This is a genomic window from Chitinasiproducens palmae, from assembly GCF_900095735.1.
Classification (GTDB): domain Bacteria; phylum Pseudomonadota; class Gammaproteobacteria; order Burkholderiales; family Burkholderiaceae; genus Chitinasiproducens; species Chitinasiproducens palmae.
In genome coordinates, this window is record NZ_FNLO01000017.1 from 57,672 (window position 1) to 105,943 (window position 48,272).

Sequence of the window (48,272 nt, forward strand, 5' to 3'; positions counted from 1 at the left end):
TGCTGACCAACGCCGGCCTGATGGCAAATCTGACGCTGGAAGGCACGAAGGTTTCGCCGCTGGGCGAGTAAGCTGACGGCGGGGGCGGCGCTGACCGTCCCTGCTCGCGACGTCCAGGTCGAACCGACCCGGCAAGGCCCCTCGCATTGCAGGCGGCACTGCCGGGTCGTTTTAAATTCGGGCGCCGGCTAATGGGCGCCACGACGCGCGTTCAGCGTTTGCCGGGCGCAACCACCTCGATGGCGGCCGTATCGATCAATTTGAGCCGCGCCCGTTGCCGCGCCCGCGTCATCTTGCGGTAGACGTTCAGATACTGCTCCGCCATCGCGTGCGAGGTGAAGCGCGCCTCGAACCGCTCACGGATGGTTCGACGCGACAGCTCGCCCAATCGGTTCAGCGCCGCCAGCGCGCCGATCTCGTCCTCGACGACGAAGCCCGTGACACCGTTGTCGATCACCTCGTGCACCGAGCCACGATTGAAGGCAATGACCGGCGTGCCGCAGGCCATCGCCTCGATCATCGACAGCCCGAACGGCTCAGGCCAATCGAGCGGGCACAGCAGCGCGTGCGCGTTGGCCAGGAAAGTCTGCTTCTCGCTCTCGCCGATCTCGCCGACGTAATCGACGCCAGGCAACTGCAACAGCGGCTTTACCACCTGTTCGAAATACGCGCGGTCCGCCTCGTCGATCTTGGCGGCAATGCGGATTGGCATGCCACTGCGACGCGCGATCGCAATCGCGCTATCCAGTCGTTTTTCGGGAGAAATGCGCCCGAGAAACGCAAGATAGGCGGGCTGGCTGTCGCCCAGTGAATAGAGGTTGGCCGGGATGCCGTCGTAGATCGTCTCCAGCCAGTGCGCCTGCGGCAGCATGCGGCGCTGCGCGGTCGAGGTCGAGATGACCGGCGCGGTGTCGAATGCGTCGAAGACCGGCTGTTGCTCCGGCAGGTCGAGCCGGCCATGCAAGGTCGTCAGGAATGGGGTGTCCTGGCGGGCAAACAGCGAAAACGAGTAGTAGTCGAGGTGGAAGTGCAGGACATCAAAGTCGCCGGCCCGCTGGCGCACCCGTTCCAGCAGCAGCATGTGCGGCGCGATGCGGTCGCGGATCGAGACATCGAAGCGCAGCGCGCGCGGCCAAACCGGCTCGAGCTTGGCCTCCGTGATCGAATCGCCGCTGGCGAACAGCGTGACGTCGTGGCCCAACTCGACCAGTGCCTCGGTCAAATAAGAGACGACACGCTCGGTGCCGCCATACAGCTTGGGTGGCACCGACTCCGTCAACGGGGCGATCTGTGCGATTCTCATCGCGTTCCTCCTATCAACTCGGCAAAGCGACTCGCGGTCGATCGCAAAGTGCGCTGCGGGCCGCCGCCGCATGTACGCGCGGGCCGCTCGGCCGCCAAGCCGCGTCAGGGGCGCGTCAGGGGGCGTCGTGCCGGCGGCCGTGCGCAACTCGGAAATCCCGGGCAGCGGAGCATTCGGCCTGCGCGCCCCGAAGCCGCCGGGCCGTCGGGGCCTTTTACGCTCAAGCGCTTGCTTTCAAATCCCGCAGGAAGGTATCCCGCCAGACGCCCAGATCATTGGTACGCAACGCGGCGAGCATGCTTTGGTGACGCTCCCGACGTTCGTCCAACGGCATCTTCAGCCCCCGGATCAGCGCTTCGGCCATTCCGGCGATATCGTGTGGATTGACGATCAACGCCGCGTCGAGTTCCGCCGCCGCACCCGCGAAGCGCGACAGCACCAGCACGCCGGGGTCGTCCGGATCCTGGGCCGCGACATATTCCTTCGCGACCAGGTTCATGCCGTCTCGCAATGGCGTGACGAAACCCACTTGCGCGAGACGGAACAGCGACATCAACACCCACCGGTCGTAGCGGCGATTCAGATAGCGGATCGGCGTGTAGTTGAGTCCGGAAAACCGGCCATTGATCCGCCCGGCCTCGTACTCCAGCGTACGCCTGATCTGCTGGTAAGTGGCGACGTCGCTGCGCGTCGGTGGCGCGATCTGCACCAGACTGACCTGATTCTGCAAATCCGGCGAGCTTTCCAGCAACTGTTCGAACGCCTTGAAGCGCTCGACGATGCCCTTCGAATAGTCGAGCCGGTCGACGCTCATCACCAGCTTGCGATTCTCGACACTGGTCCGCAGCTCGCGCACTTCCTTGCGCTTCGCATAGCGCGCGGCCTGATCGGCGATCTCGTCCGGGAACACGCCGATCCGATAGACGCCGGTGCGCAGCTTGCGGCCGTAGGCCTGTACGTCACGGCCTTTCGCGACGCCATGTGCGTGACGAACGATGTAGTCCTGAAACGCCTGCTCGTCTTCATCGGTCTGGAAACCGACCACGTCGTAGCAGCTGAGCGACTTGAGCAGTTCCTCGTGTACCGGCACGTTCAGGATGACCTGCGGCGCCGGAAAAGGAATATGCAGGAAGTAGCCGATCCGGTTCTTGACGCCGGCGAGACGCAGTTCCTCTGCGAAGGGGATCAGGTGATAGTCGTGCACCCAGATGACGTCATCGGGCTTCAGCAGCGGCAGCAGTTGGCGCGCCAGCCACGCATTGACGCGGCGGTAGCCGGCATACTCGTGCCGGTCGAAGTGCGCCAGGTCGTTGCGGTAGTGAAAGACCGGCCACAGCGTGCCGTTGGAGAAGCCCTTGTAGTACTGGTCGTAGTCGCGGCGGGAGAGGTCGACGGTGGCGAACGTAACGTTGCCTTCCTGAACGATGTGAGGAGGCCGGTGGCTTGCGCCTTCGGTGACGGTGTCCCCGCTCCAGCCAAACCACACCCCGCCCATGTCTTTCAGCGCGCCGAATACCCCGACAGCCAGGCCACCCGACGACCCCTTGCTCTCGGTAGGCGTCGCGACCCGGTTTGATACGACTACTAGACGACTCATCGATACGTTTGTCCGTGCCCCAGGCGCTGGGACGGCGTCAGGATGCGCATGCCGTCAGCGCACGCATGCCGCGCGCGCAGGCGCCGCGGCGACTGGCCATCCCGGCTCTCCCGGCCCGTATGGGGCTGATTTTGAGATTATTCATGATACACCATGCAACTTTCCGGCCCGAGCCGCCGCAACGGCCGGGCCGCCCGGTGTTCAGGCGAATTCGGCGCTGGCTTCCGGCACCCGTTCCAGCTGTGGGATCTCGGTACGCAGACGCGGCAGATATTCGGGGTAGTGACGAGATACGTAGGCGATCAGGCCTTCTCGAACCTTGCAGCGCAGGTCCCAATTCAACGACGAGTTGACCGAACTCACGAGTGCGCGCAACTGCATCGCGCGCTCATTGCTGTCCGTCACCTGTAGCACCTGCACGCGCTTGTCCCACTCGCTCGCCTGCTCGCAGAGGCGTTGCAACTCCCGCCGCAGCGGTTCCAGCGGAATCCGGTAATCGAGCCACAGGAATACGCTGCCGATCAATTGTGAGTTCGAGCGCGTCCAGTTCTGGAACGGATTCTCGATCAGCCATTGCAGCGGCACGATCAGGCGTCGCTCGTCCCAAATGCGCACTGTCACGTAGCTGCCGGCGATGTCCTCGACGCGTCCCCACTCGCCCTGGATCACCACCACGTCATCGAGACGGATCGGCTGCGACAGCGCAATCTGCAGGCCCGCGATCAGATTGCCCAGCACGGGTCGCGCGGCAATACCGGCGACCAGCCCTGCGACGCCGGCGGAAGCCAGCAGGCTGGTGCCGATCTGCCTGACGTTCGGCAAGGTCATCAACATTGCGCCGATGCCGATGATCAGGATCACGGCGGTAATCGAACGTGCCAATACCCGCGTCTGCGTGTGCAGCGCCCGGGCACTCAGATTGTCGTCGATGTCGAGCGGGTTGAGCCGGATGACCGCTTCCGCGAACGCGCCGGTGACGCGCGTGGCGAGCCAGGTCAGCGCGCCAACCAGCACCAGCACGGAAACCCGCCGCAGCGTGGTGATGCCGGCCAGGTCGTCCGACGCGTTCTGCCATACCAACTGCAGAACGAGGACCGTGAGCGCAACCTGCGCGGGCCGGTCAATCGACTGCACCAGGGCGCCCAGCAAGGGCCGGTGGCGCACCAGCCGGCGCAGCAGCGTACTGCCGGCGCGATGGATACCCAGACCGACCAGCAACACGATCAGCGTGAGCGCGGCGACGCCCAGCCAATTATCGAGCGGCGCCTCGGTAGCGAGGTTGACATAGTCGAGGAATTTCATTTGGACGGTCGTCTCCAATCGGCGACCGGCGCGCCGCGCCAGTCAGGGGTTAGAGGGATCGTTGCATCCCGAAATCCGCGTTGTTGCGGCGTTGTTGCGGCGTTGTTGCGGCGTTGTTGAGACGTCGCCGAGGCGTCTGTGCGGCGCTCACGCTATGTTGTCGCGGCGTCGGCGACGGCAGCGGAAACCAGTGCAGCCGCCTGCTTTGCCGACCTCTGCAATGCCCGTCAACGCGGCAATCCGCATTGATCGGCGTCCCGCAACAGCTTGGGGCCGACCCCTGCCATCTCGGCCATCGGTCGGCAATACGATGAGGCACCGTCCTGCCGGTCTCGCTGGCGCAGACAGGGCCGCTCGCCAAGGTTACACAGCCAAGGGTAAACGCTTAGCGTGAAGATGCAAGCCGCAGGCCAGCGTGCCGCCGGCATGGGAGAAGCGTGCGCTGATGCGCGCAGCCATTCGAAGCAGGCGCCCGGAGGCGCCTGCTGTGCTCAGCGGGTGGGATCGGGCCGCTGATTCGGCGTGTCCGGGATCGAGGCGCCCAACAGCGTCGCGGCGTCCTTCTCGTTGTACCGCACCGCGAAGTCTGCCGCGGTCAGGCCAAGCTGGTTCTTCATGTTCTTCTGCGCGCCCTGTTCCAGCAGCAATTTCATCGTCGACACGTGGCCGCCGCGCGCTGCCATCATCAGCGGCGTCGTGCCGTTCGGCGAGGCCGGATCGACGAAGGCCGACGCCTCCAGCAGCGTCGCGACGATCGCATCGTTGCCGGCGCTTGCCGCGTAGTGCAGCGGCGTCCAACCAGTCTTGTTCACTTCCGCGCCGCGTTCGATCAGCAGCCTGACCAGCTTCTCGTCGCCGGCAATGGCGGCCATCATCAGCGCGTTCTCGCCTGCCTTGTCCGTCTTCTCGACATCGGTACGCTTGTCGTCCAGCAGCGTGCGCACCGCGTCGTCGGATTTTTCACGCGCGCCGAGCACGATCAGCGGAAAGCCCTGCGGGTCGGTGGCGTTCGGATCGACGCCAGCAGCCAGCATCTTGCGCACTGCCTTGACGTCGTTGAACTTCATCGCCTTGATCATCGTATCGAGCGGCGCGGCATGGGCGGCCGGCGCGCTCAAGGCGCCGGCCAGTGCGAGACCTGCGCCAAGCGCGCGCCATGCACGTGCGCGCATCTGGAACGAAACGAGATTCATCGTGTGACCCCCATGGTTGAAGCATTTCGAAGATGGTGTCGCCAGCGCCGCGCGGCGTGCCGCCGTCGGTGCATCGGCCGGTAGCGGGCAACCATTCAGCTGCTGGCTGTGACGCTGCTCGCGCCGCCGCTACCCGTGTCGCAACAATGCACGCTTCATGCCGCCTTGCTGAACAGCCGGAAGAAATTGTCCGTCGTCGTCTGTCCGAGCTGCGCCGGCGCCACGCCGCGCAGTGCGGCGACGAATGCGCCGACGTGACTGACATAGGACGGCTCGTTGGTCTTGCCGCGGTACGGCACGGGCGCCAGGTACGGCGAGTCCGTCTCGATCAGCAGCCGGTCCGCCGGTACGCGTCGTGCCACGTCCTGCAGCGCCGCCGCACTCTTGAAGGTGACGATGCCGGAAATCGAGATATAGAAGCCGAGTTCGAGCGCCGCTTCCGCGACCTCCCAGCTTTCCGTGAAGCAGTGCATCACGCCACCGGCCTGGTCCGCATGCTCTTCGCGCATCAGTCGCAAGGTGTCTTCGGCGGCCGCCCGCGTATGGATGATCAGCGGCTTGCCGCACGCGCGCGATGCGCGAATGTGTCGCCGGAACCGGTCGCGCTGCCACTCCATGTCCGCGATGGTCCGCTCCCCCAGCCGGTAGTAATCGAGCCCCGTCTCGCCGATCGCGACGACCTTCGGATGCTCCGCCAGCGCGACCAACTGCTCGACGTCGGGCTCGGCCGCGTGCTCGTGATCCGGATGCACGCCGACCGAGGCGTAGACATTCGGCGCGGCTTCGGCCACCGCCAACACTTGCGGGAAGGTTTCCAGGTCGACGCTCGCGCACAACGCATGGGTCACCTCGCGTGACCGCATATTGTCGAGCAGTTCTGGCAAACGCTCGACCAATCCCTCGAAATAGATATGACAGTGCGAATCGACGTACATCGGCAGGACCTGAATACTAAGAGGAGACGCGCTTCCGGCGGCCCGTGACAAAGGACTGTCGGTCCGGCGACGCACGGGACGGGCGGCGATCGGTCACCGCGCGACGCACGCCCGGTTCGACAGCTTGCGGCGTTCGCATCCGTTGCCCGGTATGGGGTGGTTCACGCCAGGCCGCTACGACGACCGCCGGGCGGCGCTAAATGAGCGAAAGCAAGAGCGACGGCCTGAACAACGGCCTGAGCAGCAGAGCGCGCGGCCGCGGACTCGCGCGGTCGAAACCCCGCTCGGACTCAGGGCTGGGCATCGGGCGCCGTCGCATCGAGCCGCCGGCCCAGAATGACCAGATCGCGCTCGATGCCGTCGAGCGACGCGACCCGTGGCAGATGGCCCCAGGTCGCGAAGCCGAAGGCTTCGAACAGGCGCAGGCTTGCTTCATTATGTCCGAAAATGAAGGCAAGCGCGGACGTCACGCCGATCGTGGGCGCGCATTGCAATGCCCGTGTGAGCAGCGCGCGGCCGAGCCCGGCGCCCCGCATCCGCTCCGTGAGGTAGATGCTGATCTCGGCCGTCGCGAGATAGGCCGGTCTGCCGTAAAAGTCGCTGAAGCTCAGCCAGCCGACGATGTGCGGTGCGGCACCCGGCTCCGCTCCGGACCGCGCGTCGCTGGTTTCGACGACCCACAGCGGCCGGCGCGACGGCGTGTGCGCCTCGAACCAGGCGATCCGGCTCGCAACACTCACCGGTTCGAGGTCGGCTGTTACCTGCCGCGACGCGATGGTCTCGTTATAGATCGCGACAATCGCGTCGAGATCCGCGCGGGTGGCGTCGCGCAGCCGCAGTTCGGCAGTGCGGACCGGCAGTCGTTCGTCTGTGGTCATGACAGGTCGTAGATGCGGTAATGCAAGGAACGGGGGCGTGCGAGCGTGCGTCAGTCACGCGCCGAACAGCGCCCGATATTCGAGGCAGATGGCCTCCGCGCGCAGGCGGGCATTCAGCGGATGCGCGTCACTGCGTCGCTGTCGCGTCAGGCGTGACAACAGGCCAGCCAGCGCCGTGCCGTCGACCTGCCCGGCCAACGCCGCCAGGGTTGCCCGATGGTCGGGAAAGTAGCGCACGACGCCGGCCTCCCGCATCGACAGCAGATCATATAGCCAGCGCTGCACGCAGCCGTGCACGTCGGCCAGCGCGCTCTTTGCCAGCGCCTCGCCGCAGGCGAATGCATCGCATTGCGCGCCAGCCGCGAGTTGCGCAACCAGCACCGCCTGCCCTGGTTCGCGCTGCTGCGCGGTCGCGAGCAACGGCGAGCCGCCTGCGACCGCCAGCGCCTGGGCAGGCTGCGCGACGCCCTGTTCGGCCAGCCACGCTTCCGCGACAGTGCGCTCTGGCAGGCTCATCGGCCAGCGCCGGCAACGGCTGGCGATGGTCGGCAGGATCCGTTCCGGATGCACGCACACCAGCAGGAAGACCACATCGGCCGGCGGTTCCTCCAGCGTCTTGAGCAAGGCGTTGGCGGCCGCGGCGTTCATCGCGTCGACCGGGTACAGCAATGCGACGCGCGCCCCGCCGCGGTGCGAACCCAGCGCGCAGAAGTCGAGCAAGGCCCTGATCTGTTCCACGCGGATGTCCTTGCTCGGCGCCTTGCCCTTGGCACCCTCGCCGTCCGACTTCGCGCCCTCGCCCTCGCCCTTTTCGGCTTTCCCCCCCTGCGCGTCGGGGCCGCCCGTACCCAGGGCGGCTTCCAGCGCTTCCGGCACAACGGCGCGGTAGTCGGGGTGGTTGCCCTGCGCGAACCAGTTGCACGCAATGCATCGGCCGCACGGCCGTGTCGTCGCCTGCGCCTCGCACAGCAACGACTGCGCGAGGTGCCGCGCAAATGCATACTTGCCGATACCGGCCTGCCCGTGCAGCAACAGCGCGTGCGGCCAGCGGCCCGCGAGGCTGTCGAGCCGTCGCCAGTCGCCTTCCTGCCATGGATACAGCATCTCGACCGCTCCGCTCAGACTGCCAGCAACGCGAGCAGGGCCGCGTCGACGTCCCGGCGTACCGCATCGATGCCGCGTCCCGCGTCGATGACGCGTATCCGGTCGGATGCCGCCGCCGCCCGTCGTAGATATTCGTCGCGCGTGCGCTCGAAAAACTCGTGCGACTCGCGCTCGAACCGGTCCGACTGGTGCGCCTGCCGCCGCGTCGCCGCCGTATCCGGCGGCACGTCGAACAGCAATGTCAGGTCCGGCTGAAAGTCGCCTTGGACCCAACGTTCGAGCGCGTCGAGCCGCTCGCGCGGCAGCCCCCTGCCGCCGCCTTGGTAGGCGAACGTCGCGTCGGTGAACCGGTCGCACAGCACCCAGTCGCCGCGCGCCAACGCCGGCCCGATCACCCGGTCCATGTGCTCGCGCCGGGCCGCGAACATCAGCAAGGCCTCGGTATCGAGATGCATCGACTGGTGCAGAACCAGGTCGCGCAGCGCCTCGCCCAGCGGCGTGCCGCCCGGTTCGCGGGTCGACACCACCGCGCGGCCACTGCCCTGCAGGCGGCTTTCGAGCAGCGTGCGGCAGCCGAGGATGTGCGTGGTCTTGCCCGCGCCGTCGATGCCTTCGAACGTGATGAATTTGCCGCGCGTGCGCGGCGTCGCCGACTTGCCTGACATCACTGCCCCCTCTGGTAGCGGTTGACCGCCCGATTGTGCGCGTCGAGCGAATTGGAGAACTCGCTGGAGCCGTCGCCGCGTGCGACGAAGTACAAGGCGTCGGTCTTGACCGGATGCACCGCGGCCTCCAGCGCCGCCATCCCCGGCAGTGCGATGGGCGTCGGCGGCAAGCCGGGCCGCGTGTAGGTATTGTACGGAGTGTCGGTGGTCAGATCCCGGCGGCGCAGCCGCTTGTCGAGCGGCGTGGTCAGGCCGTAGACGACGCTCGGGTCGGTCTGCAGCGGCATGCCGACCCGCAAGCGGTTTGCGAACACCGCGGACACGCGGCCGCGCTCGTCGCCCCTGCCGGTCTCCTTTTCGATCAGCGACGCGGCAATCAGCGCTTCGTATGGCGTCCGGTACGGCAGGTCGGCGGCGCGCTCGCGCCAGGCCTCCGCGAGCCGCAGCCGTCCGACCCGATACGCGCGCGTATAGATGTCCACATCGCTCGTGCCGCGCGCAAACAGGTAGGTATCCGGGAAGAACAGCCCCTCGGCCTTGCTCTCGGCGGCCCCGATGCGGGCCAGCAACGCCGCCTCGCTCAAGCCCAGCGTATCGTGCTTCAGATCCGGGTTCTGGTCGATCTCCGCGCGCATGCGGGCGAAGGTCCAGCCCTCGATCACCGTCACCACGCTTTGATTGACGTCGCCCCGCGCCAGCTTCAACAACAACTGGTAGGGCGTGGTGCCGGTCTGGAACTCGTAGTTGCCCGATTTGATCGACGTGTCGAGCCGCAGCAGACGCGTCATTGCCGTGAACAGCGTGTGATTGAAGGTGACGCCGCCGGCCTGCAACTGCGTAAGCACCGCTGGCAGCGCGCTGCGTGGCTGGATGGCCACGTCGATTGGCGACGCGGCAAGGCGGACCGGCTGGTGCGCCCAACGATAGGCCAGCGCCGCCAGCGCGACGGCCAACAGGATGGCGAGGAGCGCGGCGCGCTTGAGGAACTTGGAGAACGGCATGCCCTGCGACTGAGCGGAGACGAACCCAATATAATAAACGCTTCCGTTTCCGCTTCGAACGAAGACTGGCCCGATGACCGACGATATCTTTCACAATGCCCCGCCCGCCCACTTCGCGGCCGGCCAGGCGTCCATCGCCCGGCTCGACTCGCTGCGCCTGATCGACGTGGTCGGTGCCGACGCGTTGAGCTATCTGCACAACCTGCTGACCAACGACGTCGAGCATCTGGATACGGCGGCGGCCCGGCTGGGCGGCTTCTGTTCGCCGAAGGGCCGTCTGCTCGCAACCTTCGTCTACTGGCGCTTGAGCGACGCCGAGACGCCGGGCGTGCGCCTGCTGTTGTCCGCGGATCTGCACGAGACCATGCTGAAGCGCCTGCGCATGTATGTGCTGCGCAGCAAGGTCAGCCTCAGCGATGCCTCGGCGACGCACGCGGTGTACGGCGTGTTCGGCGAGCCGGGCGCGGTCGCCGCCGCGCTGGCCCGCCATGTGGACGCCTTGCCGGACACCACCCTCGGTCGGGCCGACGGACCGGACGCGACGGTGATCCGCTTGAGCGACGTGGCACTGGAAACCGGCCCGCAAGCGCGCTACCTGTGGATCGTTCCCGGCGCGCGCGCCGGCGCCGAACTGGCGGAGGGCTTCGCGCCGGCCGCGCTGCAATCGTGGGAATGGCTGGAAGTGCGCGCCGGCGAACCGCGCGTCGTCGCGGCGACCAGCGACCGTTTCGTGCCGCAAATGATCAACTACGAGGCGCTCGGTGGCGTGAGCTTCCGCAAGGGTTGCTATCCGGGCCAGGAGGTGGTCGCGCGCAGCCAGTACCGCGGCACGGTGAAACGCCGCGCAACGCTGGCGCACGCCGAGCGGATGACCGTCGGCAGCGAGATCTTCGTGGCCGGAGATGGCGCGCAGCCAGCCGGCCTGGTGGTCTTGAGCGCGCCCGCGCCGACGGGCGGCGTCGACGCGATCGTCGAGCTGAAGATCGCCGCGCGCGATGCGGGCGTGCCGCTCGCCGCTGGCGCCGCGGATGGTCCGCCCGTCGCGTTGCTGCCGTTGCCCTACGCGTTGCCGTCCCTGGACTGACGTCGCGCCGCCCAGCCCGACGGCCGCATCTCGGCGACCAGCAAGCAGCCGCTAGCCGTCCGGCCGCCTGCGGACGCGGGCGCCGCCGCCACCGCCGCGACAGGACGCGATGACCTGGACGTGCATAGGCCCCGCCGCCGTGCGCGTGCCACCGCGGACCGCCTGCGCACCGCCCGCATCTTCACTGCGCCGATGCGCGCCAGACCGATCGGATGTAGGGTTGAGACCGCACCGAGCGACGTCAGAGCGACATCAGAGCGACAATAGAGCGACAGCCGAGCGGAATCTGAGCACAATCTGAGCACAGCCCCGCTGCGAGCCGTCCTGGCTTGCTACAATCGCGCCACTTACCGTTTCGCACCGCGCCTCGCCCCGCTCCTTGGAGATGGCGAGGCGCGGTGCGTTTTCGCGAGATCGGCATGCGCAGCCCCAGCCTTCCCCGCCTCATCCTGTTCTTGCTCGGCTATGGCCTCCTCGCGTTCGCGGCGATCCACATCCGCGACGAGGTGCGGCTGGCCGCACTGATCTGGCCGGCTGCCGGCATCCTGCTCGGCACCTTGATGGTCGCGCCTTACCGGAACTGGCCGGTCTGGATGCTGATCGCCGGCACGATCCACGTGGTGGCCGGCGTGGTCAGCGGCCGAACGCTCGGCACCGCCGCGCTGTTTGCCGTCATCGATCTGGCCTATGTGTTCGGCATCGCACGGGGCTGGCGCTGGAAATGCGGCGCGCGCTGCGACCTGACGCAACCAGCGTCCTTGTTCTGGTTCCTCGGCACGGTGATCGTCGGCAGCCTGGCCGGGGGCGCGATCCTGATTTTGGCGTTGCGCTTCAATGGCGAGCAGTTGCGCTATACCGACTGGACCACCTGGGCGATGTCCGACGGCGTCGGCTGCCTGCTCGGCGCGCCACTGGTCATCGCCTGGTCGAATTTCCGCGTGCAGCGCTCCGGCGGCATCAACGGGCGCCAGTTCGCGCTGGGCCTGCTCTGGTTCGCGGCGCTGCTGGTGTCGGGCGTGGCCGTGTTCAATCCCGGCGCCGCAGCCTTGCTGTTCGGCGGCGTGCAGTATTCGCTGACCTATCTGCCCCTGTTCTTCGTGGTCTTGCTTGCCCTGGTCTGGGATCAGCGCGGCACCACGCTCGGCCTGATCATGCTTGCCGCGCTGTCCTCGGTGCACACGGTCCAGGGCGACGGACCGTTCGCGTTCCCGGGCGAGACGCTGGCCGACTCGCTCACCGATCTGCAGGCCTACCTCGGTGCGGCGACCGTCTTCGGCCTGGTTGCCGTTGCGCTCAACACGAGCCGGCAACGCGCGCTGCGCGAGGCGGCCGCCTGGCGCCTGCGCTACGAGGGTGCGCTGCTCGCCAGCCAGCAGGTGGCATTTGAATTCGACCCGGCCACCGGCCGGATCGCCTGGGGCGGGCCAATTACCGAAGTGCTCGGCGTGCCGCCGGCGTCGATTGCGACCGTCCCCGATTTCGTCGCCCGCGTGCACGAGGACGACCGCGCGCCGCTGCACGCCGCCTTCCAAAAGCGGCGGCGCGGCGAAGTCAGCGACACCGGGCTGCGCCTGCGTTTCCGAGGCGACGACGGGCGGGAACGCGACCTGGTCGAAACCGGCGCGCCGATCGTCGACTTCGACGGCGAGGTCTATCGCATCGAAGGCATGCTGCGCCGCGAGACGCCGCAGGTCGCCGTCGCGCGAGAGCCAGCGTGACTTCCGAACCGACGCAGCGTCATGCTGCGCTGTTGATTCACGGGCTGGGCGGCACGGAATACGATCTTGGCTCGATGCACAAGATCCTGCGCCGCGCCGGCCTGGACACGCATGGCATCACCCTGCCGGGCCACGGCCTGGAGCCGAACAGCCTGCTCGACGTCAGCGCCGAGCAATGGCTGGACGCCGCCCGCGACAAGTATCGCGACCTGCTGGGCCAGTATGAGTCGGTCCATCTGATCGGCATGTGCATGGGTGCGTTGCTCGCGATCGAGGTCGCCAAGCAGGAACGTCACCAGCGCGGGCGCCTGGTCGCGCTGGCGCCGCCGATCTTCATCGACGGCTGGTCGACGCCCTGGTATGCGCGGCTGCGCTTCCTGCTGTACCGGTTGCCGCTCGTGCCGCGGCGCATGCGGGTCGTCGAGGAGGAGCCGTTCGGCATCAAGAACGACATGATCCGGGCGATCGTCAAAGCGAAGTTCGCGCGCGGCGAGAACTTCCACTATCGCTGGGTACCGCTTCATTGCGTGCAGCAGGTCGACCGGCTGCGGCACTGGGTGATGAGCGGGCTGCGGCAGATCCTGTGTCCGACGCTGGTCGTACACGCGCGCGAGGACGAACTGACCAGCGTGAAGTCGGCCGAGTTCCTGCAGCGCGAGATTGGCGACGAGCGGGTCGCGGTGACGATCGTGGAGAACAGCTATCACATGATCTGCATCGACAACGATCGCGAGCAGGTGGCCGCCAACGTACTCGCGCATTTGGGCCTGGACCCGGAGATCGCGCGACGCAGCCGCCGCAGCGCCGGCGCGGGCGACGCGCTGGCCGAGCGCATTGCCCGACGCGCGACCCGTCAGCAGGCCAATGCGGCCGCACCGGCCGACACCGCTGCTACCGACGCACCTACCGACGCACCTACCGACGAGACAGCGGCACTGGACTGACAGCGCCGGCCGCACCGCGTTTGGCGGCATCGGTCGGGGTGCCGGCAGCGCAACGGCACACTCGCCCATCTGGCCGATCTGGCCGATCTGGCCGATCTGACACGTCTGGCCCATCTGACCCATCTGACCCATCTGACCCATCTGACCCATCTGACCCATCTGACCCATCTGACCCATCTGACCCGTCTGGTTCGCCTGGCCCGGCCAGACCGCTCGAACGCCGGTCAGCAGCCGGCGCCGCGCGCGGCCAGGGCGGCAGATGTCAGTCGCCAGGGGCCGCGCCAGGCGCCGCATGCAGTGCGCGGTCGCGCGCCACGCGCCGGCCGACCGGCAAGGCGCGCAGATACTTGAACGTACCCAAGGCCTTCGCGACCAGTTGGCCGTCCGCGTCGTGGATCTCGCCTTCGCAGAAGGCCATCGTCGACGAACGGTGCAGCACCCGCCCCGTCGCCACCAGGCGCTCATGACCGGGCTGCATGAAGCTGACCTTCATCTCGATCGTCACCAGGCCACGGCCGCCACCGACCATGCGCGCCGCGGCGGCAAGACTGGCATCCGCCAGCGCCATCACCACGCCGCCGTGCGCAATCTGCCAGCCATTGCGCAGATGATCGCCGATCGCGACCGCAAGTCGCACCTCGACGCCGTCGATGCCGTCGATGCCGTCGAATTCGACGCCGAGCGTGCGCAGGAACGGGATCGTCGCGAGGAACGCGGTCAAGTCGGCCGCGTCGGCGGCCCGCTGGGCGGTTGGATCAGTAGGCGTAGTCGACACAGGCGCGCTCGGCAACCGCCGCACGGATCATCGGCAGGATTGCCTGGTGCGTCGGATGGTTCTGATACGCGTCGAGCGCCGCTTCGTCGGCGAAGCGGCTATCCAACACGATGTCGAAGTTCGACGCCAGCCCATCGGTGGCGGTCGCCACCTCGAAGCCGACGACGCCCGGCAGCCCTGCGCAGGTACGCAATGCCGCACAGATCTCAGCGATCTTCGCCGGCTTGCCGCCCGCACCCGTCTGCTCCTGCAACCGCCACATCACGATATGTCTGATCATGGTATTCCTCTGTTCGGCGCCGTCACGCGGTTCGCCGCGCGCTCCGGGCCGCGTGCCGGACCGTCGGCGCTGCGCCGCAAGCCGCGAGGATGCCGCAGAGTGCCGGCACTTGCAACGTCCGCTGGCCCGACGCGCCCATGCGCGCGCCCTCGTCCATGTGCTCGCCGGTCGCCGTGCCGGCGAGCAAAGACCGGGCGCCGGCAAGGGTCAAGGCCGCGCTGAGCGCCCCGGCCGGGCGCCGCTTAGAATGAACGGATGAACCCCACACATCATGCCCCGGCCGCCGCGGTGGCCAGTCCGACGTCATCCGACGGCTGGCCCGCCGCGCCCGCCTGGCCCTCGAACGGCTTCGCCAGCCTGGGCCGCGACTTCTTCACCGAAGTGCCGACGCAGGCCTTGCCGGAGCCGCGCCTGGTCGCGTTCTCGCGCGACGCCGCCACGGAAATCGGCTGGTCGCCCGAGTCCTTCGACGATCCGGCGCTGATTGCTCACCTCGCCGGCCACAGTCTGACGCCAGCGCCGATCGCCACTGTCTATTCCGGCCATCAGTTCGGCGTCTGGGCGGGTCAGCTCGGCGACGGCCGCGCCCACCTGCTGGGCGAGGTCGGCGCGGCTCACCAGCGCTACGAGATCCAGCTCAAGGGCGCCGGCTTGACGCCCTATTCGCGAATGGGCGACGGCCGCGCCGTCCTGCGTTCGTCGATTCGGGAGTTCCTCTGTGCAGAGGCCATGCATCATCTCGGCATCGCCACCACGCGATCGCTGGCGGTGGTCGCCTCGCCACTGCCGGTTCGCCGCGAAACGGTCGAAACGGCCGCGGTCGTCACGCGTCTTGCACCCAGTTTCGTGCGCTTCGGCCACTTCGAGCATTTTTCGTCGACGGGTCGCGCGGATCTAAGCCGCCGCCTGCTCGACCACGTCATCGATCGCTTCTATCCGCATTGCCGCGATGCCGCCGATCCCGTGCTGGCGTTCATCGAAGCCGTTGCGCAGGCCACCGCCGTGACGATCGCGCGCTGGCAGGCGGTCGGCTTCTGCCACGGGGTCATGAACACCGACAATATGTCGATCCTCGGCCTGACGATCGACTATGGCCCGTTCGGCTTCCTGGACGGCTTCGACGCGAACCACATCTGCAACCACACCGATCAGGCCGGCCGCTATGCGTTCCAGCGCCAGCCGCAGGTTGCGTTCTGGAACCTGTACCGCCTCGGACACGCGCTGCTGCCGCTGTTGCCACAGGGCGAGGCGTCGATCGAGGCGGCGCGGGCCGCGCTCGATCGTTACAAGCCGGCCTATGCGACCGAGATGGAAGCCCAGTTGCGCGCCAAGCTTGGACTGGCGGAACGCGTCGACGACGAAGCCGACGGCGCACTGTTTGACGATCTGTTCGAGTTGATGCATGCGAATCGAGCCGACTACACGCTGACCTTCCGTCTGCTGTCAGGCATCCGGCGCGATTCAGGAGCGGCGGGTGCGGCGGATGCAGCGGGGGCGACGGGAGCGGCGGATGCCGTCGAGCCGGGCGCACAGGCCGTGCGCGACCTGTTCGCAGACCGCGCCGGCTTCGATCGCTGGTGCGACCGATACCGCGCGCGGCTGGCGCTGGAAAAGCGCGACGACGCATCGCGCGCGCTTGCGATGAACCGCGTCAACCCCAAATACGTGCTTCGCAACCACCTGGCCGAACTAGCAATCCGGCAGGCGCAGGCCGGTGACGACGGCGAGGTACGCCGCCTGCTGCACATTCTGGAACGTCCCTTCGACGAGCAGCCGGAATTCGCCGCCTATGCCGGACTGCCGCCCGACTGGGCGAGCGGCTTGGAGGTGAGCTGCTCCTCGTAGCGCCGTGCGCCGCGCGGACCCAGCGGATGCCGCGCCGCGCTTCCAAATGACCGTTTCGCTGCCGCCCCGGCCCCTTCCCGCCGTCGGGCCGGCAATCTCGATTTTCGCGCGCGCGATCAACTCGCGCCGACTGGAGCCTTGACCATGACCGACCCGAAAAGCCGCAACCCGCTCGCCGAACCGTCGGCACCCGGCACGACCCAGAGCGCCGCTGGCGCGGTCGAAACCGGCATCGACGACGATGCGCGCTGGCGCCGTGACCTGAGCGACATCCAATACCGCGTCACCCGCGAGGCGGCCACCGAGCGCCCGTTCACCGGCGAATATTGGGATCACTGGCAAACCGGCGTCTACCACTGCGTGTGCTGCGGCACGCCGCTGTTCGAATCGACGACCAAGTTCGACGCCGGGTGCGGCTGGCCCAGCTATTTCAAGCCGATCCAGGGCGAGGTCATCGCCGAGAAGACCGACCGCTCGCACGGCATGCTGCGCATCGAGGTCCGCTGCAAGGTATGCGACGCGCACCTGGGTCACGTATTCAACGATGGGCCGAATCCGACCGGGCTGCGCTACTGCATCAATTCGGCTGCGCTACAATTCGACCCCACGTCGCCGTCCGACCCCGCCTGAGCGCGCTGCCATGAAGCTTCTGTTCGACCTGTTGCCGGTCATCCTGTTTTTCATCGCCTTCAAGATCGCCGGCATCTATGTCGCGACCGGCGTGTCGATCGCCGCGACGGTCCTGCAGATTCTCTGGATGGCCGTGCGGCACCGCCGTGTCGACCCGATGCTGTGGGTCAGCTTCGCGATCGTCGCGGTATTCGGTGGCGCGACGCTGCTGCTCGACGACCCGACCTTCATCAAGTGGAAGCCGACCGCGCTCTATTGGGCATCGTCGATCGCGTTGCTCGGTGGCCTGTTGTTGGGCAAGCAGCCGTTGCGCGCACTGCTGTCGAGCCAGTTGACGCTGCCGGACCCGGTCTGGTCGCGACTGACCGTCCTTTGGGCGGTGTTCTTCGCGGTGCTGGGCGTGCTGAACATCGTCATCGCCTACCACGTGTCCACCGATGTCTGGGTCAACTACAAGCTGTTCGGCGGCGCTGGGCTGACTTTCCTGTTCATCATCGCCCAGAGCGTGTGGCTGGGCAAACATCTGAAAGAACAATGACCGAAGCAAGCGGCCGCGCCGCGGCCATGCGGACGCTGATCGAAGCGCGCCTGCGTGCCGCGCTCGCGCCCACCGATCTGACGATCATCGACGACAGCGCCAAGCACGCCGGACACGCGGGCGCCGGCGAAGGCAGTCACTTCACGGTGATCGTGGTGGCCGAGGCGTTCGCCGGCAAAAGCCGCGTCGGCCGTCATCGGCTGGTGTATGATGCGCTCGCCGATGCGATGCGCGACGGCATACACGCGCTTGCCATCACGGCGCTGACGCCGGCCGAGCAGCAGCCGGTCTGATCCGCGGCCGTTCTTGGCGGCCCGCCGCCGCGCGCCGGCTTCGATGCAAAACCCAGGATCTTCGATCAGGATCTCCACAATGAATCAACGCTTGTCCCGCGCGGCGCTCGCCCTGACCGCGCTCGTCGTCGCGCATGGCGCGTCCGCACAGAATGTCGCCGTCGTCAACGGCACGCCGATTCCGGTGACGCAGCAGGATGTGATGCTGCAAGCCGTCGCTCAAGGCAAGCCGGCCACGCCGGAAATGCGCCAGCAGGTCCGCGAGGAACTGATCAACCGCGAAGTGCTGTACCAGGAAGCGGCGCGCCAGGGCGTGCTGAACCGGCCCGCCGTTCGCGCACAGGTCGCACTGGCGCAGCAGAGCATCGCGATCCGCGCGCTGCTCGAGGACTTCGTGAAGACGCACACGCCGAGCGATCAAGCGCTGAAGGCGAAGTACGACCAGCTGGTAGCCGGCGTGGATTCGAAGGAATACCACCTGCATCACATCCTGGTCGACAGCGAAGCGCAGGCCAAGCAACTGATCGCCGAGATCAAGGGTGGCGCATCGTTCGAGGAACTGGCGAAGAAATTCTCGAAGGATCCGGGCTCGGGCAAGAACGGCGGCGACCTCGACTGGGCGCCGTTGCAGGGCTACGTGCCGGAGTTCTCCGCCGCGGCCGCCAAGCTCGGCAAGGGCCAGACCACCGATGCGCCGGTGCACACCCAGTTCGGCTGGCACATCATCCGCGTCGACGATGTCCGTCAGGCGCAATTGCCGTCGTTCGAAGACGTGAAGCCGCAACTGCAGCAGCAGGAAGTTGCCGAAGCGCTCAGCCAATACCAGGCGCAACTGCGTCAGAAGGCGAAGATTCAGTAAGCCGCGCGGCCGCCACGCCGCGCAACTGCAATGAAAAAACCCGCGACGGTGTGGACCGTCGCGGGTTTTTTCATGCGATGCCGCAAGCGGCACCGCATGCAACGCGCCACCCTCAGCCGAGCGAACGACGCGCGTTGTGGAACATCTGCATCCACGGGCTGGCCTCGCCCCACTCCGCCGGGTGCCAGCTCATCGTCACCGAGCGTGCCACGCGCTCCGGATGCGGCATCAACACCGTGAAGCGGCCGTCGCGCGTGGTGACGCCGGCGATGCCCCCGGGCGAACCGTTCGGATTGGCCGGATAGCGCTCCGTCGCCACGCCGCGGTTGTCGATGTAGCGCATCGCGACGTCCACCGACTGCATGTCGCCCTGGCGCGCGAAATCGGCGAAACCCTCGCCGTGCGAAACGGCGATCGGCAAGCGGCTGCCGGCCATCCCCGCGAGAAAGATCGACGGCGTCGCGCCGATCTCGACCATCGACAGGCGCGCCTCGAACTGCTCCGATTTGTTGCGGGTGAAGTTCGGCCAGTGCTCGGCACCCGGAATCAGCGACGACAGGCTCGACATCATCTGGCAGCCGTTGCAGACGCCCAGCGCGAAGATGTCGGGCCGCGCGAAGAAGCGCGCGAACATCTCGCGCAACGCCTCGTTGAAGCGGATGGTCTTGGCCCAGCCTTCACCGGCGCCGAGCACGTCGCCATACGCAAAGCCGCCGCACGCGACCGCGCCGGCGAAGTCGGCCAGATTCGCGCGGCCCGCGATCAGGTCGCTCATGTGGACGTCGCGCGCCTCGAAACCGGCGGCGTCGAACGCGTGCGCCATTTCAAGATGCGAATTCACGCCCTGCTCGCGCAGCACGGCCACGCGCGGGCGGGCGCCGGTCGCGACGAACGGCGCCTGCGCCGGCTCGAACGTGAGCGTGGCCGACAAGCCCGGATCGGCGCCATCGGCGATCACGTCGTACTCGGCGTCCGCGCAGGCGGGATTGTCGCGCAGGCGTGCGATACGCCAGCTGACTTCGGACCAGACGCGGTGCAGCTCGCTGCGGCGCTCCGCATAGATGCGCTTGGCGTCGCGATAGACCTCGATGTCGTCGCGGTCGTTCGGCTTGCCGATCACATGCGTGCACACCGACAGGTCGTGCGCGCGGAACACGGCCAGCACCGCGTCCCGATCCGTTGCCCGCACCTGCACCACGGCACCCAACTCTTCGCTGAACAGCGCGCGCAGCGTCCGGTCCTCGCGCAGGCCCGCGGTTTGTTGCGCCCAGTCCTTCGCATCGCCGTAGTCGGATTCGCCGACCGGCGACAGGGTCAGCATGTCGACGTTCAGCGACACGCCGACGTGGCCGGCGAACGCCATCTCGCAGACGGTGGCGAACAGACCGCCGTCGGAACGATCGTGGTACGCCAGCAGCTTGCCGTCCGCGTTGAGCGACTGGATCGCGTCGAACAGGCGCTTCAGATCCTGCGCGTCGTCCAGGTCCGGCACCGCATCGCCCAACTGACCGGTCGTCTGCGCGAGAATGCTGCCGCCCAGGCGGTTACGGCCGCGACCCAGGTCGATCGCGATCAGCACGGTCTCGCCGACCTCGTCGCTGCGACGAAGCTGCGGCGTCAGGTGGCGCCGGACGTCGCTGACCTGCGCGAACGCGGAGACGATCAACGTCACCGGCGCGCTGACTTCCTTCGCGCCGCCCTCGTCCTGCCAGGTGGTGCGCATCGACAGCGAATCCTTGCCGACCGGGATGGCCAGCCCGAGTGCCGGACACAGTTCCATGCCGACCGCACGCACCGTATCGAACAGCGCGGCGTCCTCGCCGGCGACGCCGCAGGCCGCCATCCAGTTCGCCGAAAGTTTGATCGCGGACAGCGAAGCGATCGGCGCGGCGGCGATATTGGTGATTGCCTCGGCGATCGCCATCCGGCCCGATGCCGGCGCGTCGAGCACCGCCAGCGGCGCGCGCTCCGCCATCGTCATCGCCTCGCCAGCGTAGCCGCGGTACGACAGCGTGGTGATCGCACAATCGGCCACCGGCACCTGCCACGGCCCAACGAACTGATCGCGCACGGTCATGCCGCCGACCGTGCGATCGCCGATCGTGATCAGAAACGACTTGGAGGCGACCGTCGGATGCCGCAACACCGCACGGGCTACCTCGGGGAGCGCCAGTCCGGTGACGTCGACCGGGCGCGTCGGCGCCGCCGCGCGTTGCACGTCACGGCTCATGCGTGGCGGCTTGCCGAACAGCACATCCATCGGCATGTCGACCGCCGCGTCGGCGCCGTCCCGTCCGGCCAGCGCCACCGGTCCCGCGCCGTTCGCGTCGGCCAGCCGCAGCAGACGGGCGTCGGTGGCGACGCCGACGACCGCGACCGGGCAGCGTTCGCGCGCACAGAGGGCTTCGAAGCGCGGCAGGCTCTGCGGCGCGATCGCCAGGACGTAGCGCTCCTGCGCTTCGTTGCTCCAGATCTCGCGCGGCGACAGCCCGCTCTCCTCGAGCGGTACCCGATCGAGCGCGAACAGCGCGCCGCGGTCGGCCCCTTCGACAAGCTCGGGAAACGCGTTCGACAGGCCACCGGCACCGACGTCGTGAATGCTCAGGATCGGATTGTCGGCGCCGAGCTGCCAGCAGCCGTTGATCACTTCCTGCGCGCGCCGCTGGATTTCGGGATTGCCGCGCTGCACCGAGTCGAAATCGAGTTCGGCGGTATTGGTGCCGGTCGCCATCGAACTGGCCGCGCCGCCGCCCATGCCGATGCGCATGCCCGGGCCGCCGATCTGGATCAGCAGCGTGCCATCGGGCAGATCGCGCTTGAACGTGTGATCGTCGTCGATGTTGCCGATGCCGCCGGCAATCATCACCGGCTTGTGATAGCCGCGCACCCGCCCGCCGACGTTCTGCTCGTAGACGCGGAAATAGCCGGCCAGATTCGGGCGGCCGAATTCGTTGTTGAACGCGGCACCGCCGATCGGCGCCTCCACCATGATCGACAGCGGCGACGCGATGCGGTCGGGCCGGCCATAGTCGACACCGTCGACGCGCTCGCCCGGCGCCGCCACCGCGTCGCCCGCGTTCTCCCAGGGCTCGAGCGCGTCGGCCAGGCGCAGATTCGATACCGAAAAGCCGGTCATGCCGGCCTTCGGACGCGCGCCGCGGCCGGTCGCACCCTCGTCGCGGATCTCGCCGCCCGCGCCGGTTGCCGCACCGGCGAACGGCGAGATCGCCGTCGGGTGATTGTGGGTCTCGACCTTCATCAACGTATGCGTGAGCGCGTCGCTCGCCGCATAGACCTGTGCGTCGCCGCGCGGATACCACCGCGCCGCCACCGCGCCCTCCATCACCGCCGCGTTGTCCGAATACGCGACGATGGTGCCGGCCGGGTTCAGACGATGCGTGTTCTTGATCATCTGGAACAGCGACATGTCCTGCGCTTCGCCGTCGATGGTCCAGCTGGCGTTGAAGATCTTGTGACGACAATGCTCGCTGTTCGCCTGCGCGAACATCATCAGCTCGACGTCGCTCGGATTGCGGCCCAGCTTGCCGAAGGCCTCGACCAGATAGTCGATCTCATCATCGGCCAGGGCCAGGCCGAGCGCGCGGTTCGCCTCGACCAGCGCCACACGTCCCGCGCCGATCACATCGACCCGCTCCAACGGCACGCCTTCGAGCACGTCGAACAGGCGGCGCGCATCGTCGGTCGAACCGATCACGGATTCGGTCATGCGATCGTGCAACACGGCCACCAGCGCCGCGCGCGCGTCCTGCTCCAGCGACTTGCGTCCGCCGAACAGGCCGCTCTTCAGGGCGATCGAATATTCGACGCCCCGTTCGATGCGGTGGATCGTGGTCAGTCCGCAGTTGTGCGCGATATCGGTCGCCTTGCTCGCCCAAGGGGAGATCGTGCCCAGTCTCGGCACCACGATGACCTGCTCGCCGCCCACCGCGTCGCTGGCCGGCTCGCCATAGCGCAGCAATGCCTCGACCACCTTCGTCTCGCCCTCGTCGAGCGGCTGTGCGCTGGCGACGAAATGGAGGTAGCGCGCGCTGATGTCGACCACTTGCGGCACCACGGCCTGCAGCGCGGCAAGCGCGCGCTGGCGGCGGAATTCGGACAGGGCCTGGGGCCCGGGGAAACAGCAGAAATGATCCGGACTGGTCATTCGAAGGAGCGACGGCTGGTCGGCCGGCCTGGCAAAACGTCGCGACTGGAGGAACGCCGCGCCCTGACGTCGAGCCGCTTGACGGCGACGTGTCGGCCGGGTCGCACGCCTTTGCGGACGGCGACAGGCAACAGCGGCCGGTGGTGGCTCGAGCGAGGCGGGACGAACGCGAGTCGACGCGACGCGGAGGAGAAAAGGAGCCGCGATTATACTCCGTAGCGGCGCGTACGTAGGCTGCTTCGGGCGCCGCCGGGCCGCTACGCCGGCCCGGTCTGTCATTCATTCGATTTTCGGCTTTATGCATTTCATCATCGTGGGAGCAGGACTGGGCGGCCTTGCCGCGGCATGGTGGGCTCGCCATCACGGCCATCAGGCGACCATCGTCGAGCGGTGCGCGACGGTCGCCGAGCGCGCGTCGCACGCCCTCTCCGGTCTGGCCCTGCCGACCGCGCTGGACCCCTGGTTCGGTCCCGTCGTGCACGCGGAGCCGCGCGCGGCCTGGCCATGGCAACGCGCGAAGTTGAGCGAAGCGCTCGAGGCGCAGCGTCGCGACGCGGCAATCCGCCTGGCCGGCTGGGCCGCTCGCGCACAGCACGTGGTCAGCGCCCTGGCGGAGGAGGCCTCGGGCGCGGCGCAGCCGACCCTGGCGCGACCGGCGGCGTCGACCGGCGCGCGCACGCCGCCCGCCGAAGGCCTCGCCGCCGGCCTGCTCTATCTGTTCGACGACCCGGACGACTGGGCCCGCGCGCGCGCGGTCGGCGAATGGCTGTCCCGCGAAGCGGCATCGCAGGCTGCGCTCTGCGCACCGGCGTGGCTGGAGGCGGACGCATGCCTGCAGCTGGATCCCTCGCTCGCCGAGCGACGCGGGCTGCTGGGCGCGGCATCGTTTCCCCAGGCCAGCATGGGCAATCCGGCCTGGCTCGCCAAGCTGCTGCGTCACCGGCTCGAACGGGACGGCGTGCGCTTCCTGTTCGGGCGGGAAGCGGTGCAGGTGCGCGGCGCCGCCAGGGACGTGGAGGTCGTCACGCAGCCGGCACGCGCCGGCGCCTACGACGGCGTGGTCGCGCACGGCTTCGTCGATCCGTTCGCGCGCACACGCCAGGGCGCAGCCGAACAGGAAGCACTGCGCGCGGATCGCGTGATCGTCGCCGGGGGCAGCGACGGCCTCGCGCTGCTCGCCGCCTCGTCGCTGGCGCCGCCAGCGCGCGAAATTGCCACGGTGCAGCAGGCGGCCCTCACCGGTCCGGTCGGCGACGAGGGGCACGCGCCGCGGCTGGCCATCGTCGATGCCGGCAAGCGCGTGTCGGTGACGCGGCTCGACCGGCGTGTGCGCGTCTGGGGCGCGGCGCTCGACAAACGGGCGCCGGCGCCCGAGGCCCGCATCGACCGGGCGGTTCACGAGGCGCCCGGCAACACCATGCGGCTTGGCCGCGCGACGCGCTGGCAGGCCACCGCGTGCCTGGGCAGCGATGGCCTGCCGGCCGCCCCCGCCGGGGCCGACGCCCGGGTCCGCGTGCTGCTTGCCGGAGCCAGCCTTGGCTTTGCACTGCCGTTCGGGGTCGCCGCGGCACTGATAGAAGAGATGGTGGCCTGAGTCGCCGGCCAGGCGGTGCCCGACCACGGCCCCCGCCTGGCAGCCGCCCATGGCGGCATCGGCACGGTTGCTGCTCGCCGCGTCCGCATCGGGACACCTCGTCGTCCTGCCCTGCCGTCAGAGGATTGCCAAGTCATGACCACCACGCCCCGTCACTTCCGCGACTACCGCGGCCTGCCGATGCCGCTGCTCGACGTGGCGGCGCACCGCCGGATCGAAGTCCGGGACGCCGACGCGTCGCTGATGCGCCGGGCGGCCGAGGCGGCCGCCGAGTGGGTGCTGGCAAGTCTGGGCGACAAGGTCCGCGGCGGCAGCGTACTGGTGTGCGCGGGTCCCGGTAACAACGGCGGCGACGCGCTGCTCTGCGCGTTGCAACTGCACCGACGTGGCGTGGCGGTCCGCGCCGTCGTGCCGGTCCGGCCTGGCGGTGGCGATGCGCTGGCGGCGTTCGAAAGTGCGCGGCAGGCCGGGGTGCCGCTACTGGTCGACCTGCCGGACGATGCGACCGGCTGCGCCGTCGCAGTCGACGGCCTGTTCGGAATCGGCCTGCGCCGGCCCCTCGGTGGTCCATTCGAGGCGCTCGCCGCCGCGCTGTCCTCGCTGCGTTCGCCCACCCGGCCGGTCCTCGCGCTCGACCTGCCGAGCGGCCTCGACGCCGACACGGGCCGGCCGGTCGGCGGCGGGCCTGTGGTGGCCGCGAGCGCGACGCTGGCGATGATCGCGCTCAAACCCGGCCTGTTCACCGGCCTGGGACGCGACTACACCGGCCGTGTGTGGCTGGCGCCACTCGGCCTGACGGACGGCCTGCCGCACAGCCGGGCGACCAGCCGCAGCAACGCGGAAGGCAGCGGTGACGCGGACGCAGCGGGCGCGATCCTGAACGCACCCGGCCTGTTCCTGCCTTCGCTGCCGGCTCGGCGCGCGGCCGCACACAAGGGCACGTTCGGCACCGTTGCAATCGTCGGCGGCGACACCGGCACCTGCGGCGCAACATTGCTATCCGCGCGTGCCGCGCTGAGTGCCGGCGCCGGGCGCGTGCACGCGGTGATGCTGGGCACCGGCGCGCCGGCCTACGACGCGCCCCATCCCGAAATCATGATCCGCGCCGCGGACAAATTCGATTGGGACAGTGCCGACGCGCTGTCGGTCGGCGCCGGCATGGGCCGCAGCGACAGCGCGCGCGCCGTGCTCGGCCGGGCCATCGAGACCGGCAAGCCGGCAGTGCTCGACGCCGATGCGCTGAACCTGCTGGCGGACGACGGGGCGCTGGCAGCGCGCGCGGCAGCGGCCGGCGACCGCTTCGTGCTGACGCCCCACCCGGGCGAAGCGGCGCGCCTGCTCGGAACCGACACCGGCACGGTCGAAGCGAACCGCCCGGGCGCGCTGCGCCAGCTTCAGCAACGCTTTCGCTGCACCGTCGTGCTCAAGGGCAGCGGCACGCTGATCGGACGGGTCGGTGCGCCAGCGTTGCTCAACCCGACCGGCAACGCCGGGCTCGCGTCGGGCGGCACCGGCGACGTGCTCGGTGGCCTGATCGGCGCGTTCCTCGCGCAGCGCCTGTCGCCCGGCGACGCGGCGGCGGCGGCCGTGTATTGGCACGGCCGCGCCGCGGAAACGCTTGCCGAGCGTGGCATCGGGCCCGCGGGGCTGACCGCGGGCGAATTGGCACCCGAAGTCCGCGGCTTGATGAATCAGGCGCTGCACGAACGTGACGGACGCGAGGGCGACGGTCCGCTCGTCGCCCTCGCCGATGCGGACGCCGCCGGCTCGCCGCGCCAAGCGCCGTTATACTGAAACGGCGCATCCGGGCAACCGCCCGGCCGCCCACGGCGCCCGTGCCTGCTGACCGGCGCGCCTTCACGCCTAGTCTTCGCGAATACCATGACCGAAAAACGATACGCCGCCTGGACGGCCCTCGCCGAACACTACGAGACGATCCGCGACGCGCGCGTCAGCGAATGGTTCGCCAACGACGCGGAGCGGGCCCGGCGCATGACCGTCGAGGGCGCCGGCGTCACCCTCGACTTCTCCAAGAATCGACTCAACAGCGAAACGCTCCAATTGCTGTCGGCGCTGGCCGACGAAGCCGGCGTCGCCGCGCGACGCGATGCGATGTTCGCCGGTGAGAAGGTCAACGTCACGGAGGACCGCGCGGCACTGCACGTCGCACTGCGCGCGCCGCGCGACGCAGCCTACGGCGGCGCCGAGATTGCGGCCGCGGTCGCGGCGGAAAAGGACAAGATGCGCGCGTTCGCGGAACGCGTGCGCAACGGTGCATGGCAGGGCTACAGCGGCGAGCGCATCCGCGACGTCGTCAACATCGGCATCGGTGGCTCGGACCTCGGTCCGAAGATGGTCTGCCATGCACTGGCCGAACATGGCCACCCGGACCTGAAGGTGCACTTCGTCTCGAACGTCGATGGCACCGAGATCAGCCGCGTGCTGGCCGGCCTGAACCCCGCGACGACGCTTGGCATCATCGTTTCGAAGACCTTCACCACGCAGGAAACGATGACCAATGCGCGCACGCTGCGCGACTGGTTCACCGCTGGCGGCTGCCCCGAACAGGCGCTGCACCGCCACTTCGTCGGCGTCTCGGCGAACACGCCCGAGGTGGTGCGCTTCGGCATTGCCGAGGAGAACGTTTTCGAGATGTGGGACTGGGTCGGCGGCCGCTACTCGCTGTGGTCGGCGGTCGGCCTGTCGATCATGCTGCAGATCGGCCCCGACGGCTTCGACGCGCTGCTCAGCGGCGCCCACGCGATGGATCGTCATTTCGTCGAGACCCCGTTCGCGCGCAACCTGCCGATGCTGCTGGCATTGATCGGCATCTGGTACCGCGACGTATTCAACGCACAAAGTTTGTTGGTGGCGCCCTACTCGGAGGCGCTGCACTATCTGCCGTCGTATCTGCAGCAACTGGAGATGGAGAGCAACGGCAAGTCGGCGCGGCTCGACGGCCGTCCGGTGACCGAGCCGACCGCCGCGGTGCTGTGGGGCGAGCCTGGCACCAACGGGCAGCACGCGTTCTTTCAGATGCTGCACCAGGGACCGACGCTGGTGCCGATCGATTTCATTGCGGCACTGCGTCCCGAAAGCGCGCTGGTCGATCACCACGTGAAGCTGCTCGCCAACTGCTTCGCACAGAGCGAAGCGCTGATGGTGGGACGCTCGCTCGACGAGGCGAAACGCATCGCGGGCCCCGATCGCCCGGAACTGGCGCCCGCCCTGGTGTTCCCGGGCAACCGGCCCAGCAACACGCTGTTGGTCGATGCCCTGACGCCGATCACGCTCGGCGCCCTGATCGCGTTGTACGAGCACAAGGTGTTGGTGCAGGCGGCGGTCTGGGGCATCAACCCGTTCGACCAATACGGCGTCGAGTTGGGCAAGGTGCTCGGCAAGGCCGTCGAGGCCGACCTGCGCGGCCAGGGCGAAGACAAGCACGACGCGTCGACGCGCGCGCTGATTGCGCGTGCCCGCGCCGTACTCGGCCTCTGAGTACCCGCCTCACCGCTGCAAGGCGCTGCAACGGGGCTGCGTGGCTCGCCCCGCAGCAGACCGAGCGGCGCACCGAGCGGCGGGCCGTGAGGTTCGTGGTGAACTTCGCCGCGAGGTTCGCTGTGCAGCCCGCCGTGAAGCCCGCCGTGAAGCCGCGAGCGAACCTCGGGCGCTGCTCGCGGAGCTGCGGGTCAGACCGCGGTGACGGGCGCGACTACCCGGCCGGCGGCCAGCGTCACGACACGATCGCAACGGCGCGCAAGAACCAGGTCGTGCGTCACCAGCACGAACGTCGCGCCGCTTTGCCGATTCATCTCGAACATCAGATCGCTGACCAGTTGCCCGTTGGCGGCATCGAGGCTGCCGGTCGGTTCGTCGGCGAAGACCAGTTGTGGCCCGGTGACAAAGGCACGCGCCAGCGCCACGCGCTGCTGCTCGCCCCCGGACAGTACGCGCGGGTAATGGTTGGCGCGCTGCGCCAGGCCCACGCGTTCGAGCAGCTGCAAAGCGCGCTCGCGCGGCCGTGCCGATGCCACGCCATGACCCGCCGGCGCCAGTTCGAGCGGCAGCATCACGTTTTCGAGTGCGTTCAGATGCGGCATCAGCTGGAATGACTGGAACACGAAACCGATCCTGCCATTGCGCAGTGCAGCCCGCCGCTCTTCGTCCAGCGCACCCAGTTCTTGCCCGAACACGTGAACCGTGCCGGCGCTGGCGCGATCGAGACCCGCCAGCAAGCCGAGCAGTGTCGACTTGCCCGATCCCGATTCACCGACAATCGCAACGGTTTCGCCGGCGGCAACCGTCAGCGACACATCGTCAAGGATGAGGAGCGACTGGCCGCCCGAGTCGGCGCGCTTCGTCAGCCCCGCAACTTCAATTACTGCCTTGGAATCGCTTCGCATGCTCTCTCGTTTGCTTGGAACCGACCGGCTCGACAGGTCGTCAACCGGCTCTGCCGCCCGCCTGCGGCGCTCGGGCGGCCCGTCCGCGTCGCGGGAGTCCGCGCAAGGCAGTCGCGCCGGGCGGCTGTTACGGCGCGGAGTCCTGCTGGGTCTGTTGGCCGCGCCCTGGCTGGCGCCGGCCGCGAATGCCGTACCGAGTGCGGCCGCTCCTGCCGCGACGGCGGCGCCAGCCAAGGTTGCGACGCCGAACACCGCGACGCCGAACGCTACAACAACCGTGCTGGTGGTCGGCGACAGCCTTTCGGCTGAATACGGGCTGCCGCGCGGCACGGGCTGGGTGGCGCTGCTGTCTCGCCGACTTGCGGAGCAGCACAGCGATTATAGCGTTCGCAACGCCAGCATCAGCGGCGACACGACCAGCGGCGGCCGCGCTCGCCTGGCCGCGCTGCTCGCGCGCGAGCGACCCGCGGTGGTGATTCTGGAACTGGGCGGTAACGATGCGTTGCGGGGCGTGCCACTCGCCACGAGTCGTAACAATCTTGCTGCGATGATAGAGGCCAGCCAGCGTGCAGGCGCGCGCGTGGTCCTGGTCGGCATGCAGATCCCGCCGAACTACGGCCCGACGTACGCCCGCGACTTTTCATCGATGTATCCAGCGCTCGCCAAGGAAAAAGCAGTCATGCTGGTTCCGTTCTTGCTTGAGGGTATGGCCGACGACCCGACGATGTTTCAGCCGGATCAAATCCATCCGACGGTCGCCGCTCAGGCAAGGTTGCTGGATAACGTGTGGCCCGTCCTGCGGCCATTACTGAAGGCAAAACGGTAGGACCACTGGGTCCGACCGATCCCGGCGAACGTAAGCGATCAAAAACAAGGAGAGAACATGAAATTTCTACCGATCATTGCCCTGTCGATGGCCTGTGCAACGAGCGCATTCGCACAAGACGCCCAGATGACCTCGGTCGGCCGCAGCGCCAAGGCGCCGAAGGAAGTGGCCTCGTGCATCGCGAAGTCGTGGGCCGACAAGACGCAGCAGCCGGTCGTCAGCCAGACGGTCATCGCCAATGATCTCGGTGTCGACGTCCTGCTGCCGGGTCAGCAGCCGGGCGGCTCCGCCGCCGTGGTGCGTCCGGCACCGAGCGGCAATGGCAGCTGGGCTGGCCTGCGCACGGTGGGCGGTTCGGCCGATCCGGCAGCGTCGTCGGACATCTCGGCCTGCCTGTAAGCAGCCGACCTGCCGCGTGAAACGCGGCGCCGGACATGGAAAAGGGAACGACGCCGTCGTTCCCTTTTTTTTATGCAGCCGCGACGCGTCCCGTTGGGCCAGCGCGCCTGCAGCGTCTTGTCTCGCCATGCAGTAGCGGTGACGGTAACACGCGACGCGCCGTGCGCCGTGCCGTGCCTCGTGGAGCGGCGACGAGACGGTCGCGGTCGCACGCACTGGCGGCAGCATCGCGACCCGGCTCCCAAAGCAGCAGCCAAGCGGCGCGCATCCACGCGGCGGCTTTCCCTGCCGCGTTGCGTCGGCCACGCGTGCCGGCGCGTTCGCGGTACGGTAGCCGCAGCCGCAATAGTAGCGACGCGCGACCTGGCGAGCGCCGCCGGCGCCGCTTACTCTTCGTCGTCCGCCTTGCGGCTCTGCGTCGAATACTTCTTGATCGAGGTGTCGGCACGCAGCGTCGCAAGCACCGCAGCCCATTCGGCTTGCGCGTACACCTGCTGGAGTTGCTGACCCGCCTGTTGGGCCGCCTGTTCGGTCGGCGCCGGCGCCGGGGTCACCGACACCACACGGTAGACCGCATAGCCACCGTCTGGCAGCGCCGAGCCAACGAAGGCCGGCAACTTGGCGGGATCGGTGCCGACGATCGTGCGCATCGCATCCGGCGTAAAGCCCTGCGCCTGATTCGCGGAGATCTTCACCGGGGCGCCGAAGCCATCGGTCGCACCCGCGCCAGTCGGGGCCGCACGCAGTGCGGCGAGGCGCTTCTCTCCTGCGGCGCGCGCACGGCTGGCTGCTTCCTCGGCGATGACGCGCTCGGTGACCGTCGCCTTCACGTCCGCGAACGACGGCAGCCGGGCCGGCTGGTAACTGACGACGTGCGCCGCCACCCGGCTGTCGCCGCCGACATCGATCGCCGCAGTGTTGTGCTTCTGTTTGAGCGACTCGTCGGCGAACACCGCTTCGAGCAACTTTGGATTCTGCAGAACCGGATCGACGCCAGGCTGCATCGACGGCGTGCGCTCGACCGTCGCCGTCTTGACCGGCAGCTTGAACTTGTCCGCGACGCCCTGCAGGCTGGCCGACTGCTCGTAGACAGCGTTGCTGAACGCAGCAGTGTCGTCGGTCAGGCGGCGCTTGGCGAGATCCGCGCGAGTGGCATCGATCAACTCTGCGCGGACCTGCTCGAACGGACGCGTCTGCGCCGGCTTGCGCTCGGTCACCTGAATGATGTGGTAACCAAAGTCCGAATGCACCAGACCGCTGGTCTGACCGGGTTGCAGCTTGAACGCCTCGTCCTCGAAATCCTTGACCATCATGCCGTGGCCGAAGAAACCGAGATCGCCGCCCTTCGCCGCCGAACCGGGATCCTGTGAGTTCTGCTTCGCAAGCTCGGCAAAGCGATCCGGATGGGCATGCAGCTCGTCGAGCACGGCTTGCGCCTTCTGCTTCGCCTTTTCCTGCTCGGCGGCCGGCGCATCCTTCGCGACCGTGATCAGAATGTGCCGTGCCCGTACTTGCTCGTCGGTGCGGAACTGGGCGATGTGATCGTCGTAGTACTTCCTGAGCTGCGCATCGGTCGGCGCAATGTCAGCGCCCAATGCGGCCGGCGACAGCACCACGTATTGGATAGTCGCGCTCTCCGGTTCACGGAAGGTCTCGCGGTGCGCGGCGTAATAGTCGTTCAGTTGCTTGTCGGTCGGAACGATGCCGTTCGCGAAGGCGCGCGGTTCGAACGCCTGCGTCTGCACCTCGTATTGCGTGCCGGTGGCGGCCAGCAGCGTGCGAGCCAGCGACACCGGCGCGATCGCCGTCGCCTGGATGCTTTGCGGTAGCTGCTGGTTGGCCAGGTCGAAGCGCACGCGCGCGTCGAACTGATCAGGCGTGAGCCCGTTCGCGGTCAGCAATTGACGGTACTTGTCGATGTCGATCGAACCGTCCGGGCGGCGCAGCGCCGCAATCGCCGGCAGCGACTCGATCGCCTGTCGCACCCCGCCGTCGGATGCGGTCAGGTGGCGATCGATCGTCGCATCGCTCAGCACGCGCTGATCGATCATCGAATCGAGCAACGCGTCGCGTGCCTGCGGCGTGTCGAACTGCTTCGCGTCGTATGCCCCACCCAGCGCCTGCCGCGCCTGATCCAGCTGCGAGCGGAAAGCCTGATCGAACTCCTGGTAGGAGATCTTGTAGCTGCCGACCTTCGCGACGTTTTTGCTCTCGTCGAAAAAGCCGCGGAAGCCCTCGACGCCGACCAGGCCCAACCCCGGCACGATGAAGAGCGCCAGAAGGATCATCATCAGGCGACGATGGTTGCGTATCAGTTCGAGCATCGAAGAAAACCTGAGACAGACGGGAAGATTACACGCCAGCCGAGCATGCGCGCGGCGCACGCCGCATTCGCTCGATGGCTGCGTTGCGAAACCGGACATAGTGCCGAATCCGGCGCCGGATTCAACGCCAGATACAAAAAAGGCGAACCGCGGTTCGCCTTGATTGCTGTACGTATCGCTCGGCGGAGACGGTGGTGGGTGCTGAGAGGCTCGAACTCCCGACCTACGCCTTGTAAGGGCGCCGCTCTACCAACTGAGCTAAGCACCCGTCTCGCGACCATCTGACGATGGAACAGCCGCAGATTCTAACGTAGCTTGCGCGGAAAGACCAGCCCTGCCGCCAAACGCCGCACCGTGCCCGCTGCCACGGCGCTTCGCGGCGTGCGCGAACGCGGTTACCGCGAGTCCCTGGCGGCGCGCCTCATCTGCCGCCCGATCTGCGGCCCGATCTGCGGCCCGATCTGCCACCCGATCTGCCACCGCATCCGCCACCGCATTCGCCACCTCACCGGCCACCTGATTTGCCGCTTGATCTGTCGCCTCGTCTGCTGCCCCGCCTGCTGACCTGCGTGCGCCTTAAGCGCCGCCTCACCGGCCCGCTGCAATCGCTCGCCGGTCCATGCAGCCAGCCCTACGCGCCGTGGCCCACGCGGCCCGCTGTTGCGCATCGCGCGCACGCCTTGGCCGCGCACCTTTCCGCCGACCAGGCATGTCTGCGAGGGTGCGATGTTCGGGTGCGGCGTGCGGGTGCCGCCCTCTTACAGGTTGCGCGGCGCCGCCAAATGAAAAACGCCGCCCCGTTCTCTCGAACGAAGCGGCGTCGTGGCCCACGGTACAACCGGTCTGCACAGCCGGGCTGCACAACCGTCAGCCCAGCGGGTCCGCCCCGCCGGTTCGCATTAAGCGGTCGGCGTGACCGGAAGACGGCGAGGCCCGCCTACGCGCGGCCCCGGATCAGTGCTTGACGAAATCGCCGCTGCTGCGCGACTCGCCAGCGTCCGCAACCGGCGCCTTCGGTTCTTCCTCGGGCAACGGGGTCGGCACGCGTTCTAACGCCAATTCCAGCACCTTGTCGATCCAGCGGACCGGCACGATCTCGATGCTGTTCTTCACGTTGTCGGGGATCTCGCTCAGATCCTTGACGTTCTCTTCCGGGATCAACGCCAGCTTGATGCCACCGCGATGCGCGGCCAGCAACTTCTCCTTCAAACCACCGATCGGCAACACTTCGCCGCGCAAGGTGATTTCGCCGGTCATCGCCACATCCGCGCGCACCGGAATGCCGGTCAGCACCGACACCAGCGCGGTGGTCATCGCAATGCCAGCCGACGGTCCGTCCTTCGGCGTCGCACCCTCGGGCACGTGGATGTGCAGGTCGCGCTTTTCGAACATCTCGTCGCTGATGCCCAGACGACGCGAGCGCGAGCGCACCACCGAACGGGCCGCCTCGACCGATTCCTTCATCACGTCGCCCAGCGAACCGGTGCGGATCACGTTGCCCTTGCCGGGCATCATCGCCGCCTCGATGGTCAGCAGGTCGCCGCCCACTTCGGTCCACGCCAGACCGGTCACCTGCCCGATCTGGTTCTCCTTCGCCGCGAGACCGAAATCAAACTTGCGCACGCCCAGGTAGTTGTCGAGCGTGTCGGAGTCGACCGTCACCGTGCTCTCGCCCTTCTTCAGCAACAGCAGCTTGACGACCTTGCGGCAGATCTTGGAGATCTCGCGCTCCAGCGACCGCACACCAGCCTCACGCGTGTAGTAGCGAATGATGTCGCGAATCGCCGCCTCGGTCACGTCGATCTCGCCATCGCGCAGGCCGTTGTTCTTCTTCTGCTTCGGCAGGAGATAACGCTGCGCGATGTTGACCTTCTCATCCTCCGTGTAGCCGGACAGCCGGATGACTTCCATCCGATCCAGCAACGGCGGCGGGATGTTCAGCGAGTTCGACGTCGCGACGAACATCACATCGGACAGATCGAAATCGACCTCCACGTAGTGATCCGCGAACGTGTGGTTCTGCTCAGGGTCGAGCACCTCCAGCAACGCCGAGGAAGGATCGCCGCGGAAATCCATGCCCATCTTGTCGACTTCGTCGAGCAGGAACAGGGGATTGCGCACGCCCACCTTCGACAGGCTCTGCAGGATCTTGCCGGGCATCGAACCGATGTACGTCCGACGATGGCCGCGGATCTCGGCTTCGTCGCGCACGCCGCCGAGTGCCATGCGCACGAACTTGCGGTTCGTCGCACGGGCGATCGACTGACCCAGCGAGGTCTTGCCCACCCCGGGCGGCCCGACCAGGCACAGGATCGGCGCCTTGACCTTCTCGACGCGCTGTTGCACGGCCAGATATTCAAGGATGCGTTCCTTGACCTTTTCCAGGCCGAAGTGGTCCTCGTCCAGCACGCGTTCGGCGTTGCTCAGATCGTTATCGACCTTGCTCTTCTTGCGCCACGGCAGGCCGACCAGCGTATCGATATAGTTACGCACGACCGTCGCTTCGGCCGACATCGGCGACATCAGCTTGAGCTTCTTCAGCTCGGCGTCGGCCTTCTTGCGCGCGTCCTTCGGCATGCGCGCCATCTGGATGCGCTTTTCCAGCTCTTCCAGATCGGCGCCCTCTTCGCCCTCGCCCAACTCCTTCTGGATCGCCTTGACCTGTTCGTTCAGGTAGTACTCGCGCTGGCTCTTCTCCATCTGGCGCTTGACGCGGCCACGGATGCGCTTCTCGACCTGCAGGATATCGATCTCGGATTCGAGCTGGCCGAGCAGATGCTCGAGCCGTTCGATCACGGGCATCATCTCGAGCACGTGCTGCTTCTGCTCGAGCTTGAGCGGCAGATGCGCGGCGATCGTGTCGGCCAGACGACCCGCCTCGTCAATGCCCGACAGCGACGTCAGGATCTCCGGCGGAATCTTCTTGTTCAACTTCACGTACTGGTCGAATTGCGACACGATGGCCCGGCGCAGCGCCTCGGTCTCCGCGCTGTCCGCGCGGTCCGGTTCGAGCGGCAGGGCTTCGCAGGTAAACTGCGTCTCTTCTTCCTCGACGGACAGGGCCTTGGCCCGTTGAATGCCCTCGACCAGCACCTTCACGGTACCGTCGGGCAACTTCAGCATCTGGAGGATGTTCGCGACGCAACCGACCGTGTGCAGATCCTTCGCGGTCGGTTCGTCCTTGGCCGCTGCCTTCTGCGCGACCAACATGATGTGCTTGCCGCCTTCCATTGCGCTCTCAAGCGCCTTGATCGACTTCGGACGCCCAACGAACAGCGGAATCACCATATGCGGAAATACGACCACGTCGCGCAGCGGCAGCAGCGGCAGACGGATCGGTTCCGCGGGAAGAAGTTGGGTTCCTGACATTTTCCAAATCCCCTAGATAAGTTCGGGCAGGACGAAAGTGAGGGCATCGGTTCGAATTGCAAGCCGAACGCGAGCCGCGGGACCCCTAGCGAAAGCGCCGCCCGTCCACCAAGGCGAACGGGCGGCAGACGGCGCCGGTCGCGCCGCCGAATTCAATTCGAGCCCGAAACCTTGGGCGCATCCTCGTAGATCAGGAGCGCCTTGCCGTCGCCGTCGATCGCGTTCTCGTCGATGATCACCTTGCTGACGTTCTTCAGGGTCGGCAGCTCGTACATGGTATCGAGCAAGGCCTGTTCCAAGATCGAACGCAAGCCGCGCGCCCCGGTCTTGCGGCGGATCGCCTTGCGGGCCGTCGCCTGCAACGCGCCGGGTCGAATCTCGAGCTCGACGCGTTCCATCGCGAACAGACGCTGGTACTGCTTGACCAGCGCGTTCTTTGGTTCGACCAGGATGCGCACCAGCGCCTCCTCGTTCAACGAACCCAGCGTCGCCACCACCGGCAGACGACCGATCAGTTCCGGAATCAGGCCGAACTTGATCAGATCTTCCGGCTCGACTTCGCCGAGCACCTCGCCGGGATCACGCTCCAGCGCGCTCTTGACGCTTGCGCCAAAGCCGATGCCGGTCCGCTCGGTGCGGTCGATGATGACCTTGTCGAGGCCGTCGAACGCGCCGCCGCAGACGAACAGGATGTTCGTTGTGTCGACCTGGATGAAGTCCTGGTTCGGATGCTTGCGCCCGCCCTGCGGCGGCACCGACGCCATGGTCCCTTCCACCAGCTTCAGCAGGGCCTGCTGGACGCCTTCGCCGGACACGTCGCGGGTGATCGAAGGATTCGCCGATTTTCGGCTGATCTTGTCGATTTCATCGATGTAGACGATGCCGCGCTGCGCCTTCTCGACCTCGTAGTTGCAGTTCTGAAGGAGCTTCTGGATGATGTTCTCGACGTCCTCGCCGACGTAGCCGGCTTCGGTCAGCGTCGTTGCATCGGCGATCACGAACGGCACGTCGAGCAGTCGCGCCAGTGTCTGCGCCAACAGCGTCTTGCCCGAACCAGTCGGCCCGATCAGCAGGATGTTGCTCTTCGCCAACTCGACTTCGTTGCCGCCGGGCGCCTGATACTTCAACCGCTTGTAGTGGTTGTGCACGGCCACGGCCAGCAGCTTCTTCGCGCGCTCCTGACCGATCACGTACTGATCGAGGATGTCGCGGATTTCCTGCGGCGTGGGCAGATCGGACTTCGCCACCGCAGCTTCGCCCGGGGCGCCGGCGGCCTCGTCACGGATGATCTCGTTGCACAGGTCGATGCACTCGTCGCAGATGAAGACCGAGGGTCCCGCGATGAGTTTCTTTACCTCATGCTGGCTTTTGCCGCAGAACGAGCAATAGAGCAGCTTTTCGCTGTTCGAACCTTTCTTGTCCGCCATAAATTCTCAAAACCGGTGGGCGCGCATGACTGCATCATACGCCTTTGTCCGAAGGGCGCCGGCCAAGCCGACGCGGCGCCCGGCGCTGCCCGGTAGCGGCGGCGCCGGCAGGCTCCCGGCCTGCCCGTGGCGGTCAGCCGCGCTTCGCGACGACCTCGTCGATCAGACCGTAGGTCTTCGCGTCGTCGGCCGACATGAAGTTGTCGCGGTCGGTGTCGCGCGCGATCTTGTCGATTGGCTGACCCGTATGGTGGCTCAGCAACTGGTTCAGGCGTTCGCGCAGATACAGGATCTCGCGCGCCTGAATCTCGATGTCGGCCGCCTGGCCACGCGCGCCGCCGAGCGGCTGGTGGATCATCACGCGCGAGTTCGGCAGCGCGAAACGCTTGCCTTTCTCGCCGGCCGCCAGCAGGAAGGCGCCCATGCTGGCAGCCAGGCCCATGCAGAGGGTCGAGACCGACGGCTTGATGAACTGCATCGTGTCGTAGATCGCCATGCCAGCCGACACCGAACCGCCGGGGCTGTTGATGTACAGGCTGATGTCCTTGTCCGGATTCTCGCTCTCGAGGAACAGCAGCTGGGCGACGACCAGGTTCGCGCTCTGGTCGTTCACTTCGCCGACCAGGAAAACCACCCGCTCCTTCAACAAGCGTGAATAGATGTCGTATGCACGCTCACCGCGGCCGCTGGTTTCGACCACCATCGGCACCAGTCCAAGGCCGCGCGTGTCGAGCGCGCCGCTGTCGGCGCCGGGGTGATTCAGCAAATCTGCGCGAAACGTCATGGATTCGATCCTTTTCAGAGATGACTCGATTGTCCGGGCGCCGCGCCGGCAGGCGCGTGCGTCGCAGACGGTCTGAACAGAAGATGCGGTGCACCTGCCGGCTTTTCAAGCCGCCCGGGCCGGCCCCGCAAAGTCGAACGGCGGGCCGTCCCACTCGCGTGGAACGGACGCCGCCGCTCGTCAGGCCTGGCCGGCCCGGCATGCCCATCCGCCTGGCAGACCGGCTACCGCGTCCTGCCCACGCACCACCGGCACATCTGCCGCTCAGGCGTTGTTCGCGCTCGCGGCGAGCTCCTCGAACGGCACCTGCTTGTCGCTGACCTTCGCCAGACCGACAACATATTCGACCACATTGTTCTCGACCACGTACGCTTCCATTTCGGACAGACGTTGCGGGTTCGAGTAGTACCAGCGGATCACTTCCTTCGGATCCTCGTAGCTCTTCGCGAATTCCTCGACTTCGGCGCGGATCTGGTCCGGCTTCGCCTTCAGGTCCTTCTGCTTGACGAGCTCGGCGAGCACCAGGCCCAGCTTGACGCGGCGCTCGGCCTGTTCCTTGAACATCTGGGCCGGGATCGGTGCGTCCTTCGCGTTCGGCACGCCACGCTGCTCGAGATCCTGACGCGCCAGCTCGACCAGACGCTCCTGGTCCTGCTCGATCAGCGCGTTGGGCACGTCCAGTTCGGCGATGCCGAGCAGCGCATCCATCACCTGGTTCTTCAGCGCGGCCTGGGTGCGGCGCTTCGCCTCGCGTCCCAGGTTGTCGCGGATTTCCGCACGCATCTTCTCGATGTCGCCGTCGGCGATACCCAGCGACTTGGCGAATTCGGTGTCGATCTCAGGGTAGCTCGGCGTTTCGCGCTTCTTCAGCGTGACCGTGAACTTGGCGGTCTTGCCGGCGACTTCCTTGCCGTGATAATCCTCGGGGAACGCCAGCTCGAATTCGCGCTGCTCGCCCAGCTTCAGACCCTTGGTGGCCGCCTCGAATTCCGGCAGCATCCGGCCTTCGCCGAGGGTGAATACGAAATCCGTCGCGGTGCCGCCTTCAAAGGCCACGTCGTCGATCTTGCCGAGGAAATCGACCGTCACGCGGTCGCCGTCGGCAGCCGCCTCGTCGGTCGAGGCATTCTCGTTGAACGACACGCGCTGCTTGCGCAGGATGTCGAGCGTGCGATCAACTTCCGCGTCGCCGATGTCGGTCACGGTCCGTTCGATCTCGGCCGTCGCGACGTCGCCCAGCTTCACTTCCGGATACACCTCGAAAGTCGCGTTGAACGCGATCTGGTCGTCGGCGGCTTCGGCCGGCTCGAAACGCGGCTGACCGGCGACCTGCAGGTTCTCGTCGCGCGTCAGTTCGAAGAAACGGCGGCCGACCTGATCGCTGATCGCCTCGGCTTCGTACTGCGGACCGTACTGCTGCTCGACCAGCTTCATCGGCACCTTGCCGGGACGGAAACCCGGCATGCGCATCTTCTTCGCGGCCGTGCGGAGTCGCGTCTCGACGTCCTTTCTGACCGCATCCTTCGCCAGCGATACGACGACGCGCCGTTCCAGCTTGCCGAGATTCTCTACACCGTTTGCCATTGCTTCGATCCGTATTGTTTGCCGTGTTGTTTGCTGTGCGGGTGCCGCAGGCGCCCAAGCCGCGCCCAGCTTAAGAGCCGGCTATTCTAGCAAACTATTCCGGGCGCCCCTGAAAAGCGTGCTGCAGGTTTGCGTCGCGTTGCGCGAGCAGGCCCAGCACGGCCTCGCAGAACGGCGTCGGCACACCCAGGCGCGCGCCCAGCTCGGGAAAGACGCCGAGAATCGGCGCGATTTCCATCGGCCGGCCGGCTTCGGCGTCCTGCAGCATCGACGTCTTGATGGGGCCGAGCTGCCGCGTCACCGCGATCCGGTCGTCGATGCTCATGCCGACCGGCACGCCCAGGCGCTCCCCGACCGCCACGGCCTCTTCCATCATGCGCCGTACCAGCGCCTGCGTGCGTGGATCGTCCAGCAGACGATCGGTGGTCGAGCCGGACAGCGCGCTCAGCGGGTTCATGTTCATGTTGCCCCAGAGCTTCGCCCAGATTGCGCGGTGGATCGACGCGACTGCCACCGCGTCGAAACCGGCCGAGGCAAGCAGCGCGGTGAGCCGCGCGGCCGCGTCCTGCGATACCGGGCGCGCGGCGCCGAGCTCCAGGCGATTGCCCGAGTTGTGGCGTACCACCCCGGGCGCCAGCGTCGACGCGGCCATGTGGACCACGCAGCCGATCGCACGCTCGCGAGGCAGCGCGGCGCTGACCACGCCATCAGGGTCCACCGCCTCGATACGCTCGCCCGCCACCGCGCTGTCGATGCCTTCCAGGAACCACCACGGCAAGCCGTTGATCGCGCTGACCACATGCGTGTCGGCGCCGATCAGCGGCGCCAGCCGCGCCGCCAGGCCGGGCAGTGCGTGCCCCTTGACCGCGATGACGACGTAATCCTGCGTGCCGAGTTGCGCCGCATCGTCGCTCACCGCGAGACGCAGCGGCGCCAGTTCGGTCCCGTCCGGCTGTACCAGCCGAAGACCGTCGCGCTCGATCGCCTGCCGCGTCGCGCCGCGCGCGTACAGGCTGACCTGCACGCCGGTGCGCGCCAGACGATGCGCAAGCAAGCCGCCAATGGCCCCCGCGCCGACCACCGCGATTTTCATGTTCATTGCGTCTCCGTATGGTTGGCGGGCGCCACGTGGGGCGCCGAGTGGGGCGGTGCCGTCCGGCCCTGATTCGGCGCGACTGTAACATGCTCGCCGGACACGACCCGCTGGTCCGGGTTGTAGATCACGATGCCCAGCGCGCGGAAGCGCTCGTGCATGCGGCGGTTGAATTCGCGCTGCACGCCCCAGCGGCCGCTGTCCCGTGCGCGTATCTGTCCGGCCAGCGTGACGGTCGCCCCGGTGACGGCGTCCACGCCCCAGAGCTCGAGGTCGTTGAGGATCGCGTCCTGATACTTCGGATCGGCGCGCATGCCGGTGGCGATCGCCTGCAGTTCCGCGCTGACCCGGTCGATGTCTTCGTCGAAGCCAACGCTGACCCGCACCGCGGCATTGCCGAGGCCGCGGTTGACGTTGTTCACGGTCGTCACCGAGCTGAATGGGACGGTGTGCAGCGAACCGTCGCCGGCGCGCAACCGCACCGTCCGGATCGACAGGTACTCGACGCTGCCGGAAACACCCGCAACCGTGACCCAGTCGCCCACCTGCATGGCGTTTTCCATCAACAGGAAGATGCCGGTCACGAAGTCCTTGATCAGGTTCTGCGAGCCCAGACTCAGCGCGACGCCGATCAGGCTGGCGCCCGCCAGCAGCGGCGTGGTGTTGACTCCGATCTCGTTGAGCGCGGTCAGGCCGACCACCATCGCGATCGCGATGAACAGCAAGGTGCGGAACATCGGCAGCAAGGTGCGCAGGCGCGCCGCGCGCACCAGGTCGCCATCGTCGCGCCACCGCTGCAGGCGCCGTTCGACCAGGATGTTGACGGTCTCCCAGACCAATACCGCGACGACGGCGGCAACCGCAATGGTCAGCGCCGCCGACGCCAGGTGCCGCCCGATCACGCCATGGGTCAGCCAACCGATCGCACCCACGCCCCAGGCCTCGAACAGGGCGATCACCGAACCGATCGTGATCACCGCGGAGACCACGCCGCGCACCAGCGGATAGTAACGATCAGCCCGCCGTTGCTCGCCTGCCGTTCGCGTCGGCGTGCCATCCTGCGAGGCCGCGTCCTGCTGCTGGAACAGGCGCGCCAGGCCACCCAGCGCCAGGATCGCGATGACGCGCGCGACCACCACCACCAGGGCCGTGACGCCGATGAAATGCAGCAGCTTCTGCAGACCGTCTTCGACCCCGAGCGCCCAGACCAGCCAGACCGCGATCACCAGCAAGCCGGCGAAGTACACCCATACCCGCGCGAGCCAGTCGCGCAGGCCGGTCAACCGGCCCTGCCCGACGCCGCGAATGCGTGCCGCCACCGCGTTGCGGGTCTGCAGCACCACGACGAAAAGTCCGGCATGGAACACCAACCCAACCAGTTTCAGCCACGCGATGCGGGCACTGGCAGCCACACCGAAGACCTGCGCAACTTCTGCCAGCGCGCGGCCGAACACGGCGATCGCGCTCAGCGTGATCATCCAGCGCAGGACGTAGCGTGCTCCGTCGTTCGAAATCTGCACCAGGCGCAATGCCGGCGCGTCCGGAGAGACCAGCAGTCGCGTGACTGCGATCACCACCCGCAGCGTGATGTAGGCATTGATCAGCGCGTCCGCCATTGCGTCGATCGGGCCAGTGCCGCCGGTAAGCCATCGGCTGGCCAGCGTGGCGACGCCGAGGAACGCCAGCAGCGGCAGCAGCTCCAGCACCAGCGCGGCAACGCCCAGCGGCAGCACGCGCAGCAGGCTGCGGTGCCGCACGGCATGCCGCCGACCGCGCGCGGTGTTCGCGTCGTCGACGGTTGCAACCCCGTTGTCGGCGGCTGCCTGCGCCGCAGCGGCCCGTTCGGGCACCGCCGAAGGGGCTGCAGCGGCGGTGGCGGCCGACACTTCCTTCGCCTCCTCGCGCGCCGCCGGGTGACTGGCCAGCGCCTGGCGTTGGCGCGCAACGCGGTCTTCCTCGATCGCACGCGCCTGCGCATCGGTCAACTGCGCATCCTCCTCAGCGGCCGGCGGTGCATCGGCAGTCGGTTTCGCGGACGCGTTGCGGCCGGCGTCGTCCGCATCGCTAGCGGGTGAAACCGCGCTCGTGGCGCCGGCCATCTCGCTTGCAGCACGCTCCGCTGCGGCCCGAATCACCGCCGGATGCGCCTCGACCATGCCGGGCGATGCGTCGGGAACGTCGGCTTCGTCGCGGTGGACCGACTCGGCACCGACCTCGTCGGCGGCAGCAAGCCTGGGATCGCGGGACGGCGGCGCGGCGACGGGCGAGTCCTGATCGGTCGGCGCACGGTGCGCCGCAACCTGCGCTTCCAGATCGGCCGCCCGCGTCTGCACCGCGAGCGCACGTGCTTCCGCACCCGAGGCCCGCTCGCGCAGCAGGCGGCGCGGCTTGCGCAGGAGCCAGGACAACAGCGCCTCCGCGAGCAAGGCGCCGAGGATCAGCACACCGATCTGCCAGAGCGCGGTCAGCGCGCGTTGGCGCTTGGCCGGGCTGTCGAACACACCCCGCCACCACGACATCATGCGCGGCAGGTCGACCACCGCCTCGCCGACGCGGCGGATCTGCCGCACCGCATCGTCGCTCCAGCGGTTGGCCTGTCGGATCAACTGCGCGGTCAGGCCATTGGAGGTCACCAGCGCGCTCGACGCCGGCTCCGCCGCCGCGGCGCTCGCATCGGCAGCAGGCGCCGCCGTCGACGAGGCGGTGGCGGGCGCAGCAGGCGCCGCCGGTGCGACCAGCCGACCCACGGCGGGCGGCAGCCCGAGTGCACCGGCCACATAGCCGGCCGTACCCTGCCCGCCTTGCTGAACCGGCACGGCCGCCTGGGGGGCCTGCTGAGCGGCTTGTTGGGATGCCTGCGGCAGTGTCTGCTGCGGAATTTGCTGCGGAATTTGCTGCGGTACCTGCTGCTGGCTCGGTTGCTGGCCCGGCTGCAGGGCCGCCTGCGGGACTGATTGGTTCGCCGCGAGAGCCGCGCTCGATGCACCCGCGCCCGCCCCTGTCTGGGGCGACGACTGGATTGACGGCTGGGACTGCGCCTGGCTCGGCGTCGCCGCCGCTGCCTGAGGCTGCGCGGATGCGCCCGGAGCACCGCTCCCCTGCGTCAAGGTGCCGGCCTGGCCGGCCGCATAGCCGTCTGCCGTGGCTTGCCTGCCGACGCGGCTTGCATCGGCGCTCGACGCAGCGAGGTCAGGACTGCCGGCAGTCGGGTACGCCGCGGCCGCCGACGAGGCGTAGACCGGTACGTCGACCGCCGCCGTTTGGCCAGCCCGCGCCAGCAAACGTAGCGTCTCGACGGCGCGGCGACGTGCCTGTGGATCCTCCAGGATCGACAGCGCGTGCGCCGCTTCGGCAGGGCTGAGCGTCGCGGCGCGGGCAGGCGGGTCGCTCTGCGCACCGGCGCTCGCAGCAAATCCGACCAGGGCGACTGCCGGCAGCCATCGCCGGCAGAGGACAGTCAGCGACTGTGCAAACTTTCTCATAGGCTCTCACTTCGATACCCGCGGGTGACGCGCTTCGCGCGCATCGCCGCGCAGGCGGGAGACGCACCGCGCGGGCGTCCTCGAATCAGTGTGTCCGACAATCCGCGTGCCGACTTCTCCAGCCTGCGCGAAACGCGGCGTCGGTTGACCACGCTCACCACCGGTGCCAGGCGCGGCGACACGCGAACTACACGCCACCCACCACTAGACACCCGCCAGGTTTTGGCGGCGCGGAAGCGCAGCTTCGGCACCGACCGCGTTGCGGGCGCGGGTGCGCAGCGCGCGCAACCGCTTCCCAGACAAATGGGGCCAATGTGGCCAATGCGACCGATGGCCGCCGCGGCGGTCCACAGGGCCGTCATGCGATCGGCATGCACGGCCAAGGACCGGCTCGATCGCTGGCGCCGCCACGCAGGCTCGGCATCGACCCAAATCTGGTTTGGCATCGAGCTAGCGTCGACGACTGATCGCTGCCGCGGTCAGCGGCTGCGCGAAGGCGCTTGCGGTGCAGGCCAGCGCGGCAATGAACGGAGCATGCGGGACACTGACACCGGTCAATTCTTGCAGAGTTTGGCGCTGGCCGCATGACAGCCACCTGGCCAGCCCAGAGAATAGGCTGGCGCGACGGCGCTGCGACGCTTGCTCAGACGTGCCGCTTCGCGTCGGTTCGCTGCCGTCCGCACGTGCCGTCGACGGCTTGGCAGTTCAGCCGATTCAGGCCACTGCGCCGCGCGCGTTGCGTCGCTGGCGGTCACTGACACGGCGGGCGCCTGCGTTGCCGTCGGGCAGCCGGGTCGAAGCGCGTCGTCGCCGTCTTCGTTACCAGCGCGGCGCGCTGGCGCTCCTGCGCTGGCCCGCGTCGCCGACGCGACCGTCACTCGCCGCGGAAAACCTTCGCGCCGCGGACCGTCATGTGACGCCCGAACCACGGGGAGACCGGAGCCGCTACTGCGGCTCAACGCTCCAACGAGGCCAACGCGCTATCACCGACCCCCACCGAAGGGCGCAACACTGTCAACAATGTTTTCGCGCGGGGCATAAACCAGCTGTACTAAGAATTAAACCTGATGACGTTGTCGCGATCACCGCGCGATAGTCGGTCTGCCCTTCGCGCGAAATCCAGCGGAGGGGAAGCATGCGACGCGCATGTATTGCCAACCCATGCCGGCGTGCCGTGTCCGACACCGCTGCCGGGCATCTCGATGACGCTGTAAGGATGAGTACCACTACTATGTCGACACCCCATGCGCACCGTCGCCGCGCACTCGTGCCATGTTATCTGGCGGCGCTGGCCGGCCTGCTGTTCGGCCTTGACATCGGGGTCATTTCCGGCGCCCTACCGTTCCTCTCGAAGGAATTCCAGGTGAGCGACCGGATGCAGGAATGGATCGTCAGTTCAATGATGCTGGGTGCGGCGGGCGGCGCGCTGGCCGCCGGCGAACTGTCCAGCCGATATGGCCGGAAGAGCGCGCTCCTCGTCGCCTCGGTGCTGTTTCTGATCGGCTCGGCGCTGTGCGCGGCCGCGTGGTCCGCGCACGTGCTGATCGTCGCACGACTGATCTTGGGCCTCGCCGTCGGCGTGGCGTCCTTCACGGCACCGCTCTACCTGTCCGAAATCTCACCGCCCGCATTGCGCGGCTCGATGATTTCGTTGTACCAATTGATGATCACTGTCGGTATTCTTGCGGCGTTTCTGTCCAACACCGCATTCAGCTTCTCTGGCAGTTGGCGCTGGATGCTCGGCATCGTCGCCTTCCCGGCGGCCGTGTTGTTGTGCGGAGTCGTGGCCCTGCCCAGCAGTCCCCGCTGGCTGATGAGCCGAGGACGTCGTACGGAAGCGCGACACATCCTGCTCCGACTGCGTGGCGACCCGGCCGACGCGGACGCGGAATTGCGCGACATCGACGGCGTTCTGCATGTTCAGCAACGCGGTTGGGCGCTGCTGCGTCACCAGCCCGCTTTCCGTAGGTCGCTGGCGCTTGGCATGTTGTTGCAGGTCATTCAGCAATTGACCGGAATCAACGTGGTGATGTACTACGCGCCGCGCATTCTCGACCTGGCCGGTTTCGCCTCGGCGCAACACCAGATCGGAGCGACGGTGATGGTCGGCCTGGTCAACGTGCTGGCAACCTTCGTGGCGATCGCGCTGGTCGACCGCAGCGGTCGGAAGGCGGTGCTGTACGCCGGCTTTGCCATCATGGCAACCGGCATGGGTGCGCTGGCCATCCTGTTCCACCTCGGCGTCGCCTCGCGGTTCGAACAGGTGCTGGCGGTGGGCATGTTGCTGCTGCTGGTCGCCGGCTTCGCGATGTCCGCCGGTCCACTCGTCTGGGTGCTGTGTTCGGAGATCCAGCCCGCGCGTGGACGCGATTTCGGGATCGCGGTGTCGACGTTCACGAACTGGATCAGCAACGCGTTGACCGGTGCGACGTTTCTTTCACTCATCAATGCGTTCGGACCGGCAGCGACCTTCGGCGGCTATGCCGTTCTGAACGCGGCGTTCATCGCTGTCGTGTTCTATCTGGTACCGGAGACACGCGGCGTGACGCTGGAGCAGATCGAACAGAAGCTGCTGGCGGGCTTTCCGCTGCGCGATATCGGGCGCTGACGCAGCTGCGTGATCGCCGTAACGCGTGGCTTGCCAAGAGACGCAGTCGCCGCAGCGGCTGGTGGGATCCGCGGGTGCCCGAGCGCGACGGACTGGAGGCGGACCGGCGACGGATTTGCGCCAAAGCGCGACCGAGCGCGCGGGATCAGGGAGGCAGCGATTGCCCTGAAGCCATCATTGCGCTACCTGCTGTAGCTGCGCTCATGTAGATCGTCGAAGCCTTTCGATGAACCAGCAGCGGCCCCGGCAAGCGGGCGCAAGCGCCGGCTCAGTCTTCAAAGAGTTGTCGCGACAGGACGACCCGTGAACGATGCGCCGCATGCCGCCGCGCCGCGGCGACGATGGCGGACTCGTGCGTGCGGAACGCAGCGAGCGCGTTGATGCCCGCGGGGTCCGCGCCAAACCGTTCGACGAGCAGCGCACACGAAATCACACCAAGCCGGCGCTGGCCCGCCTCAATGAAACGGAAGACCACGGCGCGCGCGGTTGCGTCCTCCAAAGCGACTACGCGGCCGGACGGTTCCATCGCTGCCTCGCCTCAAAAATCCATCCTAACACGCGCGATGTGACCGTTCGCCGCCATTCATAGGTCCGTTCCGCCAGGGGATTGACCGCGCTGATGCTTGAGCCTGGAACACGGTGGCACGCGCAGTTGACAAGCCTCCGGGGCATCAGCTTATACTGTATGCATGAACAGTACTGACGTGAAGCGCCATGCAGAGTGCCGTCTGCTCCACCCTGTCCTATGAGTGTCACTTTGCCCGTTGTCATCCGATGTGCGTCCTCGAACGGGATGGTGGCGCCGATACGCGCTAATGAGTAGGCCAGCGTTGGACCACTGATCGGCCTTTGCAGGCCCTCAGCCGCTTGCGATCCGCGCACGCGCGAACTGTATCGCGACGCATTGCTGTGCGTTGCCGCCGTCCAACGAGCGCAACGGCAAGACGCCAGTGCCACGGGCGGTGAATGCGGGTCAGTGCGGGTCGATGCGGCGATACGCCATTTGTGGGGATAAGCGCGAAAGGCAGCGGATTGACGAACCAACGAAGTGGCGTGCCCCGGCCACGACTTGGTTTGTCTGACCATAGGTGCCCCTGCTCGGCGGCGGGTTTGGCGGGTTTGGCGGGTTTGGCGGGTTTGGCGGGTTTGGCGGGTTTGGCGGGTTTGGCGGGTTTGGCGGGTTCGGCGGGTTCGGCGGGTTCGGCGGGTTCGGCGGGTTCGGCGGGTTCGGCGGGTTCGGCGGGTTCGGCGGGTTCGGCGGGTTCGGCGG

Annotated in this window: 37 protein-coding genes and 1 tRNA gene (1 of these 38 only partly in view); 16 read left to right on the forward strand and 22 right to left on the reverse strand. The window is 67.6% G+C overall.

Translation table 11 applies throughout. The features are described 5' to 3' along the window. A protein-coding gene (locus tag BLU54_RS21905) for a BPSL1445 family SYLF domain-containing lipoprotein (RefSeq protein ID WP_091913098.1) crosses the window boundary here: on the forward strand, positions 1-71 show its final stretch. Its footprint begins 514 nt before the window's first position; 71 of the gene's 585 nt are visible here — the last part of the coding sequence; its start codon lies beyond the left edge, outside the window; it ends in the stop codon at positions 69-71. Positions 72-211: 140 nt separating this feature from the next. Here BLU54_RS21905 and BLU54_RS21910 read toward each other — a convergent pair whose 3' ends face one another. From BLU54_RS21910 to mltG, 9 genes are all read right to left on the reverse strand, one after another. Continuing rightward, positions 212-1,303 (reverse strand): glycosyltransferase family 4 protein, encoded by a 1,092-nt coding sequence (locus BLU54_RS21910; protein ID WP_091913100.1) that lies wholly within the window; start codon positions 1,301-1,303, stop codon positions 212-214. Between the two features lie 220 nt (positions 1,304-1,523). Next, positions 1,524-2,900, reverse strand: coding sequence for an alpha,alpha-trehalose-phosphate synthase (UDP-forming) (otsA, locus tag BLU54_RS21915; RefSeq protein WP_091913102.1), 1,377 nt, complete (start codon positions 2,898-2,900; stop codon positions 1,524-1,526). Between the two features lie 201 nt (positions 2,901-3,101). After that, complete coding sequence (locus tag BLU54_RS21920) at positions 3,102-4,202, reverse strand: mechanosensitive ion channel family protein (protein ID WP_091913104.1); 1,101 nt, start codon at positions 4,200-4,202, stop codon at positions 3,102-3,104. Positions 4,203-4,693: 491 nt separating this feature from the next. Further along, the gene (locus BLU54_RS21925; protein ID WP_091913106.1) at positions 4,694-5,395 is read right to left on the reverse strand and encodes an ankyrin repeat domain-containing protein; all 702 of its coding nucleotides are present in this window, start codon (positions 5,393-5,395) and stop codon (positions 4,694-4,696) included. A 155-nt stretch (positions 5,396-5,550) separates the two neighbouring features. Next, on the reverse strand, positions 5,551-6,330 hold the full coding sequence (locus BLU54_RS21930) for a TatD family hydrolase (RefSeq protein ID WP_091913108.1): 780 nt from the start codon (positions 6,328-6,330) through the stop codon (positions 5,551-5,553). 290 nt (positions 6,331-6,620) lie between these two features. After that, on the reverse strand, positions 6,621-7,208 hold the full coding sequence (locus BLU54_RS21935) for a GNAT family N-acetyltransferase (RefSeq protein ID WP_091913110.1): 588 nt from the start codon (positions 7,206-7,208) through the stop codon (positions 6,621-6,623). 54 nt (positions 7,209-7,262) lie between these two features. Continuing rightward, on the reverse strand, positions 7,263-8,312 hold the full coding sequence (gene holB, locus BLU54_RS21940) for a DNA polymerase III subunit delta' (protein ID WP_091913112.1): 1,050 nt from the start codon (positions 8,310-8,312) through the stop codon (positions 7,263-7,265). A 14-nt stretch (positions 8,313-8,326) separates the two neighbouring features. Further along, entirely contained in the window at positions 8,327-8,977 is a 651-nt protein-coding gene (tmk, locus tag BLU54_RS21945; RefSeq protein WP_091913114.1) for a dTMP kinase, read from the reverse strand. Next, complete coding sequence (mltG, locus tag BLU54_RS21950; protein ID WP_091913116.1) at positions 8,977-9,978, reverse strand: endolytic transglycosylase MltG; 1,002 nt, start codon at positions 9,976-9,978, stop codon at positions 8,977-8,979. Before mltG ends, tmk begins: the two co-directional genes overlap by 1 nt. Before the next feature lie 73 nt (positions 9,979-10,051). On the opposite strand from mltG, the gene ygfZ reads away from it, so the two are divergent. The 3 genes from ygfZ (at position 10,052) to BLU54_RS21965 (ending at position 13,724) form a co-directional block, all read left to right on the forward strand. Then, entirely contained in the window at positions 10,052-11,062 is a 1,011-nt protein-coding gene (gene ygfZ, locus BLU54_RS21955; RefSeq protein WP_091913118.1) for a CAF17-like 4Fe-4S cluster assembly/insertion protein YgfZ, read from the forward strand. Positions 11,063-11,481: 419 nt separating this feature from the next. After that, the gene (locus BLU54_RS21960; protein ID WP_139169794.1) at positions 11,482-12,780 is read left to right on the forward strand and encodes an MASE1 domain-containing protein; all 1,299 of its coding nucleotides are present in this window, start codon (positions 11,482-11,484) and stop codon (positions 12,778-12,780) included. Then, positions 12,777-13,724 (forward strand): alpha/beta hydrolase, encoded by a 948-nt coding sequence (locus BLU54_RS21965; RefSeq protein WP_091913122.1) that lies wholly within the window; start codon positions 12,777-12,779, stop codon positions 13,722-13,724. The genes BLU54_RS21960 and BLU54_RS21965 overlap by 4 nt, the downstream gene beginning before the upstream one ends. A 262-nt stretch (positions 13,725-13,986) precedes the next feature. On the opposite strand, the gene BLU54_RS21970 is transcribed toward BLU54_RS21965, so the two are convergent. Beyond that, positions 13,987-14,445, reverse strand: a complete 459-nt coding sequence (locus tag BLU54_RS21970; RefSeq protein WP_170845267.1) for a PaaI family thioesterase — start codon at positions 14,443-14,445, stop codon at positions 13,987-13,989. Positions 14,446-14,479: 34 nt separating this feature from the next. Continuing rightward, positions 14,480-14,779, reverse strand: coding sequence for a Dabb family protein (locus tag BLU54_RS21975; protein WP_091913124.1), 300 nt, complete (start codon positions 14,777-14,779; stop codon positions 14,480-14,482). 255 nt (positions 14,780-15,034) lie between these two features. Here BLU54_RS21975 and BLU54_RS21980 point away from each other — a divergent pair, with 255 nt between their 5' ends. The 5 genes from BLU54_RS21980 (at position 15,035) to BLU54_RS22000 (ending at position 18,944) form a co-directional block, all read left to right on the forward strand. Then, positions 15,035-16,624, forward strand: coding sequence for a protein adenylyltransferase SelO (locus BLU54_RS21980; protein WP_091913126.1), 1,590 nt, complete (start codon positions 15,035-15,037; stop codon positions 16,622-16,624). 144 nt (positions 16,625-16,768) lie between these two features. Then, positions 16,769-17,254: a peptide-methionine (R)-S-oxide reductase MsrB gene (msrB, locus tag BLU54_RS21985; protein WP_091913128.1), complete on the forward strand. Its 486-nt coding sequence runs from the start codon at positions 16,769-16,771 to the stop codon at positions 17,252-17,254. A gap of 10 nt (positions 17,255-17,264) precedes the next feature. Continuing rightward, the gene (locus BLU54_RS21990; RefSeq protein ID WP_091913130.1) at positions 17,265-17,792 is read left to right on the forward strand and encodes a septation protein A; all 528 of its coding nucleotides are present in this window, start codon (positions 17,265-17,267) and stop codon (positions 17,790-17,792) included. Then, positions 17,789-18,085 carry a BolA family protein gene (locus BLU54_RS21995; RefSeq protein ID WP_091913132.1) on the forward strand — a complete coding sequence of 99 codons (297 nt, stop codon included), beginning with the start codon at positions 17,789-17,791 and terminating at the stop codon, positions 18,083-18,085. The genes BLU54_RS21990 and BLU54_RS21995 overlap by 4 nt, the downstream gene beginning before the upstream one ends. A gap of 79 nt (positions 18,086-18,164) precedes the next feature. Continuing rightward, complete coding sequence (locus BLU54_RS22000) at positions 18,165-18,944, forward strand: peptidylprolyl isomerase (protein WP_091913134.1); 780 nt, start codon at positions 18,165-18,167, stop codon at positions 18,942-18,944. Positions 18,945-19,056: 112 nt separating this feature from the next. Here BLU54_RS22000 and purL read toward each other — a convergent pair whose 3' ends face one another. Continuing rightward, positions 19,057-23,109 (reverse strand): phosphoribosylformylglycinamidine synthase, encoded by a 4,053-nt coding sequence (gene purL / locus BLU54_RS22005; RefSeq protein WP_235838082.1) that lies wholly within the window; start codon positions 23,107-23,109, stop codon positions 19,057-19,059. 298 nt (positions 23,110-23,407) lie between these two features. Between purL and BLU54_RS22010 the strand changes: the two genes are divergently transcribed. From BLU54_RS22010 to pgi, 3 genes are all read left to right on the forward strand, one after another. Beyond that, a complete protein-coding gene (locus BLU54_RS22010) occupies positions 23,408-24,703 on the forward strand; it encodes an FAD-dependent oxidoreductase (protein WP_091913138.1) in 1,296 nt (431 codons plus the stop codon). 135 nt (positions 24,704-24,838) lie between these two features. Next, a complete protein-coding gene (locus tag BLU54_RS22015; protein ID WP_091913140.1) occupies positions 24,839-26,497 on the forward strand; it encodes an NAD(P)H-hydrate dehydratase in 1,659 nt (552 codons plus the stop codon). Between the two features lie 87 nt (positions 26,498-26,584). Then, positions 26,585-28,201, forward strand: a complete 1,617-nt coding sequence (gene pgi / locus BLU54_RS22020; protein WP_091913142.1) for a glucose-6-phosphate isomerase — start codon at positions 26,585-26,587, stop codon at positions 28,199-28,201. A gap of 191 nt (positions 28,202-28,392) precedes the next feature. Here the strand turns inward: pgi and BLU54_RS22025 are convergent, their stop codons facing one another. Then, on the reverse strand, positions 28,393-29,106 hold the full coding sequence (locus tag BLU54_RS22025; RefSeq protein WP_091913144.1) for an ABC transporter ATP-binding protein: 714 nt from the start codon (positions 29,104-29,106) through the stop codon (positions 28,393-28,395). 154 nt (positions 29,107-29,260) lie between these two features. On the opposite strand from BLU54_RS22025, the gene BLU54_RS22030 reads away from it, so the two are divergent. Both BLU54_RS22030 and BLU54_RS22035 read left to right on the forward strand, forming a co-directional pair. Then, positions 29,261-29,932, forward strand: a complete 672-nt coding sequence (locus BLU54_RS22030) for an arylesterase (RefSeq protein ID WP_407919450.1) — start codon at positions 29,261-29,263, stop codon at positions 29,930-29,932. A gap of 57 nt (positions 29,933-29,989) precedes the next feature. Next, positions 29,990-30,331 carry a hypothetical protein gene (locus BLU54_RS22035; RefSeq protein WP_091913147.1) on the forward strand — a complete coding sequence of 114 codons (342 nt, stop codon included), beginning with the start codon at positions 29,990-29,992 and terminating at the stop codon, positions 30,329-30,331. Positions 30,332-30,717: 386 nt separating this feature from the next. Here BLU54_RS22035 and BLU54_RS22040 read toward each other — a convergent pair whose 3' ends face one another. The 8 genes from BLU54_RS22040 to BLU54_RS22080 all read right to left on the reverse strand — a co-directional run bounded on the left by BLU54_RS22040 (position 30,718) and on the right by BLU54_RS22080 (position 44,394). Next, entirely contained in the window at positions 30,718-32,655 is a 1,938-nt protein-coding gene (locus BLU54_RS22040) for a SurA N-terminal domain-containing protein (protein WP_091913149.1), read from the reverse strand. Between the two features lie 192 nt (positions 32,656-32,847). Beyond that, positions 32,848-32,923, reverse strand: a tRNA-Val gene (locus BLU54_RS22045). A gap of 686 nt (positions 32,924-33,609) precedes the next feature. After that, on the reverse strand, positions 33,610-36,024 hold the full coding sequence (lon, locus tag BLU54_RS22055; RefSeq protein WP_091913153.1) for an endopeptidase La: 2,415 nt from the start codon (positions 36,022-36,024) through the stop codon (positions 33,610-33,612). Between the two features lie 152 nt (positions 36,025-36,176). Further along, positions 36,177-37,451, reverse strand: coding sequence for an ATP-dependent Clp protease ATP-binding subunit ClpX (gene clpX / locus BLU54_RS22060; RefSeq protein ID WP_091913155.1), 1,275 nt, complete (start codon positions 37,449-37,451; stop codon positions 36,177-36,179). Between the two features lie 133 nt (positions 37,452-37,584). Next, positions 37,585-38,235: an ATP-dependent Clp endopeptidase proteolytic subunit ClpP gene (gene clpP, locus BLU54_RS22065; protein ID WP_091913157.1), complete on the reverse strand. Its 651-nt coding sequence runs from the start codon at positions 38,233-38,235 to the stop codon at positions 37,585-37,587. Between the two features lie 264 nt (positions 38,236-38,499). Continuing rightward, positions 38,500-39,819 (reverse strand): trigger factor, encoded by a 1,320-nt coding sequence (gene tig / locus BLU54_RS22070; RefSeq protein ID WP_091913159.1) that lies wholly within the window; start codon positions 39,817-39,819, stop codon positions 38,500-38,502. Between the two features lie 94 nt (positions 39,820-39,913). Continuing rightward, a complete protein-coding gene (locus BLU54_RS22075; RefSeq protein WP_091913161.1) occupies positions 39,914-40,912 on the reverse strand; it encodes a 2-dehydropantoate 2-reductase in 999 nt (332 codons plus the stop codon). Positions 40,913-40,914: 2 nt separating this feature from the next. Next, a complete protein-coding gene (locus BLU54_RS22080) occupies positions 40,915-44,394 on the reverse strand; it encodes a mechanosensitive ion channel domain-containing protein (protein ID WP_091913163.1) in 3,480 nt (1,159 codons plus the stop codon). A 1,216-nt stretch (positions 44,395-45,610) separates the two neighbouring features. Here BLU54_RS22080 and BLU54_RS22090 point away from each other — a divergent pair. After that, positions 45,611-47,002: a sugar porter family MFS transporter gene (locus BLU54_RS22090; protein ID WP_091913167.1), complete on the forward strand. Its 1,392-nt coding sequence runs from the start codon at positions 45,611-45,613 to the stop codon at positions 47,000-47,002. Between the two features lie 268 nt (positions 47,003-47,270). Here BLU54_RS22090 and BLU54_RS22095 read toward each other — a convergent pair whose 3' ends face one another. Next, positions 47,271-47,528: a DUF1488 family protein gene (locus BLU54_RS22095; RefSeq protein WP_091913169.1), complete on the reverse strand. Its 258-nt coding sequence runs from the start codon at positions 47,526-47,528 to the stop codon at positions 47,271-47,273. Positions 47,529-48,090: 562 nt separating this feature from the next. Here BLU54_RS22095 and BLU54_RS24330 point away from each other — a divergent pair. Then, positions 48,091-48,272, forward strand: a 182-nt coding sequence (locus BLU54_RS24330) for a hypothetical protein (RefSeq protein ID WP_235838083.1), incomplete at its 3' end; no start/stop codon positions are given.

Bases quoted from the DNA above. Each gene is read 5' to 3' on its own strand.
- pgi (WP_091913142.1), top strand. From the start codon at position 26,585: ATGACCGAAAAACGATACGCCGCCTGGACGGCCCTCGCCGAACACTAC.
- BLU54_RS22010 (WP_091913138.1), top strand. From the start codon at position 23,408: ATGCATTTCATCATCGTGGGAGCAGGACTGGGCGGCCTTGCCGCGGCA.
- BLU54_RS21975 (WP_091913124.1), bottom strand. From the start codon at position 14,779: ATGATCAGACATATCGTGATGTGGCGGTTGCAGGAGCAGACGGGTGCG.
- clpP (WP_091913157.1), bottom strand. From the start codon at position 38,235: ATGACGTTTCGCGCAGATTTGCTGAATCACCCCGGCGCCGACAGCGGC.
- mltG (WP_091913116.1), bottom strand. From the start codon at position 9,978: ATGCCGTTCTCCAAGTTCCTCAAGCGCGCCGCGCTCCTCGCCATCCTG.
- BLU54_RS21995 (WP_091913132.1), top strand. From the start codon at position 17,789: ATGACCGAAGCAAGCGGCCGCGCCGCGGCCATGCGGACGCTGATCGAA.
- BLU54_RS21910 (WP_091913100.1), bottom strand. From the start codon at position 1,303: ATGAGAATCGCACAGATCGCCCCGTTGACGGAGTCGGTGCCACCCAAG.
- ygfZ (WP_091913118.1), top strand. From the start codon at position 10,052: ATGACCGACGATATCTTTCACAATGCCCCGCCCGCCCACTTCGCGGCC.
- BLU54_RS21925 (WP_091913106.1), bottom strand. From the start codon at position 5,395: ATGAATCTCGTTTCGTTCCAGATGCGCGCACGTGCATGGCGCGCGCTT.
- BLU54_RS21990 (WP_091913130.1), top strand. From the start codon at position 17,265: ATGAAGCTTCTGTTCGACCTGTTGCCGGTCATCCTGTTTTTCATCGCC.
- BLU54_RS22095 (WP_091913169.1), bottom strand. From the start codon at position 47,528: ATGGAACCGTCCGGCCGCGTAGTCGCTTTGGAGGACGCAACCGCGCGC.
- BLU54_RS22090 (WP_091913167.1), top strand. From the start codon at position 45,611: ATGAGTACCACTACTATGTCGACACCCCATGCGCACCGTCGCCGCGCA.
- clpX (WP_091913155.1), bottom strand. From the start codon at position 37,451: ATGGCGGACAAGAAAGGTTCGAACAGCGAAAAGCTGCTCTATTGCTCG.
- BLU54_RS22035 (WP_091913147.1), top strand. From the start codon at position 29,990: ATGAAATTTCTACCGATCATTGCCCTGTCGATGGCCTGTGCAACGAGC.
- otsA (WP_091913102.1), bottom strand. From the start codon at position 2,900: ATGAGTCGTCTAGTAGTCGTATCAAACCGGGTCGCGACGCCTACCGAG.
- BLU54_RS22000 (WP_091913134.1), top strand. From the start codon at position 18,165: ATGAATCAACGCTTGTCCCGCGCGGCGCTCGCCCTGACCGCGCTCGTC.
- tmk (WP_091913114.1), bottom strand. From the start codon at position 8,977: ATGTCAGGCAAGTCGGCGACGCCGCGCACGCGCGGCAAATTCATCACG.
- BLU54_RS21920 (WP_091913104.1), bottom strand. From the start codon at position 4,202: ATGAAATTCCTCGACTATGTCAACCTCGCTACCGAGGCGCCGCTCGAT.
- BLU54_RS21930 (WP_091913108.1), bottom strand. From the start codon at position 6,330: ATGTACGTCGATTCGCACTGTCATATCTATTTCGAGGGATTGGTCGAG.
- purL (WP_235838082.1), bottom strand. From the start codon at position 23,109: ATGACCAGTCCGGATCATTTCTGCTGTTTCCCCGGGCCCCAGGCCCTG.
- lon (WP_091913153.1), bottom strand. From the start codon at position 36,024: ATGTCAGGAACCCAACTTCTTCCCGCGGAACCGATCCGTCTGCCGCTG.
- tig (WP_091913159.1), bottom strand. From the start codon at position 39,819: ATGGCAAACGGTGTAGAGAATCTCGGCAAGCTGGAACGGCGCGTCGTC.
- BLU54_RS22015 (WP_091913140.1), top strand. From the start codon at position 24,839: ATGACCACCACGCCCCGTCACTTCCGCGACTACCGCGGCCTGCCGATG.
- msrB (WP_091913128.1), top strand. From the start codon at position 16,769: ATGACCGACCCGAAAAGCCGCAACCCGCTCGCCGAACCGTCGGCACCC.
- holB (WP_091913112.1), bottom strand. From the start codon at position 8,312: ATGCTGTATCCATGGCAGGAAGGCGACTGGCGACGGCTCGACAGCCTC.
- BLU54_RS21960 (WP_139169794.1), top strand. From the start codon at position 11,482: ATGCGCAGCCCCAGCCTTCCCCGCCTCATCCTGTTCTTGCTCGGCTAT.
- BLU54_RS22075 (WP_091913161.1), bottom strand. From the start codon at position 40,912: ATGAAAATCGCGGTGGTCGGCGCGGGGGCCATTGGCGGCTTGCTTGCG.
- BLU54_RS22080 (WP_091913163.1), bottom strand. From the start codon at position 44,394: ATGAGAAAGTTTGCACAGTCGCTGACTGTCCTCTGCCGGCGATGGCTG.
- BLU54_RS22040 (WP_091913149.1), bottom strand. From the start codon at position 32,655: ATGCTCGAACTGATACGCAACCATCGTCGCCTGATGATGATCCTTCTG.
- BLU54_RS22025 (WP_091913144.1), bottom strand. From the start codon at position 29,106: ATGCGAAGCGATTCCAAGGCAGTAATTGAAGTTGCGGGGCTGACGAAG.
- BLU54_RS21980 (WP_091913126.1), top strand. From the start codon at position 15,035: ATGAACCCCACACATCATGCCCCGGCCGCCGCGGTGGCCAGTCCGACG.
- BLU54_RS21935 (WP_091913110.1), bottom strand. From the start codon at position 7,208: ATGACCACAGACGAACGACTGCCGGTCCGCACTGCCGAACTGCGGCTG.